This window comes from Mesorhizobium sp. M1163 (assembly GCF_040318415.1).
Classification (GTDB): Bacteria; Pseudomonadota; Alphaproteobacteria; order Rhizobiales; family Rhizobiaceae; genus Mesorhizobium.
The window spans coordinates 1-54,416 of record NZ_JAMYMF010000040.1; the positions used below are offsets into that span (position 1 = coordinate 1).

At 62.5% G+C, this 54,416-nt stretch carries 63 protein-coding genes and 1 other RNA gene (1 of these 64 running past the window's edge); 37 read left to right on the forward strand and 27 right to left on the reverse strand.

Translation table 11 applies throughout. The features are described from left to right. The first annotated feature begins 337 nt into the window (after positions 1-337). Positions 338-637, forward strand: coding sequence for a hypothetical protein (locus tag NKH43_RS29380; RefSeq protein WP_023719666.1), 300 nt, complete (start codon positions 338-340; stop codon positions 635-637). 305 nt (positions 638-942) lie between these two features. Then, entirely contained in the window at positions 943-1,257 is a 315-nt protein-coding gene (locus tag NKH43_RS29385) for a hypothetical protein (protein ID WP_352480947.1), read from the forward strand. Positions 1,258-1,271: 14 nt separating this feature from the next. On the opposite strand, the gene NKH43_RS29390 is transcribed toward NKH43_RS29385, so the two are convergent. Next, positions 1,272-1,925: a GntR family transcriptional regulator gene (locus NKH43_RS29390; protein ID WP_352861094.1), complete on the reverse strand. Its 654-nt coding sequence runs from the start codon at positions 1,923-1,925 to the stop codon at positions 1,272-1,274. 103 nt (positions 1,926-2,028) lie between these two features. On the opposite strand from NKH43_RS29390, the gene NKH43_RS29395 reads away from it, so the two are divergent. The 13 genes from NKH43_RS29395 to NKH43_RS29455 all read left to right on the forward strand — a co-directional run bounded on the left by NKH43_RS29395 (position 2,029) and on the right by NKH43_RS29455 (position 16,896). After that, positions 2,029-2,922, forward strand: a complete 894-nt coding sequence (locus tag NKH43_RS29395) for a dihydrodipicolinate synthase family protein (RefSeq protein WP_352861096.1) — start codon at positions 2,029-2,031, stop codon at positions 2,920-2,922. A gap of 48 nt (positions 2,923-2,970) precedes the next feature. Continuing rightward, positions 2,971-4,221 carry an NAD(P)/FAD-dependent oxidoreductase gene (locus tag NKH43_RS29400; RefSeq protein ID WP_352861098.1) on the forward strand — a complete coding sequence of 417 codons (1,251 nt, stop codon included), beginning with the start codon at positions 2,971-2,973 and terminating at the stop codon, positions 4,219-4,221. Between the two features lie 28 nt (positions 4,222-4,249). Continuing rightward, positions 4,250-5,251 carry a 4-hydroxyproline epimerase gene (locus NKH43_RS29405; protein WP_352861099.1) on the forward strand — a complete coding sequence of 334 codons (1,002 nt, stop codon included), beginning with the start codon at positions 4,250-4,252 and terminating at the stop codon, positions 5,249-5,251. A 334-nt stretch (positions 5,252-5,585) separates the two neighbouring features. Continuing rightward, positions 5,586-6,488, forward strand: coding sequence for a branched-chain amino acid ABC transporter permease (locus tag NKH43_RS29410; RefSeq protein WP_023719660.1), 903 nt, complete (start codon positions 5,586-5,588; stop codon positions 6,486-6,488). Positions 6,489-6,492: 4 nt separating this feature from the next. Next, positions 6,493-8,088 carry a high-affinity branched-chain amino acid ABC transporter permease LivM gene (livM, locus tag NKH43_RS29415; RefSeq protein ID WP_352861101.1) on the forward strand — a complete coding sequence of 532 codons (1,596 nt, stop codon included), beginning with the start codon at positions 6,493-6,495 and terminating at the stop codon, positions 8,086-8,088. 131 nt (positions 8,089-8,219) lie between these two features. Then, entirely contained in the window at positions 8,220-9,611 is a 1,392-nt protein-coding gene (locus NKH43_RS29420; protein WP_502906521.1) for a helix-hairpin-helix domain-containing protein, read from the forward strand. Then, a complete protein-coding gene (locus NKH43_RS29425; RefSeq protein ID WP_023719657.1) occupies positions 9,611-10,339 on the forward strand; it encodes an ABC transporter ATP-binding protein in 729 nt (242 codons plus the stop codon). Before NKH43_RS29420 ends, NKH43_RS29425 begins: the two co-directional genes overlap by 1 nt. A 17-nt stretch (positions 10,340-10,356) precedes the next feature. Further along, on the forward strand, positions 10,357-10,704 hold the full coding sequence (locus NKH43_RS29430; protein ID WP_352861104.1) for a DUF6867 family protein: 348 nt from the start codon (positions 10,357-10,359) through the stop codon (positions 10,702-10,704). Positions 10,705-10,844: 140 nt separating this feature from the next. Beyond that, the gene (locus tag NKH43_RS29435; protein WP_023719655.1) at positions 10,845-11,963 is read left to right on the forward strand and encodes a branched-chain amino acid ABC transporter substrate-binding protein; all 1,119 of its coding nucleotides are present in this window, start codon (positions 10,845-10,847) and stop codon (positions 11,961-11,963) included. Between the two features lie 174 nt (positions 11,964-12,137). Next, positions 12,138-15,596, forward strand: coding sequence for a pyruvate carboxylase (gene pyc, locus NKH43_RS29440; RefSeq protein WP_352861105.1), 3,459 nt, complete (start codon positions 12,138-12,140; stop codon positions 15,594-15,596). Between the two features lie 161 nt (positions 15,597-15,757). Beyond that, complete coding sequence (locus tag NKH43_RS29445) at positions 15,758-16,018, forward strand: DUF2312 domain-containing protein (RefSeq protein ID WP_023719653.1); 261 nt, start codon at positions 15,758-15,760, stop codon at positions 16,016-16,018. A 51-nt stretch (positions 16,019-16,069) separates the two neighbouring features. Next, the gene (locus NKH43_RS29450; protein WP_023719652.1) at positions 16,070-16,510 is read left to right on the forward strand and encodes a hypothetical protein; all 441 of its coding nucleotides are present in this window, start codon (positions 16,070-16,072) and stop codon (positions 16,508-16,510) included. A 71-nt stretch (positions 16,511-16,581) separates the two neighbouring features. Continuing rightward, a complete protein-coding gene (locus NKH43_RS29455; protein ID WP_352480941.1) occupies positions 16,582-16,896 on the forward strand; it encodes a hypothetical protein in 315 nt (104 codons plus the stop codon). Between the two features lie 3 nt (positions 16,897-16,899). Here the strand turns inward: NKH43_RS29455 and msrB are convergent, their stop codons facing one another. The 5 genes from msrB to NKH43_RS29480 form a co-directional block, all read right to left on the reverse strand. Further along, a complete protein-coding gene (msrB, locus tag NKH43_RS29460; RefSeq protein WP_023719650.1) occupies positions 16,900-17,304 on the reverse strand; it encodes a peptide-methionine (R)-S-oxide reductase MsrB in 405 nt (134 codons plus the stop codon). Between the two features lie 108 nt (positions 17,305-17,412). Beyond that, positions 17,413-18,234 (reverse strand): MBL fold metallo-hydrolase, encoded by an 822-nt coding sequence (locus NKH43_RS29465; protein WP_352480939.1) that lies wholly within the window; start codon positions 18,232-18,234, stop codon positions 17,413-17,415. After that, on the reverse strand, positions 18,235-19,425 hold the full coding sequence (locus tag NKH43_RS29470; protein WP_352861107.1) for a vWA domain-containing protein: 1,191 nt from the start codon (positions 19,423-19,425) through the stop codon (positions 18,235-18,237). A gap of 8 nt (positions 19,426-19,433) precedes the next feature. Then, a complete protein-coding gene (locus NKH43_RS29475; protein WP_352815018.1) occupies positions 19,434-19,880 on the reverse strand; it encodes a GNAT family N-acetyltransferase in 447 nt (148 codons plus the stop codon). A 118-nt stretch (positions 19,881-19,998) separates the two neighbouring features. Next, the gene (locus NKH43_RS29480) at positions 19,999-20,838 is read right to left on the reverse strand and encodes an AAA family ATPase (protein ID WP_352861110.1); all 840 of its coding nucleotides are present in this window, start codon (positions 20,836-20,838) and stop codon (positions 19,999-20,001) included. A 176-nt stretch (positions 20,839-21,014) separates the two neighbouring features. Between NKH43_RS29480 and ssrS the strand changes: the two genes are divergently transcribed. The 4 genes from ssrS to NKH43_RS29500 all read left to right on the forward strand — a co-directional run bounded on the left by ssrS (position 21,015) and on the right by NKH43_RS29500 (position 23,579). Beyond that, positions 21,015-21,170, forward strand: a non-coding RNA gene (gene ssrS / locus NKH43_RS29485) — 6S RNA. 80 nt (positions 21,171-21,250) lie between these two features. Continuing rightward, positions 21,251-21,838, forward strand: coding sequence for a 5-formyltetrahydrofolate cyclo-ligase (locus tag NKH43_RS29490; RefSeq protein ID WP_352861112.1), 588 nt, complete (start codon positions 21,251-21,253; stop codon positions 21,836-21,838). A gap of 81 nt (positions 21,839-21,919) precedes the next feature. Beyond that, positions 21,920-22,744 (forward strand): TIGR00282 family metallophosphoesterase, encoded by an 825-nt coding sequence (locus tag NKH43_RS29495; protein WP_352787920.1) that lies wholly within the window; start codon positions 21,920-21,922, stop codon positions 22,742-22,744. Between the two features lie 70 nt (positions 22,745-22,814). After that, positions 22,815-23,579: a TerC family protein gene (locus NKH43_RS29500; RefSeq protein ID WP_352494148.1), complete on the forward strand. Its 765-nt coding sequence runs from the start codon at positions 22,815-22,817 to the stop codon at positions 23,577-23,579. 128 nt (positions 23,580-23,707) lie between these two features. Here NKH43_RS29500 and NKH43_RS29505 read toward each other — a convergent pair whose 3' ends face one another. From NKH43_RS29505 to NKH43_RS29520, 4 genes are read right to left on the reverse strand one after another with little or no spacing between them, the layout of a single operon-like run. Then, on the reverse strand, positions 23,708-24,175 hold the full coding sequence (locus NKH43_RS29505; RefSeq protein WP_352861114.1) for an SRPBCC family protein: 468 nt from the start codon (positions 24,173-24,175) through the stop codon (positions 23,708-23,710). A gap of 31 nt (positions 24,176-24,206) precedes the next feature. Further along, complete coding sequence (locus tag NKH43_RS29510; RefSeq protein ID WP_352640128.1) at positions 24,207-24,569, reverse strand: hypothetical protein; 363 nt, start codon at positions 24,567-24,569, stop codon at positions 24,207-24,209. Positions 24,570-24,624: 55 nt separating this feature from the next. Next, positions 24,625-25,017: a VOC family protein gene (locus NKH43_RS29515; RefSeq protein ID WP_352861116.1), complete on the reverse strand. Its 393-nt coding sequence runs from the start codon at positions 25,015-25,017 to the stop codon at positions 24,625-24,627. Positions 25,018-25,045: 28 nt separating this feature from the next. Further along, complete coding sequence (locus NKH43_RS29520; protein WP_023719640.1) at positions 25,046-25,528, reverse strand: SRPBCC domain-containing protein; 483 nt, start codon at positions 25,526-25,528, stop codon at positions 25,046-25,048. Positions 25,529-25,579: 51 nt separating this feature from the next. Between NKH43_RS29520 and NKH43_RS29525 the strand changes: the two genes are divergently transcribed. The 3 genes from NKH43_RS29525 to NKH43_RS29535 all read left to right on the forward strand — a co-directional run bounded on the left by NKH43_RS29525 (position 25,580) and on the right by NKH43_RS29535 (position 27,193). Then, a complete protein-coding gene (locus tag NKH43_RS29525; RefSeq protein ID WP_352815026.1) occupies positions 25,580-25,903 on the forward strand; it encodes an ArsR/SmtB family transcription factor in 324 nt (107 codons plus the stop codon). A gap of 232 nt (positions 25,904-26,135) precedes the next feature. Further along, complete coding sequence (locus tag NKH43_RS29530) at positions 26,136-26,885, forward strand: YebC/PmpR family DNA-binding transcriptional regulator (protein ID WP_023678028.1); 750 nt, start codon at positions 26,136-26,138, stop codon at positions 26,883-26,885. Beyond that, positions 26,882-27,193 carry an Rdx family protein gene (locus NKH43_RS29535; protein WP_023719638.1) on the forward strand — a complete coding sequence of 104 codons (312 nt, stop codon included), beginning with the start codon at positions 26,882-26,884 and terminating at the stop codon, positions 27,191-27,193. The genes NKH43_RS29530 and NKH43_RS29535 overlap by 4 nt, the downstream gene beginning before the upstream one ends. Positions 27,194-27,213: 20 nt before the next feature. Here NKH43_RS29535 and NKH43_RS29540 read toward each other — a convergent pair whose 3' ends face one another. Both NKH43_RS29540 and NKH43_RS29545 read right to left on the reverse strand, forming a co-directional pair. Further along, positions 27,214-27,693: an anthrone oxygenase family protein gene (locus NKH43_RS29540; RefSeq protein ID WP_352480934.1), complete on the reverse strand. Its 480-nt coding sequence runs from the start codon at positions 27,691-27,693 to the stop codon at positions 27,214-27,216. Between the two features lies 1 nt (position 27,694). After that, positions 27,695-28,528, reverse strand: coding sequence for a Rossmann-fold NAD(P)-binding domain-containing protein (locus NKH43_RS29545; RefSeq protein ID WP_352640132.1), 834 nt, complete (start codon positions 28,526-28,528; stop codon positions 27,695-27,697). Positions 28,529-28,640: 112 nt separating this feature from the next. Between NKH43_RS29545 and NKH43_RS29550 the strand changes: the two genes are divergently transcribed. Continuing rightward, positions 28,641-29,282, forward strand: coding sequence for a TetR/AcrR family transcriptional regulator (locus NKH43_RS29550; protein WP_352861119.1), 642 nt, complete (start codon positions 28,641-28,643; stop codon positions 29,280-29,282). Here NKH43_RS29550 and NKH43_RS29555 read toward each other — a convergent pair. Both NKH43_RS29555 and rpmE read right to left on the reverse strand, forming a co-directional pair. Next, complete coding sequence (locus NKH43_RS29555; protein WP_352861121.1) at positions 29,243-29,791, reverse strand: hypothetical protein; 549 nt, start codon at positions 29,789-29,791, stop codon at positions 29,243-29,245. The two genes, NKH43_RS29550 and NKH43_RS29555, sit on opposite strands and share 40 nt — an antisense overlap. A 96-nt stretch (positions 29,792-29,887) precedes the next feature. Continuing rightward, positions 29,888-30,109 carry a 50S ribosomal protein L31 gene (rpmE, locus tag NKH43_RS29560; RefSeq protein WP_006327661.1) on the reverse strand — a complete coding sequence of 74 codons (222 nt, stop codon included), beginning with the start codon at positions 30,107-30,109 and terminating at the stop codon, positions 29,888-29,890. A 203-nt stretch (positions 30,110-30,312) separates the two neighbouring features. Here rpmE and NKH43_RS29565 point away from each other — a divergent pair, with 203 nt between their 5' ends. After that, positions 30,313-32,115 carry an ABC transporter transmembrane domain-containing protein gene (locus NKH43_RS29565; RefSeq protein WP_352480929.1) on the forward strand — a complete coding sequence of 601 codons (1,803 nt, stop codon included), beginning with the start codon at positions 30,313-30,315 and terminating at the stop codon, positions 32,113-32,115. A gap of 25 nt (positions 32,116-32,140) precedes the next feature. Here NKH43_RS29565 and NKH43_RS29570 read toward each other — a convergent pair whose 3' ends face one another. Continuing rightward, positions 32,141-34,168 carry a DUF3857 domain-containing protein gene (locus NKH43_RS29570; RefSeq protein WP_352861123.1) on the reverse strand — a complete coding sequence of 676 codons (2,028 nt, stop codon included), beginning with the start codon at positions 34,166-34,168 and terminating at the stop codon, positions 32,141-32,143. A gap of 206 nt (positions 34,169-34,374) precedes the next feature. After that, positions 34,375-35,859, reverse strand: coding sequence for a carboxypeptidase M32 (locus NKH43_RS29575; RefSeq protein ID WP_352480927.1), 1,485 nt, complete (start codon positions 35,857-35,859; stop codon positions 34,375-34,377). Between the two features lie 183 nt (positions 35,860-36,042). Here NKH43_RS29575 and NKH43_RS29580 point away from each other — a divergent pair, with 183 nt between their 5' ends. After that, complete coding sequence (locus tag NKH43_RS29580; RefSeq protein ID WP_352480926.1) at positions 36,043-36,393, forward strand: DUF1304 domain-containing protein; 351 nt, start codon at positions 36,043-36,045, stop codon at positions 36,391-36,393. Between the two features lie 79 nt (positions 36,394-36,472). Here the strand turns inward: NKH43_RS29580 and NKH43_RS29585 are convergent, their stop codons facing one another. The 7 genes from NKH43_RS29585 to NKH43_RS29615 all read right to left on the reverse strand — a co-directional run bounded on the left by NKH43_RS29585 (position 36,473) and on the right by NKH43_RS29615 (position 42,561). Next, positions 36,473-36,871, reverse strand: a complete 399-nt coding sequence (locus NKH43_RS29585) for a hypothetical protein (RefSeq protein ID WP_352480925.1) — start codon at positions 36,869-36,871, stop codon at positions 36,473-36,475. Between the two features lie 264 nt (positions 36,872-37,135). Continuing rightward, the gene (locus tag NKH43_RS29590; RefSeq protein WP_352480924.1) at positions 37,136-38,167 is read right to left on the reverse strand and encodes a peptidoglycan -binding protein; all 1,032 of its coding nucleotides are present in this window, start codon (positions 38,165-38,167) and stop codon (positions 37,136-37,138) included. A 1-nt stretch (position 38,168) separates the two neighbouring features. Further along, positions 38,169-39,194: a MotA/TolQ/ExbB proton channel family protein gene (locus NKH43_RS29595; RefSeq protein ID WP_023719628.1), complete on the reverse strand. Its 1,026-nt coding sequence runs from the start codon at positions 39,192-39,194 to the stop codon at positions 38,169-38,171. A gap of 115 nt (positions 39,195-39,309) precedes the next feature. After that, positions 39,310-40,017, reverse strand: a complete 708-nt coding sequence (gene trhA / locus NKH43_RS29600; protein WP_023719627.1) for a PAQR family membrane homeostasis protein TrhA — start codon at positions 40,015-40,017, stop codon at positions 39,310-39,312. 99 nt (positions 40,018-40,116) lie between these two features. Then, positions 40,117-40,917 (reverse strand): inositol monophosphatase family protein, encoded by an 801-nt coding sequence (locus tag NKH43_RS29605; RefSeq protein WP_023719626.1) that lies wholly within the window; start codon positions 40,915-40,917, stop codon positions 40,117-40,119. Between the two features lie 81 nt (positions 40,918-40,998). Beyond that, a complete protein-coding gene (efp, locus tag NKH43_RS29610; protein WP_023678016.1) occupies positions 40,999-41,565 on the reverse strand; it encodes an elongation factor P in 567 nt (188 codons plus the stop codon). 138 nt (positions 41,566-41,703) lie between these two features. After that, entirely contained in the window at positions 41,704-42,561 is an 858-nt protein-coding gene (locus NKH43_RS29615; protein WP_352609220.1) for a LysR family transcriptional regulator, read from the reverse strand. A gap of 110 nt (positions 42,562-42,671) precedes the next feature. Here NKH43_RS29615 and NKH43_RS29620 point away from each other — a divergent pair, with 110 nt between their 5' ends. Then, positions 42,672-43,688 carry a zinc-dependent alcohol dehydrogenase family protein gene (locus NKH43_RS29620; RefSeq protein WP_352494151.1) on the forward strand — a complete coding sequence of 339 codons (1,017 nt, stop codon included), beginning with the start codon at positions 42,672-42,674 and terminating at the stop codon, positions 43,686-43,688. Between the two features lie 45 nt (positions 43,689-43,733). Here the strand turns inward: NKH43_RS29620 and NKH43_RS29625 are convergent, their stop codons facing one another. From NKH43_RS29625 to NKH43_RS29635, 3 genes are all read right to left on the reverse strand, one after another. Continuing rightward, entirely contained in the window at positions 43,734-44,765 is a 1,032-nt protein-coding gene (locus tag NKH43_RS29625) for a tetratricopeptide repeat protein (protein ID WP_352861127.1), read from the reverse strand. Between the two features lies 1 nt (position 44,766). Next, the gene (locus NKH43_RS29630) at positions 44,767-45,414 is read right to left on the reverse strand and encodes a thiamine phosphate synthase (RefSeq protein ID WP_023719622.1); all 648 of its coding nucleotides are present in this window, start codon (positions 45,412-45,414) and stop codon (positions 44,767-44,769) included. A 176-nt stretch (positions 45,415-45,590) separates the two neighbouring features. Then, the gene (locus NKH43_RS29635) at positions 45,591-46,475 is read right to left on the reverse strand and encodes a DMT family transporter (RefSeq protein ID WP_023719621.1); all 885 of its coding nucleotides are present in this window, start codon (positions 46,473-46,475) and stop codon (positions 45,591-45,593) included. A gap of 133 nt (positions 46,476-46,608) precedes the next feature. Here NKH43_RS29635 and NKH43_RS29640 point away from each other — a divergent pair, with 133 nt between their 5' ends. Together NKH43_RS29640 and NKH43_RS29645 are read left to right on the forward strand one after the other, a co-directional pair. Further along, complete coding sequence (locus NKH43_RS29640) at positions 46,609-47,058, forward strand: Lrp/AsnC family transcriptional regulator (RefSeq protein WP_023719620.1); 450 nt, start codon at positions 46,609-46,611, stop codon at positions 47,056-47,058. 94 nt (positions 47,059-47,152) lie between these two features. Next, a complete protein-coding gene (locus NKH43_RS29645) occupies positions 47,153-47,923 on the forward strand; it encodes a sulfite exporter TauE/SafE family protein (RefSeq protein ID WP_352450835.1) in 771 nt (256 codons plus the stop codon). A gap of 33 nt (positions 47,924-47,956) precedes the next feature. Here NKH43_RS29645 and NKH43_RS29650 read toward each other — a convergent pair whose 3' ends face one another. After that, entirely contained in the window at positions 47,957-48,514 is a 558-nt protein-coding gene (locus tag NKH43_RS29650) for a DUF2269 family protein (RefSeq protein ID WP_352861129.1), read from the reverse strand. A gap of 578 nt (positions 48,515-49,092) precedes the next feature. Here NKH43_RS29650 and rcdA point away from each other — a divergent pair. The 9 genes from rcdA to tolQ all read left to right on the forward strand — a co-directional run. Next, positions 49,093-49,620, forward strand: a complete 528-nt coding sequence (gene rcdA, locus NKH43_RS29655; RefSeq protein WP_023719617.1) for a protease adaptor protein RcdA — start codon at positions 49,093-49,095, stop codon at positions 49,618-49,620. 306 nt (positions 49,621-49,926) lie between these two features. Beyond that, positions 49,927-50,439, forward strand: a complete 513-nt coding sequence (gene ruvC, locus NKH43_RS29660; RefSeq protein WP_352861131.1) for a crossover junction endodeoxyribonuclease RuvC — start codon at positions 49,927-49,929, stop codon at positions 50,437-50,439. Between the two features lie 56 nt (positions 50,440-50,495). After that, the gene (locus NKH43_RS29665) at positions 50,496-50,765 is read left to right on the forward strand and encodes an AbrB/MazE/SpoVT family DNA-binding domain-containing protein (protein ID WP_023719615.1); all 270 of its coding nucleotides are present in this window, start codon (positions 50,496-50,498) and stop codon (positions 50,763-50,765) included. Beyond that, positions 50,743-51,165: a type II toxin-antitoxin system VapC family toxin gene (locus NKH43_RS29670; RefSeq protein WP_023719614.1), complete on the forward strand. Its 423-nt coding sequence runs from the start codon at positions 50,743-50,745 to the stop codon at positions 51,163-51,165. The genes NKH43_RS29665 and NKH43_RS29670 overlap by 23 nt, the downstream gene beginning before the upstream one ends. Positions 51,166-51,178: 13 nt before the next feature. Then, positions 51,179-51,799, forward strand: coding sequence for a Holliday junction branch migration protein RuvA (gene ruvA, locus NKH43_RS29675; protein ID WP_352861133.1), 621 nt, complete (start codon positions 51,179-51,181; stop codon positions 51,797-51,799). A 40-nt stretch (positions 51,800-51,839) separates the two neighbouring features. Next, on the forward strand, positions 51,840-52,124 hold the full coding sequence (locus tag NKH43_RS29680) for an AbrB/MazE/SpoVT family DNA-binding domain-containing protein (RefSeq protein WP_023678000.1): 285 nt from the start codon (positions 51,840-51,842) through the stop codon (positions 52,122-52,124). 46 nt (positions 52,125-52,170) lie between these two features. Continuing rightward, the gene (ruvB, locus tag NKH43_RS29685) at positions 52,171-53,211 is read left to right on the forward strand and encodes a Holliday junction branch migration DNA helicase RuvB (protein ID WP_352861135.1); all 1,041 of its coding nucleotides are present in this window, start codon (positions 52,171-52,173) and stop codon (positions 53,209-53,211) included. Between the two features lie 125 nt (positions 53,212-53,336). Further along, a complete protein-coding gene (gene ybgC / locus NKH43_RS29690; protein WP_352861137.1) occupies positions 53,337-53,807 on the forward strand; it encodes a tol-pal system-associated acyl-CoA thioesterase in 471 nt (156 codons plus the stop codon). Between the two features lie 297 nt (positions 53,808-54,104). After that, a protein-coding gene (gene tolQ / locus NKH43_RS29695) for a protein TolQ (RefSeq protein WP_254816465.1) crosses the window boundary here: on the forward strand, positions 54,105-54,416 show its beginning. The gene runs 399 nt beyond the window's last position; the window shows 312 of its 711 coding nt (coding positions 1-312); it begins with the start codon at positions 54,105-54,107; its stop codon lies off the right edge, out of view.

Below are 54,416 nucleotides of genomic sequence, written 5' to 3' on the forward strand. Positions count from 1 at the left end.
CGCCGAGTTCGTCATCCCGACGATGAATTAGCCGGACGGTTTCCTGTCTGCGCGTCCTCGCTTCGGCTGCGGGCGCGCGGGCCGGTGTGAAGGACGGCGCCGAGTTCGTCATCCCGACGATGAACTGATCCAAATCGCAGAAAGCAAGAAAGGCCCGGGCTTGGAGCCCGGGCCTTTTTTGTCGCGGTCTTCATCGGCATGAACACGAATGTGATGGAACCAAGAAGGCAGCAATCCTCTTAGGTTGCAGTCCTGCCGCGAAGGAGGAGCTGGCAGATCAACCAACGGCGCTGGTGACGGCTCCGGGGGATATCGTCCGGCGCAAAGGAGATGTCAGATGACACGTCTCATGGCGATCATAGCTTGCGCGGCAACGGCGGCGCTTTCCGCCATCCCGGCAATGGCTGCCGAGCAATGCGCGGCACGCGCAGATATGGTCAAGGCGCTCGGCGAGAAGTTTCATGAAAACCCGAGCGCGGTTGGCGTCGTCAATCCGAATGTGGTGCTTGAAGTCTTCGTTTCCGACAAGGGCACCTGGACCATCCTCGCCAGCGATACAAAAGGTCAAAGCTGCGTGATTTCAGTCGGCGAAGGCTGGGAGAGCGCGATGACGATAGCGGCGCTGCCCGGTACCTGAAGTAGGCCTTTCCTATTCACCTGGCCGCAGCCTCGGCACGACAGCCGGGCTGCGGCCCTGTTCTCGGCGACCTTGAAACGGATCTCCCCGCGCCCACTTGAGGCGCGCACGGCTTGCTATTTTTCGTTAGCGATACCATATATGGAACATAGCGAGAACATCCAGAATCGTTCCCGCTGGCGGCAGACCGGAACACGGAAAGGAGCGACGCGATGATGACGTCGGAACCGGCCTGGATCGCTCCGGCAAAATGAGGCCGTCAATCACCTCCCTTTGCCGGATCGTGATGGCAAAGGAGGTGCCCTATGGCACGCAAATCGCTGTTAGGATGGGTGAAGACCGTAGCTTTTGCTGGCTTATTCGCGGTGGGTACGAATGCCGCAAGCGCCCAATATCAATACTGCGTTGAACATGGCGACCTCGTCGCCCACCTAGCCGAGAATTTCCAGGAAAGACAGTTTGCTCTCGGACTGATCGGTCAGGAGGCGGTCATGGAAGTTTTTGTCGCCGATAGCGGAAGCTGGACGGTCATCGTGACCGACGTCGCCGGCAGAAGCTGCATTGTCGCAGCCGGCGAAAATTGGGAAAGCGTGGAGGCCCTGCCCGGCCAAAACTCATGAGGGAGCGGGCGGCGTCAGCGCGTAGCAGCTGCCTCAGCGTGGCCGCGCAGCAACGCCATCAGCCGCTTGGCGTCCTTGGCCGCGGCCTCTTCGTCGCCGGCGAGGATCGAGCGGATCAATGCGACATGGTGCTCGGCGGATTCGGCCAAGCCGGTATCGGCCTTGTAGCGGAACCAGAAGCGGCGGCTGTGGGTTTGCAAGGGGGCCGCCAGGCGCGCCCCGAACGGGTTGTCTGCAGCCAGCGCCAGCGCCTCATCAAGCGCCTTGTCGGCTTGGATGAAGCAAAGAACATTTTCCGAAATCACGGCCTTTTGCATGGCCAGCGCTGCGTCATGAAACAGGTCGGCGGCCTCGCGGGTGACGAAGCGAGCGGCCGAGCGGGCAAGCACGACCTCGACGCCGCGGCGGGCGTCGAGGACGCGCAGCCAGTCGCCAGGGTGAAGCGGGGCAATGGCAATGCCGGCACGCGGCCGGACCTCGAGCAGCCCCTCCCAGGCCAGCCGCTGGATCGCTTCGCGCACCGGGGTGCGGCCAAGGCCGAGCCTGTCGATCAGCGCCCCCTCGGTGATGAAGCTCGCGGGCGCCAGTTCGAGCGTTACGATCATATGCTCGAGCCTGCGGTAGGCCTTCGCAGTCGCCGGCTCGGAGCCTGGGTTGTCATATACCAATGCGGCGTCTCCTGATATATTTTTGATATATCATATCAGATTCAACGTTGACAGCCGGCTTCTTAAGAAATATACGACTGATATATCAGATGGAGCAACCGACATGTGGGCCGGAGTTTTCCCCGCCGTTACGACCAAATTCACCGAGGATGATCGCCTCGACCATGCCGAGATGGAGCGCTGCTTTGCGCTGCAGATGGAGGCCGGCTGCGACGGCATCATCGTCTGTGGCTCGCTTGGCGAAGGACCGATGCTGTCGCATGACGAAAAGATCGAGGTGCTGAAGACCGCGCAGAAGATCGCCGGCAACAAACCGGTGCTGTTGACGGTCAACGAAGCCGGCACACGCGAGGCGGCGACGATCGCGCGCCGCGCCGCAAAAGAAGGCGCGAACGGTTTGATGGTGGTGCCGAGCCCGATCTACCATACCAATGCCGAGGAGACAGTCGCGGCACTCAGCGCCGTCGCCGCGGCCGGCGACCTGCCGGTGATGATCTACTCCAACCGGCTTGCCTACCGCGTCGACGTCACCGTCGACCAGATGGAGGAACTGGCGAAGGACCAGCGCTTCGTCGCCATCAAGGAGTCCTCCGACGATATCCGCCGCTCGACCGAGATCATCAACCGCCTCGGCGACCGCTACGATTTGTTCACCGGCGTCGACAATCTCGCCTTCGAGGCGCTGTCGGTCGGCGCTATCGGCTGGGTGGCGGGCCTGGTCACCGCGTTCCCGCGCGAGACGGTCGCTGTCTACCAGCTGATGAGACAGGGCCGCCGTGAGGAGGCGCTGAAGATCTACCGCTGGTTCCGGCCGCTGCTCGATCTCGACGTATCGACCTATCTGGTGCAGAACATCAAGCTCGCGGAAGTCTTCGCCATCGATACCAATGACCGGGTGCGCATGCCGCGCCAGCCATTGTCGGGCGAGCGCCGCAAGGCTGTCGAAAAGATCGTCAGGGATGCGCTGGCGGTGCGGCCAGAGCTGCCGACATTCTGATCCAGTCACTTTGAGGCTATTTGCAGATGTGCAGCGCGGCGCATGGCAATGAATGATGATGCTACGCTCGATGTTGCCATCATTGGTGGCGGCATCATCGGCATCTGCGCCGCCGCCTTTCTGGCCGAGGCGGGGCGAAACGTCACGATCTTCGATCGGACGGGGATCTGCGAGGAAACCAGCTCCGGCAATGCCGCTGCCTTGGCGTTCTCCGATGTGCTGCCGCTGGCTCACAAGGGCATGATCAGGCAGTTGCCGAAATGGCTCGCCGACCCGCTAGGCCCGCTCAGCATTCCGCCCGCCTATCTGCCGAAGCTGTTGCCCTGGCTGGTCCGCTTCTGGCGGGCCGGCCGAAGCGACCGCTATGAAGCCGGCCTTGCCGCGCAGGCCGGGATGATGAAGCTCGCCGAGGCGGAATGGATGGGCTTGCTCGACCGTTCCGGCACACGGCCGATGCTGCACGAGGACGGCTCGCTCGAACTCTACGAAAGCGAGGCTGAGTTCAAGGCGTCGCTGCCCGGCTGGGCGGCAAGGCAGCGCTTCGGCATCGGCTTCAACCATGTCGAAGGCAGCGCTCTCGCCGCCTTGCAGCCCGGCCTGTCGCCGCGCTTCGCCAGGGGCACGTTCGTGCCGGGGTGGAAGACCGTCGCCGACCCCAAGCTGCTTGGAAAGGCCTTATGGGCCTATGCCGAGAGGTTGGGCGCGGGGTTCGAAAAGGCCCGGATCGAGCGTATCGAGGCGGGACAGGGCGACGCGATCCTGACCATGGCCGACGGTACGACGCGTCGGGCAAAGCATGTCGTCATCGCTGCCGGGGCCTGGTCGCATCTGCTGGCGAGACATCTCGGCGACGGCATCCCGCTGGAGACCGAGCGTGGCTACAACACGACGCTGCCGAAGACTGCGTTCGACGTAAAGCGGCAATTGATCTTCTCCGGGCATGGCTTTGTCATCACGCCGCTCGAGACCGGCCTGCGCGTCGGTGGCGCGGTCGAGCTCGGCGGCCTCGAAAGGCCGCCCAATTATGCGCGCTCGAAAGCACTGCTCGAAAAGGCGCAAAAGTTCCTGCCAGGGCTGGATCCGGCCAATGGCCGCGAATGGATGGGGTTCCGGCCGTCGCTGCCGGATTCGTTGTCGGTGATCGGGCGGTCGCAAAAAACGCCGTCGGTGGTGTATGGCTTCGGCCATGGTCATCTCGGCCTGACCCAGGCCGCGGCGACCGGACGCTTGATCCGTGAGCTCGTTCTCGGGCAGAGTCCATCGCTCGATCTCGGTCCGTTCAGTCCGCAACGGTTTTGAGATCGAAGACATTCAGTTGGGAGCCGGCATGGCCAAGAATTCCTTCTTCTGCATAGACGGCCACACCTGCGGCAATCCGGTGCGGCTGGTCGCCGGCGGCGGACCGCTGCTCAACGGCTCGACGATGATGGAGCGGCGAGCGCATTTCCTGGCCGAATATGACTGGATCCGCACCGGGCTGATGTTCGAGCCGCGCGGCCATGACGTGATGTCCGGCTCGATCCTCTATCCGCCGACGCGCGAGGATTGCGACATCGCCATCCTGTTCATCGAAACCTCCGGCTGTCTGCCGATGTGCGGCCACGGCACAATCGGCACTGTGACCTTTGCCGTCGAACAGGGGCTGATCAAGCCGAAGACGCCGGGCGTGCTCGGGCTGGATACGCCGGCGGGCCTGGTCGTCGCCGAGTACAAGCAGGTCGGCGACTATGTCGAGGAGGTGCGCATCACCAATGTGCCGTCCTTCCTCTATGCCGAGGGACTGACGGTCGAATGCCCCGGGCTCGGCGAGATCAGCGTCGATGTCGCCTATGGCGGCAACTTCTACGCCATCGTCGAACCGCAAACGAACTATCGCGACATGGCCGACCATTCGGCGGGCGAGCTGATCGCCTGGAGCCCGGTGGTGCGGCAGCGGCTCAACGAGAAATATTCCTTCGTCCACCCGGAGAATCCCGGCATCGACAAGCTGTCGCACATATTGTGGACCGGTGCGCCGACCAACCCGCAAGCCGATGCCCGCAACGCCGTCTTCTACGGCGACAAGGCGATCGACCGCTCGCCCTGCGGCACCGGCACCTCGGCGCGGATGGCGCAGCTTCACGCCAAGGGCAAGCTTGGGGTTGGCGACGACTTCGTCCATGAATCGATCATCGGCTCGCTGTTCAAGGGCAGGGTGGAAAAAGAGGTCACCGTCGCCGGCAAGCCGGCGATCATTCCGTCGATCGGCGGCTGGGCACGGATGACCGGATTGAACACGATCTTCATCGACGACCGCGACCCGTTCGCGCACGGCTTCGTCGTCAAATAGAAAAAACGCTGACGCAGGGGAAGAAAGAGAGCGTAAACGGATTGCGATCAACGACGCAACGATCCCGCTCATCAACTTATTTTGACGGCGATTTCTTCGAAACGAGGCGCATGGTGCGGTTGAATCGTCAAAGACATTGCGTTAGGCCAATGGTAGGGTCCGCGATGGTCCAGGGGCCGGACGGGAATAAAACGGGCAATCGGACGGCGTGCGGCGAAAACACGCATAGCCATCGAAAAATCACGTTGCAATCCGGGCTCGAAACTTTACGACTAGGGGAAATACGAAAAGGAATGCGTCTGCATGGGCGACATTCCAGGGGAGCCACGACAGCATGCAGTATTTTGTCCAGCAGCTTATCAATGGGCTGACGCTGGGATCGATCTATGGGCTGATAGCGATCGGCTATACGATGGTCTACGGCATCATCGGCATGATCAATTTTGCCCATGGCGACATCTTCATGGTCGGGGCATTCACCGCCCTCATCGTTTTCCTCATTCTCGGCGCATTGTTCTATTCCTTGCCGGTGGTGATCGCGCTGCTGATCATGATGATCGTCGCGATGCTGCTGACCAGCCTGTATAATTGGACGATCGAGAAGGTGGCCTACCGGCCTTTGCGCGGTTCGTTCCGGCTGGCCCCGCTGATCACCGCGATCGGCATGTCGATCGCCCTGTCGAACTTCGTCCAGGTGACGCAAGGGCCGCGCAACAAGCCGATCCCGCCGATGGTGTCCACGGTCTACAACATCGAGGGCATCAGCGTATCGCTGAAGCAGATCATCATCGTCATCGTCACCGCGCTGCTGCTGGCGCTGTTCTGGTATTTGGTCAACAAGACCTCACTGGGCCGGGCGCAAAGGGCATGCGAGCAGGACCGCAAGATGGCGGCGTTGCTTGGCATCGACGTCGACCGCACCATCTCGATCACCTTCGTCATGGGTGCGGCCCTTGCTGCCGTCGCCGGCACGCTGTTCCTGATGTATTACGGCGTCATCGCCTTCTCCGACGGTTTCACGCCCGGCGTGAAGGCGTTCACCGCGGCGGTGCTCGGCGGCATCGGCTCGCTGCCCGGCGCCGTGCTCGGCGGGCTGATGATCGGCTTCATCGAAAGCATGTGGTCGGCTTATTTCTCGATCGACTACAAGGACGTCGCCGCCTTCTCCATCCTGGCGATCGTCCTGATCTTCCTGCCTTCCGGCATATTGGGCCGGCCAGAAGTCGAAAAGGTCTGAGGTCATGGCGGTCACTGTATCTCCGGAGCGCGGCGTCGTCGCCACCCCAGTGCAACGCGCCACGCGCGAGGCGCTTTATGCTGGTGCCGTCGCGCTCGGCCTGTTCGTGCTGTTCATCGGCCTGCGGACCGATCAGAACATCTCCAACGAGCTGATCCTCGTACAGCGCTGGGGCCTGCTCGCCGCCGTGGTGATCGCCACCATGCTCGGCCGCTTTCTCTACGTTGCCTACGGCCAGCCCTTCCTGGCCAACCAGAAGATTGCCGACATCGCCACCGGGCTGTTGCCGGAAAGCGTGGCGACGCGGTTCTTCCGGTTGCCGTATTTCATTGCTGCCGTCGTCGTAGTGGCTGTGCTGGCGCTGCTGGCCGGCTCGCTCGATGGTTTGCTGGGGCCGGGTCTCGCCGGTTATGCGCGCTTCGCGCGGGCGCTGGCGATCATCTATGCGCTGGCCTCGGTGCTGTTCTATTTCCGCACCTTCATCCTCGCCCATTTCTCGGCGTTGGGCATAACCGCACTGGCGCTCTACCCGATCATCGTCGTGGCGGTGCTTGCCGTGTACGCAGGTTCGATGGCCGGCGGGTTCCAGGGTTCACTGAAATGGGTCGACAATTTCGGCATCCAGATCCTGATCTATGTGATGCTCGCCTGGGGGCTGAACATCGTCGTCGGCCTCGCCGGCCTGCTCGATCTCGGCTACGTCGCCTTCTACGCGGTCGGCGCCTATGCCTATGCGCTGCTCGGCACGCATTTTGGCCTGTCGTTCTGGATCCTGCTGCCCGCCGCCGGCGCTATGGCCGCCTTCTGGGGGGTATTGCTCGGGTTTCCGGTGCTGCGCCTGCGCGGCGATTATCTGGCGATCGTGACGCTTGCCTTCGGCGAGATCATTCGTCTCGTGCTGATCAATTGGCGCGAGGTTACGAACGGCTCGGCCGGCATCTCCGGCATCCCCAAGGTCACCTTTTTCGGCCTGATGACGTTCAACGTTTCGGATCCGAATTACATCGCCAAGGTGTTGGATATCGCCACATCGAGCGCCTACTACAAGATATTCCTCTACTATCTGATCCTGGGGCTCTGCCTGCTCACCGCCTTCGTCACGATACGGCTAAGGCGCATGCCTGTCGGCCGCGCCTGGGAAGCGCTGCGCGAGGATGAGATCGCCTGCCGCTCGCTGGGCATCAACACCACCACCACCAAGCTCACCGCCTTTGCCACCGGCGCCATGTTCGGCGGCTTCGCCGGCTCGTTCTTCGCGGCGCGGCAAGGTTTCGTCAGCCCCGAATCCTTCATCTTCCTGGAATCGGCCATCATCCTGGCCATCGTCGTGCTTGGCGGCATGGGTTCGCTGGTTGGCATCGCCGTCGCCGCCATGGTGATGATCGGCGGCACGGAGGTGCTGCGCGAACTCGATTTCCTGAAGCAGGTCTTCGGCCCCGACTTCACCCCGGAACTCTACCGCATGCTTTTGTTCGGCATGGCCATGGTCATCGTCATGCTGTGGAAGCCGCGCGGCTTCGTCGGCAGCCGTGAACCGACGGCCTTCCTCAAGGAGAGCAAGGCCGTATCCGGCTCCTTCACCAAGGAAGGCCACGGCTGATGAGTGATGCGAGCCCATTTCCCATGAACGATGCCATCCTGCAGGTCGACCATTTGTCGATGAAATTCGGCGGCCTGGTCGCCATCGGCGATCTCTCGTTTCAGGCCAAGCGCGGCGAGATCACCGCGCTGATCGGGCCGAACGGCGCCGGCAAGACCACGGTGTTCAATTGCATCACCGGTTTCTACAAACCGTCGGAAGGCATGCTCACGCTCCACCGGCGCGACGGCTCGAGCTATCTGCTCGAACGCCTGCCGAACCACGAGATCCCGGCACGCGCCAAGGTGGCGCGCACCTTTCAGAACATCCGCCTGTTCTCGGGCATGACGCTGCTCGAGAACCTGCTGGTGGCCCAGCACAACAAGCTGATGAAGGCGTCCGGCTACACCGTGCTCGGCCTGTTCGGCTTCAGCGGCTACCGGAAGGCATCGGCCGAGTCGGTCGAACTGGCCAGGCACTGGCTGGAGAAGGCCGATCTCGTCGACCGTGCCGACGATCCCGCCGGCGACCTGCCCTATGGTGCGCAACGGCGTCTCGAGATCGCGCGGGCAATGTGCACGGGTCCGGAGCTGCTCTGCCTCGACGAGCCGGCTGCCGGCCTCAATCCGAAGGAATCAATGGCGCTCAACGCGCTGCTGATGGACATCAAAGACAACACCGGCACCTCGATCCTGCTGATCGAGCACGACATGGCGGTGGTCATGCAGATTTCCGACCACGTCGTGGTGCTCGAATACGGGCGCAAGATATCGGACGGCAGCCCGCATTCGGTACGCACCGATCCGCGCGTCATCGCTGCCTATCTCGGCGTCGAAGACGAGGAAGTCGAGACGGTACTGACCGAAGTCGGCGACGAGGACGTCATCGAGCAATTGGACACCGGTCCCGATTCCGCGCACGGCCCAGGCACATCGTCTTCGTATCTCGCCGGACCGGTGACCGATACGATCGGCCACAGCGAGGGCGAGCGCGTGACCGTGTCGAAAGGCGCCTCGAAAGCCGGGCAGTTCGATGCAAGGTCGAGTGCCGCGGCAAGCAAGGCGGCAGCGCAAGCCGCCGCTCCCCCGGCCAAGGCGGAACCCGCTGCAGCTAAGCCGACCGCGAAATCCTCCACGGCCAAGGCGCCGGCCAAGTCGAAGGTCGCGGGCGTTTCGAACCGGCTCACAGCGCCACGTGGCGGCAAGGCCGACAATCTGACCCGCATCAAGGGCATCGGCACGGTCAACGAGAAGAAGCTCAACCAGCACGGCATCTTCCATTTCGACCAGATCGCGGCATGGAAGAAAGCCGACATCGCGGCGGTCGAGGCCTATCTCGCCTTCGACGGACGCATCGCCCGTGAGGACTGGGTTGGTCAGGCCAAGCTTCTCGCCGCCGGCAAGGAGACGGAATTTTCGCGTCGCGTCGACGCCGGGAAAGTGGAAACGAGCCACGCCTCCGGTCGTGCTTCCGGGAAAACTGCGAAAACAGTTGCCGGCAAGACGGCTGCCGCACCTGCGGGCAAGCGCGGAGGGCGCAAGTGATGGCCGGCACAACGCTGCTCGATATCAAAGGCGTCCAGACCTACTACGGCAACATCAGGGCGCTGAACGGTGTCGACGTCACCGTCAGGCAGGGCGAGATCGTGGCGCTGATCGGCGCGAACGGCGCCGGCAAGTCGACGCTGATGATGACCATTTTTGGTGCTCCACGGGCGCGGGCGGGCACGATCACCTTCGCCGGCACCGATATTACCCAGATGCCAACGCATGAGATCGCGCGCATGCGGATCGCCCAGTCGCCGGAGGGCCGGCGCATCTTCCCGCGCATGACGGTGATGGAAAACCTGCAGATGGGCGCCAGCCTCGACGGCCTCAAGCATTACGACGAGGACGTCGAGAAGGTGTTCACGCTGTTTCCGCGCCTGAAGGAACGCATCGCCCAGCGCGGCGGCACCCTGTCGGGCGGCGAACAGCAGATGCTGTCGATCGGGCGTGCGCTGATGGCACGGCCGAAGCTGCTCCTGCTCGACGAGCCGTCGCTCGGCCTGGCGCCGCTGATCGTGAAGCAGATCTTCGACGCCATCCGCGAGTTGAACCGGACCCAAGGGCTGACCGTATTCCTGGTCGAGCAGAACGCCTTCGGCGCGCTGAAGCTCGCGACGCGCGGCTATGTCATGGTCAACGGCAATGTGACGATGAGCGGCACCGGCAAGGAGCTGCTCGCCAATCCGGAAGTGCGCGCCGCCTATCTCGAAGGCGGCCACCACTGAGTTCAGGAGACTTCATCATGCAGGGCATTCTCTACGAGGAACCCTCGATCTGGCAGTTCTTGTTCGTCACCTGCCTGCTCGGCGGCTGGGCGGCATGGATGACCGGCAAGGCCAGCGCCCAGACATGGCGCAGCTTCCTCCAATTGTTCGCCTACATGCTCGGCCTTGGCATTGGCGTAAGGTTCATTCATCACGCGCTGTTCGGCGGCACGATGTTCTCGCTGCATTACTATATCGTGGATACGATCGTACTGATGATATTGGGCTTCATCGGCTATCAATACACGCGCACAAACCAGATGGTGACACAGTATAATTGGCTCTATGAAAGAGCATCGGTTTTGAGCTGGAAGCCGAAAGGTTGACGTTCATGATTAACGCCGTTTCGGGGATGAATCGGCGTGACAAGTGCCTGAAAATCGGCAAAGTACGTTTTCTGCGAGTAAAAGTGGGCATCGCATGAAAGCATCATCCAACGCCCACTCCGTAAATGGGAGCGTTTTACATGAAAAAATCACTTTTGTCCGCCGTCGCCCTGACCGCGCTGATCGCGTTCAGCGGCAGCGCGTGGGCTGACGTCCTGGTTGGCGTCGCCGGTCCGATCACCGGTCCGAATGCCGCCTTCGGCGCGCAGCTGCAGAAGGGTGCCGAACAGGCCGTCGCCGACATCAATGCGGCCGGTGGCATCAATGGCGAGCAGATCAAGCTCTCGGTCGGCGACGACGTCTCCGATCCGAAGCAGGGCATCTCGGTCGCCAACAAGTTCGTCGGCGACGGCGTCAAGTTCGTGGTTGGCCACTTCAACTCGGGCGTCTCGATCCCGGCGTCGGAAGTCTACGCGGAAAACGGCATCCTCGAGATCACGCCGGCCGCGACCAATCCGAAGTTCACCGAACGCGGCATGTGGAACACGTTCCGCACCTGCGGACGTGACGACCAGCAGGGCAGCATCGCCGGCGCCTATCTCGCGGCGAACTTCAAGGATGCCAAGATCGCGGTCATCCACGACAAGACGACCTACGGCCAGGGCCTTGCCGATGAGACCAAGAAGGCGATGAACGCAGCCGGCCTGACGGAAGTCATGTACGAAGGCGTCAATGTCGGCGACAAGGACTTCTCGGCGCTGATCGCCAAGATGAAGGAAGCCGGCGTTTCCATCATCTATTGGGGTGGCCTGCACACCGAAGCCGGCCTGATCATCCGCCAGGCGGCTGACCAGGGCCTCAAGGCGACGCTGGTTTCCGGCGACGGCATCGTGTCGAACGAGCTGGCCTCGATCGCTGGCGACGCAGTTGCGGGCACGCTGAACACGTTCGGCCCGGATCCGCGTCTGATCCCGACGAACAAGGAACTCGTCGAGAAGTTCCGCGCGCAGGGCTTCGAACCGGAGGCCTACACGCTTTACTCCTACGCCGCCATGCAGGCGATCGCCGAAGCAGCCACCGTTGCCAAGTCGAACGACCCGCAGGAAGTTGCCAAGGCGCTGCATGAGAAGGGTCCGTTCAAGACCGTTCTGGGCGACCTCTCCTATGACGCGAAGGGCGATCCGACGTTGCCCGGCTACGTCATGTACGAGTGGAAGAAGGGCGACGACGGCAAGTACACCTACATCCAGAAGATGTAAGCCTGTCGACGACGATAATTTTGGAGATGCCCGGCGCTTGCGCCGGGCATTTCCGTTTTGACGACATCGGGTTGATTTAAATCGGTTTAGCCGCTGCCCGATTTTGTTTGCACTGCAGCATTTTCGCGCTAATCATGTCCGGCAGTTCCCTTCCCCGTGTCCGGAGCCCTGTCCTTGGCAATCTCGAAGATCCTTGTCGCCAACCGCTCCGAAATTGCCATCCGCGTCTTCCGCGCGGCTAATGAACTCGGCCTCAAAACCGTGGCGATCTGGGCGGAGGAAGACAAATACTCCCTGCATCGCTTCAAGGCCGACGAAAGCTACCAGGTCGGGCGCGGGCCGCACCTGACCAGGGATATGGGGCCGATCGAAAGCTATCTGTCGATCGAGGAGGTTATCCGCGTCGCCAGGCTTTCGGGCGCCGATGCGATCCATCCAGGCTACGGCCTGCTGTCGGAGAGCCCGGAATTCGCCGAGGCCTGCGCCACGGCCGGCATCATCTTCATCGGGCCAAAGCCGGATACGATGCGCAGGCTGGGCAACAAGGTCGCCGCCCGCAATCTCGCAATCGAAGTCGGTGTGCCGGTAATTCCCGCCACCGATCCCTTGCCGGACGACATGGCGGCGGTGAAGGAACTCGCCAGGACGATCGGCTACCCGGTGATGCTCAAGGCATCCTGGGGCGGCGGCGGCCGCGGCATGCGCGCCATCCGCTCCGAGGCCGATCTCGCCCGCGAGGTGATGGAAGGCAAGCGTGAGGCGAAGGCGGCTTTCGGCAAGGACGAGGTCTATCTCGAAAAGCTGATCGAGCGCGCCCGCCATGTCGAGGTGCAGGTGCTGGGCGACAGACATGGCAACGCCGTGCACCTATTCGAGCGCGATTGTTCGATCCAGCGCCGCAACCAGAAAGTGGTCGAGCGGGCGCCGGCGCCCTATCTCGAAATGTCGCAGCGCGAGGAGCTTTGCGGCTACGCGCTGAGGATCGCGCGCGAAACCAGCTATATCGGCGCCGGCACGGTCGAGTTCCTGCAGGATGCCGATACCGGAAAATTCTATTTCATCGAGGTCAATCCGCGCATCCAGGTCGAGCACACCGTCACCGAACAAGTGACCGGCATCGACATCGTCAAAGCACAGATCCACATACTCGACGGCTTTGCCATCGGCACGGCGGAATCGGGCGTGCCGACGCAGAAGGACATCAGGCTCAACGGGCACGCGCTGCAGTGCCGCATCACCACTGAAGACCCCGAGCATAATTTCATCCCCGACTATGGCCGCATCACCGCCTATCGCGGCGCCACCGGCTTCGGCATCCGCCTTGATGGGGGCACCGCCTATTCGGGCGCGGTCATCACCCGCTTCTACGATCCATTGCTGGAAAAGGTGACGGCGTGGGCGCCGACGCCGGCCGAGACCATCGCCCGCATGAACCGGGCGTTGCGCGAATTCCGAATCCGGGGCGTGGCGACCAATCTCACCTTTCTCGAGGCGATCATCAATCACCGGAGCTTCGCCGACAATTCCTACACCACCAAGTTCATCGACACGACGCCGGAACTGTTCGCCAGCGTGAAGCGGCAGGACCGCGCGACCAAGCTGCTCAACTATCTTGCCGACGTTTCGGTCAATGGCCATCCCGAGACGCGCGGCCGGCCGCAGCCAAAAGCAGATGCGGCGCCACCGGTGGTGCCATATCTCAACGGCAATGTGCCTGACGGCAGCAAGCAGAAGCTCGACGTGCTCGGGCCGGAGAAATTCGCGGCGTGGATGCGCGAGCAAAAAGAGGTGCTGGTCACCGACACGACAATGCGCGACGGGCATCAATCCTTGCTCGCGACGCGTGTGCGCACCTATGACATCGCCGGCATCGCCGGCACCTATGCGCGCGCTCTGCCGCAGCTTTTGTCACTCGAATGCTGGGGCGGCGCAACATTCGACGTCGCCATGCGCTTCCTCACCGAAGATCCATGGGAGCGGCTGTCGCTGGTGCGCGAGGCAGCACCCAATCTTCTGCTGCAGATGCTTCTGCGTGGCGCCAACGGCGTTGGCTATACCAACTATCCCGACAACGTCGTCCAGCATTTCGTCCACCAGGCCGCTGCTGGCGGCATCGACCTGTTCCGCGTCTTCGACTGCCTGAACTGGGTCGAGAACATGCGTGTGGCCATGGATGCGGTCGGCGCCGAGGGCAAGCTGATCGAAGCGGCGATCTGCTATACCGGCGACATACTCGATCCGGCGCGGGCGAAATACGATCTGAAATACTATGTCGGCCTGGCCAGCGAATTGCAGGCGGCGGGCGCCCATATCATTGCCGTCAAGGATATGGCGGGGCTTCTAAAGCCGAGTGCTGCCCGCGTGCTGTTCAAGGCACTGCGCGAGGCGACAGACCTGCCGATCCACTTCCACACGCACGACACATCCGGCCTGTCGGCGGCCACCGTGCTGGCAGCGGTGGAGAGCGGTGTCGACGGCATCGACGCGGCGATGGATTCGCTATCTGGCAACACCTCGCAGCCATGCCTGGGTTCGATCGTCGAGGCGCTGAAGGGCACCGAGCGCGATCCGGGCCTCGACCCGCAATGGATCAGGAATATCTCGTTCTACTGGGAGGCGGTGCGCAACCAGTACGCCGCCTTCGAAAGCGACCTGAAGGGGCCAGCATCGGAGGTCTATCTGCACGAAATGCCTGGCGGGCAGTTCACCAACCTCAAGGAACAGGCGCGCTCGCTTGGGCTGGAGACGCGCTGGCACGAAGTGGCGCAGACCTATCACGACGTCAATCTGATGTTCGGCGATATCGTCAAGGTGACGCCGTCGTCCAAGGTCGTCGGCGACATGGCGCTGATGATGGTCAGCCAGGACCTGACCGTCGCCGACGTCGAGAATCCGGCGCGGGACATCGCCTTCCCGGATTCTGTGGTGTCGATGTTGCGCGGCGACCTCGGCCAGTCGCCGGGCGGCTGGCCAAAGCCATTGCAGAAGAAGGTGCTGAAGGGCGAAAAGCCGATCACGGTGCGGCCGGGTTCGCTGCTCAAGGCGGCGGACCTCACGGCCAGCCGCAGGGAGGTCGAGGAAAAGCTCGAGCGCAAGCTCAGTGAGTTCGAGTTCGCGTCGTGGCTGATGTATCCGAAGGTGTTTTCGGATTTCGCCGCCGCGCAGGAGACCTACGGGCCGGTCAGCGTGCTGCCGACGCCGACCTATTTCTACGGCATGAAGCCGGAAGACGAGATTTTCGTCGACATCGAAAAAGGCAAGACGCTGGTGGTGCGCTGCCTTGCCATGGGCGATGTCGACGAAAAGGGCATGGTCACCGTGTTCTTCGAGCTCAACGGCCAGCCGCGCCGGGTGAAGGTGCCGGACCGGGCGCATGGCGCCTCCGCTGCCAAGGCACGGCGCAAGGCGGAGCCGGGCAATGAGGCGCATGTCGGCGCGCCGATGCCTGGCGTCGTCTCGGCGCTTGTGGTCGCTGCCGGCCAGGCGGTGAAGGCCGGCGACGTGCTGCTGTCGATCGAAGCGATGAAGATGGAAACGGCGTTGCATGCCGAACGCGACGGCACCATCGTCGAGGTGCTGGTCAAGGCCGGCGACCAGATCGATGCCAAGGATCTGCTGATCGCGTTCGGGTGAAATAGGCCGGCATCAGAGAGCCTTGTCGGCGCCTGGCAGCAGCCCCTTCATGCCGCATCGATAGCACCTTGACCCGCCGCGCCCGGTCGGGCATCGAACCGCTGCAATTCGCCGCTCGGGTCCCCGTGAGTCGCGGCGAGAAACGACGCGGAGTGAAGAATATGGCCGACGACATCACCGAAACCAGCCAGACTGTTGCCGCCGGCCAGCTGCGCGCCTTCATCGAACGCATCGAGCGGCTCGAGGAAGAGAAGAAGACGATTGCCGACGACATCAAGGAAGTGTTCGCCGAGGCCAAGGGCACCGGATTTGACACCAAGGCGATGCGGTCGATCATCCGGCTGCGCAAGAAGGACCAGGCCGAGCGGCAGGAAGAGGAGTCCATCCTCGATCTGTACAAGGCCGCGCTTGGAATGGTGTAGGCCGATAACAGCCTTGGGCGCCGGTTGCGGCGCCCCTCGACGGTTCGAACCATGAGCGAATTCGATTTTGGCGCCCGCCGCGCCTCTGAATTCCGCCAACGCAGCTTCTGGACGCTGTTCGCGGAACGGCATCCGGATGAAAGGGCTCTGCTGGCGAGGCGTGGACCGTGGTTCTGGCAGCGTGGGCTGCCCGACTTCGCATTGGTCCTTTCCATGTACGTCGCGCCTGCGCAGAATCATGTCGGCGTCTTCTTCGGCCGCAACGAGAAGTTCGGTGCCACGCAAGCCTGGTCGCGGCTGAAGCCGTTCCAGCCGGCCATCGAAGACAGGCTGAAGCTCAGGCCAGAACAAAGTTGCGACGGCCTCGGCATCAATTCGATGTGGCGGGTGAATTGTTTTGCCGAAGACAATTGGCCGGCGATGACCGACTGGCTGGTGACGGAAGCCTCGCGTTTCGAGCGCGCGATTGCCGAAGTTCTGGGTCAGGAATAAAGCAGGGTTTCCAGACGCAATCCTTGTGGAAGGGTTGCGCTGGTGAGCAGAGCGAGGGAGCCGGTGGATCGATGACGATCATGTCGCGCGTTGCCGCCTTCTTCCGCTCACGCTGGCTCGGCGGCGTGCCGCTCGATCGGCTGTTCTGGCGCGACCTGGTTGTTGTCGGCACAGCGATCAACGTCGCGTCATCGGTGGCGGCGCTCATTCTGCTCGGGCTGAAGTTGCCGCTTGCGCTGGTTCTGGCGGTGCATTTCGCGCCGGTGCCCTACAACATCTTCCTGACTTTTGCCGTTTGGCGAACTGCCGGAAAATCAAGTGGCGCCAAGGCCTCGCTGATGACGCTTGGCGCCACGTTGTGGCTGATCCTGGTGGTCGTGGCCTGACGATCAGGCGGCCGGCTCGAATTTGAGCGCCACGCCGTTGATGCAATAGCGCAGGCCGGTCGGCGGCGGGCCGTCCTCGAAGACGTGGCCGAGATGGCTGCCGCAGCGGGCGCAATGGCATTCGGTGCGGACCATGCCGTAGCTGCGGTCGACAGTAGTCTCGAGCGAACCCGGCACCGGGTCGTTGAAGCTCGGCCAGCCGGTGCCGCTCTCGAATTTCAGCTTGGATTCAAACAAGGGTTGGTCGCAGCCGACGCAGGAGAAGGTGCCGGCGCGCTTCTCGTGCAGCAGGGCGCAGCTTCCCGGCCGCTCGGTGCCGTGGTTGCGCATCACCGCATATTGCTCAGGCGTCAGCCGGGCGCGCCATTCGGCGTCGGTGCGGGTAACGGGGTAGGTGTGGCTGTCCATTTTTTCCTCTTAGCTTAGGTCGCTATTTGGGTTGCCTTCCCAACTTCGCCTGAAATAGGGATTTGTTACCGCGTTTGCCCGTATTTCTATCCTGTCGCGAAGAATTCCTCAGGCGATGGCGGCGAGATAGCGCGCAACCGATGCTGAAAATGCCGCCTTTGCATCTCCGATGACGTTCTGGTTCCACCACGCGCCATAGATATGGTCGAACGCGAAAGGCTCCAGCGCGGCCTTGATGCCGAGCACTTTCGAAGCGTTGAGCGGGATGTAGTTCGGGTAGCTGTACATGAAGCTGAGATGGCGGCGAGTCGGCGTCACCTGCACGATGTCGCCGGCCAGGATGGCATTGCCGCCGTCGCGCTTCCAGTGCAGCACCTGGCCACCGGCAAAGTGGCCGCCGCAGCGGATGAGCGTCAGCGACGGGTTTATGGCGCGCGTCTCGCCTTGCCAGCTGATGATCGCCGGATGCGGCCGCATGATCCACTGACAATCATCGGCGTGCAGATAAATCGGCACGCCGCCAAACGCCTCGCTCCACTCGACCATTGCCGAATAATAATGGCAGTGGGAAATGGCGATCGCGGCGAGGCCGCCCCGGCGGTTGATCTCGGCCACCGCCTCGTCGCTGACCATCGAAATGCAGTCCCACAGCACATTGCCGTGCGGCGTTTGCGCCAGCAATGCCCGCTGGCCGATGGCGAAGCGCGGCTCGATGCCGAAGGCGAGCACGCCGGCGTCGTCTCTCATCGCGAGCCGATGGCCGGCGGCGAGCTCTTCCGGCGTGGTCCAGGCCTGGCCCTCCCAACGCACATATTGCCGCTCGTCCTCGCAGATCGGGCAATGTCGCGGCGGCGTCGCTGTCGCCGCGAACTGGACACCGCATTGCAGGCAAAGGAAACAGGTCGACCTTCCTGTTTTGCGTGGATCCATTCAGTGCTTCCTTGAAAGTTGCTTCGTCGCGGCTTCGAGGCCGGCGAGCGTCAGTGGAAACATGCGGCCGTCAAAAATATCGCGGATCATGGCAATCGAATGGGTAAAACCCCAGTTCTTCTCGGCTTCCGGGTTGAGCCATATGGCATTTGGCCATTGCTGCAGCAACCGCCCAAGCCAGACGGCGCCGGCCTCCTTGTTCCAGTGCTCGACCGAGCCGCCGGGATGGGCGATCTCGTAGGGGCTCATCGAGGCGTCGCCGACGACGATCACCTTGTAGTCGGGGCCATATTTACGCAGGAGATCGAAGGTCGGAATCACCTCGGCATGGCGGCGGCGATTGTCCTTCCACACGCCCTCGTAGAGGCAGTTGTGGAAATAGAAATATTCGAGCTGGCGGAATTCGGCGCGGGCAGCCGAAAATAGCTCCTCGACGCTCCTGATGTGGTCGTCCATCGAGCCGCCGACATCGAAGAACATCAGCAGCTTGACCGCATTGCGACGTTCGGGTTGTGTCTTAACGTCGAGATATCCGTGCTCGGCGGTGGCGTGGATGGTCCCTGGCAGGTCGAATTCCTCTTCGGCACCTTCGCGCACCCAGCGGCGCAGGCGTTTCAGCGCGACCTTGATATTGCGGGTGCCGAGCTCGACGGCATCATCGAAATTCCTGAACTCGCGTTTGTCCCAGACTTTTACCGCGCGGCGGTTGCGGCTTTCGTGCTGGCCGATGCGCACGCCTTCGGGATTGTAGCCATAGGCGCCGAAGGGCGAGGTGCCGCCGGTGCCGATCCATTTCGAACCGCCCTGATGCCGGCCCTTTTGCTCCTCCAGCCGCTTCTTCAGCGTCGCCATCAGATTTTCGAAGCCGCCCAGCGCCTCGACCAGCTTCTTCTCCTCGTCGGTCAGGTGCTTTTCGGCGAGCCTCCGCAGCCATTCCTCCGGGATGTTTGCGACATCGACCGGGTTTTCGCCAGCCCGCGCCTCGACACCTTTGAAGATGTGCGAAAAGACCTGGTCGAAGCGGTCGATGTGGCGCTCGTCCTTCACCAGAGCGGCGCGGGCGAGATAGTAAAAGCCCTCAACATCATAGTCGACCAGCCCGGCCTCCAGCCCCTCCAGCAGCGACAGATATTCGCGGAGCGAGACCGGAACCCGCGCTGCCTTCAGTTCGAGGAAGAAGGGGATGAACATCTCACGGTCTACAGCAGATCATACTCGATGAAGCCGGTCCTGCGCGCCACATGGTCGTAGAGCTTGCGTGCGGTGGTGTTGGTCTCGTGCGTCATCCAGTAGACGTTCTTGACGCCGATCTTGCCGGCTTCCTGCCTGACCGCTTCGATCAGGGCGGCGCCGACGCCCTTGCCGCGCACATCGGGGTCGGCAAACAGGTCCTGCAGATAGCAGTTGTTTATCTCCGACCAGCAGGAGCGATGGTAGAGATAGTGCGTCAGGCCGACGGCCTTGCCGTCGAGGGTGGCGATAAAGCCTTTCGGCTCGAACTCGCCCGCCGTGAACAGCCGCTTCCAGGTGACGGCGTAAACCGCTTCCGGCAACGTGGTTTCGTAGAAGGTGAGGTAGGCGGTCCACAGACGCCGCCAATCGGCATGGTCGGATTGCGCCAATGGGCGGACGGTGATCTCGGTCATTTCATCTCCCTCTGAAGTCGGCAACCCGAAGCTGCCTCCGTGCCTGGCCAAGGGCAACGGTCCAGCGACGGGAAACCGCTGTCCGAGGGCTTTCGTCGGCTTCCGACTGACCGGCTCCTCACCCCTGCCGTCTCGCCATGAAGGCCAGGCGCTTGAACAGATGCACGTCCTGTTCGTTCTTCAGCAACGCGCCATGCAGTTTCGGCAAAGCATTCTTCGGGTCGGCGCGCAGGTCCTCGGGCGCGATGTCGTCGGCGACCAGCAGGCGGATCCAGTCGAGTGCCTCGGAGGTCGACGGCTTCTTCTTCAGGCCCGGCACGTCGCGGATCTCGTAGAACTGGGTCAGTGCTGCTCGCACGAGGTTCTGCTTGATGCCGGGATAATGCACGTCGACGATTTTGTGCAAAGTGTCGACGTCGGGGAAGCGGATGTAGTGGAAGAAGCAGCGGCGCAGGAAGGCGTCCGGCAATTCCTTCTCGTTGTTGGAGGTGATGATGACGATCGGCCGGACGGTGGCGCGGATGGTCTCGCCGGTCTCGTAGACGAAGAACTCCATTCTATCCAATTCCTGCAACAGATCGTTGGGGAACTCGATATCGGCCTTGTCGATCTCGTCGATCAGAAGCACGACTTTCTTGCCGGCGGCAAAGGCATTCCATAATTTGCCGCGCTTGATGTAATTGCGAATGTCGTTGAAGCGCTCGTCGCCGAGTTGGCTGTCGCGCAGCCGCGAGACGGCATCGTATTCATAGAGACCCTGCTGCGCCCGCGTGGTCGATTTGACGTGCCATTCGATCAGATCCAGACCGAGCGCTGCCGCCACCTGGCGGGCAAGTTCGGTCTTGCCGGTGCCGGGCTCGCCCTTGACCAGCAACGGCCGCTCCAGCGCGATCGCCGCGTTGACCGCCACCATCAGATCCTTGTCGGCAACATAGGCTGCCGTGCCTTCGAAACGCATTTTTGCTCCCGGGTTCATCGCGCGACCCTAAGGACGCGGCCTTCGCTGTGCAAGGCGCTGCTGGCGAAGCGGGGATCTTGCCGGCGCTGACCTCGTTGAGGGGTTCTGCGTCGATTTAAGACTCGAAGCGTGTCGTCTCTCTGGCGCTGGGCCTGCCGTCTGCCTATATTGGCGGGGACGGTCTGCGCTTCCCGGCAGGAGAACATTTTCCCCGGGGCCTTAATGATCCCTAGGGAGCTGTCCCTGGGAAGACCCGTGGGTTTTCTCATACGGCGCCCACCTACTTTGTAGGTTCCCGGGATCGCTCTCTCCACCGGTTGTGTGGATCGTCACTCACATTTCAGTGGGCCATGCGGTAGGAAACGTCGCTCCCAAAACCCCGTCCAGATCCGACTTTTTCTATCCTGGCTCCATGACCTCCTCAAAAGACCTGAAAAAAAATCTTCGCAACCAAGCCCTCGGGCGCCGCGATGCGCTCGATCCGTTCTGGCGTGTGGAGGCAGCACTCGAAATGGCCGAGACGGCGCGCGACCAGATCACCGTCGAGCCGGGCCAGATCGTCTCAGGCTTCTGGCCGATGCGCTCGGAAGTCGACGTCCGGCCGCTGATGTTTGCCTTGCGCGAGAAGGGCGCGAGGCTCTGCCTGCCGGCCATTCTCGACAAGACCACCATCGTTTTTCGCGAACTGGTGCGCGGCGCGCCAATGATCGACATGGGCTTCGGCACCGTCGGGCCGCATGAGGAAGCCGAGGTACTCGATCCGCAGGTGATGCTGGTGCCGCTTGCCGCCTTCGATGCGCGCGGCCACCGCATCGGTTACGGCGCCGGCTATTACGACCGGGCGATCGCGCGGCTGGCCGACAACGGGCAGCAGCTGCGGCTGATCGGCATTGCCTTCGACTGCCAGGAGGTGGCCCAGGTGCCGGACGAGCCGCATGACGTGATCATTCCGGAAATACTCACCGAGAGCGGGTTGCGCCTGTTCGCGCCGAAATTGTAGATAAGTTCCTGGACGCATGGTCTTTTTCGAAAGTCATGCAGCTTTTTGCTTCGCTGACCTTCGGTTCGGGATCACGCTTATATGAGACTTCTCTTCCTCGGCGACATGGTCGGCAAGACAGGACGTACGGCGGTGTGGGAACAACTGCCCGGCCTGATCTCGGATTTCAAACTCGACTTCGTCATCGTCAATGGCGAGAACGCCGCCGGCGGCTTCGGCATCACCGAGGAGATTTTTCGCGAGACGATCTCGGCCGGCGCCGATGTCGTCACCACCGGCAACCATGTCTGGGACCAACGCGATGCGCTGATTTTCGCGCCGCGCGAGGAACGCTTCCTGCGTCCGTCCAATTTCCCGAAAGGCACGCCGGGGCGCGGCTCGGGCGTCTACATCGCCAGGAACGGCGCGCGCGTGCTGGTCGCCAACATCATGGGCCGGGTGTTCATGCATCCCGAGCTCGACGATCCATTCCAGGCCGGCGAGCGCGAACTTGCCGCTTGTCCGCTTGGCGAGCAGGCCGATGCGACCGTCATCGATTTCCATGCCGAGGCGACCTCGGAAAAAATGTGCTTCGCCCATTTCGTCGACGGCCGTGCCAGCCTTGTTGTCGGCACCCACACGCATCAGCCGACCGGCGATCACCAGATCCTCAATGGCGGCACCGGTTATATTTCCGATGCCGGCATGTGCGGCGATTACGATTCCTCGCTCGGCATGGACAAGGAGGAGCCGCTCAACCGGTTTTTGTCCAAGGTGCCGAAAGGCCGTTTCGAGGCGTCGACCGGACCGGCGACATTGTGCGGCGTCGGCGTCGACATTTCCGACCGTAGCGGCCTGACTGAACGGATCGCGCCGTTTCGCCGCGGCCCGCGGCTGGAGGAAACGGCTCCATCCTTCTGGTCGTGACATTGATATGGACGCTTGCAATACCCAATTGCCGGCGAAACTGCTCTAGATCGTAGAGGGGACGACCTCCATGCAGCTAGTCGAATTCCTGGCGCCGCATTTCGCCTTTGTCTCCGACCCGACGGCATGGGTCGCGCTGCTGACGCTGATCGTGCTGGAGGTCGTGCTCGGCATCGACAATCTGATCTTCATCTCGATTTTGACCAACAAATTGCCGGTAGCGCAGCGAGCCCGCGCCCGGCGGCTCGGCATCTCCGCCGCGCTGGTGATGCGGCTGATCCTGCTGGCCACCATCTCGATCATCGTCCAGTTGACGATGCCGATATTCACCGCCTTCGGCCACGGCTTTTCATGGCGCGACCTGATCCTGATTGCCGGCGGCCTGTTCCTCGTCTGGAAGGCGACCAAGGAGATCCACCACACGGTCGATCTCGATGATCACCAGGACACGATGATGGGCGAAACACTGCAGCTGTCGCTGGCCGGCGCCATTTTCCAGATATTGCTGCTCGACCTCGTCTTCTCGATCGACTCGATCATCACCGCCGTCGGCATGACCGACGAAATCGCGATCATGTACATCGCGGTGATCGTGGCGGTGAGCGTGATGATGCTGGCGGCCGGGCCGCTGGCCGATTTCATCGCCAGGAACCCCAGCATCGTCATGCTGGCGCTAGGGTTCCTGCTGATGATCGGCATGACGCTGATCGCCGACGGCATGGGTTACCACGTGCCGAAAGGCTATATCTACGCCGCCATGGGCTTTTCGGCACTGGTCGAAGGACTCAACATGCTGGCGCGACGGCGGAAGAAGGCCAAGGGCGGCGGGCACTGAGTCCAGCGGAGCGAACCGGCAGCGCAGAGAACTAGGGCTCGGTCTCGATCGTCGCGGCCATGCAGAACCTTTGAGAGGTTGGCGGGACGGAGGGATCGCTGCGGAATGGCTTTTGGCACCCGAAGACCTTACTGCGCCGGCAAACCCTTCGGATGGCGGTCGCCGGTCAGGCCAAGCGTCAAGCCTTGCTCGAGCCACGCCTTGGCGCCGGCGAGCACCAGCGCAAAGCCGCCCGTCGAGTCGATCGCCTGCTTGATCTGCTCGTCGCCGCTACCGGCAAAGCCAAAATTGCGGACCTCGACAAAGGTCGTGCCGCCGGGCATCTCGGTAAAAGTCCACACCACCGTGGTCGGTGGATCGCTCCATTGCATGACGATCTTCTCGTTCGGCACGATCTCGCTGACCGTTACCGTCGTCGAGGCGCCATACATGCGCCATTCCCAGCGAACTTTGTTGCCGCTGTCCAGCCTGTCGCTGCCATGGGTGAACCAGAATTTTGTCGTGATCGCCGGATCGATGAAGGCTTGGAATACGTCGGCGACCGGCCGCCTTATCAGCATGCCGGCTTCGGCGGTCGGTGTTTCACGGATTTCCATAGCGTCCTCCTTTCCACGGCGCCGCCCCGGTTCACCAAGCATCGGGTTCGCGCACGAGGTGAATGATGTTGGCCGGGTTGGTGATCCAGCCGCCGCGAAAGCCTTCACCCAGTGCCTCGATGGCGTCGCAGCGCACGACGCCGGCCTTGGCGAGATGGTCCGCCGCGCCTGGAAAATCATCGGTGAACAGTTCCAGCCAGACCTCGGCCTGACTAAGCATCGGCGCCTCGTCGATCCACAGGCGATTGGGACCGAGTTCAAAGCCGATAGCGGGCGCCTTGGCCGTGAATGGCTTCAGGCCGATGACGTCGCGATAGAAGGCGATCGTTGCCTGGTATTGATGTGGCGGCACTTTCATGGCGATGTTGATGCCGCCGCTGATCTTCGCGGTCATTTGCTGGCTCCATTCCCGTGTTCAGGTTCGATTGGCCGGTTCGGTCCAGAACCCGCTATGCCAAATTGATTTGCCAGGAGACTCCGAACCTGTCGTTGAGCCATGCAAACCGGCGGCTGAAACCATAATTGTCCAGCGGTATCAGAAATTTGCCGTCCTTGGCCAGGGCCTCGACAATGCCGTTCAGCTCTGCCTCCGTGGAGCAATCCACATACAGCGAGACCGACGGCGTGAATGTGAAGGCATGGTGCACGGGGCTGTTGTAGACCATCACTTCCAGACCGCTTATGGACACGCGCGCCAGCTTGACCGTCCCTTCCGGGCCGTCTTCGCCGGAGCCGTAACGTGTGACGTCAAGGACGCTGCTGTCGGGGATCGTCTCGCAATAGAAGGTCATTGCCTCTTCGGCCTTGCCCTCGAACATCAGAAATGGCGTCACTTGCTTCATCGCAGGCCTCCGTCATCTTGGTGGTTTTTCAGATGTTGTTCTCGTTGGCCGGCTCGCCCTTCATCTCGCTGCGGTAATAGCCGTCGCGCAGATTGATGCCGTATTCGACATAGGCCTTCATGCAGGCCAGCATCTGCGACCAGCCCTCGCAATTGAGATAGGACTTCTTCAGGCCGACCGCGTCCTCGCGCCAGCCGGTCTCGGCGATGGTGACAAAGGTGCCGCCATCATCGAGCGGTTCGAAATTCATCTCGATGCGGGTCTTGTAGGCCGGCTTGCCGTCGGCATCGGAGGCGTCCCAGTGCAGCACGATGCGGCTGTCCTTGATCACTTCGTCGACCTCGACGGGGACCTTGCCCCACCAGACAACACCGGCACCAGCCACCAGCGGCGCGCTGGCGCCGCCGATCGTAGTGAAATAGCCGCTAAGCTTCTTCGGATTGACGACCGCGTCGAAGACTTCGGCGACAGGTTTGCCGATGCGGCCCGAAACCCTGAATCCAAGAGACATATCCACAGCTCCTTCCTTGAATGGCTCAACGATATGTTATAGAAACATAACATGTCAAGCCATTCGCAGGACGACAATGTTTTCAAGGCGCTGGCGCATCCGCGCCGGCGTGAGTTGCTGGACCGGCTGAAGGATGCGCCGCAGACCACCGGCATGTTGTGCGATGCCTTCCCCGACATGGACCGCTGCACGATCATGCTGCATCTGAAAGTGCTGGAGGAGGCCGACATGGTCGTGGCGCGGCGCGAGGGCCGCGAGCGTTGGAACCATCTCAACGCGCTGCCGATCAAGCACATCCACGACCGCTGGATCAGCCAATATGCCACGCACGCGATCAGCATTCTCGACCGGCTGAAGTCCGATCTGGAGGGGTGAACGGCCGCCGAAGCCTGCCTTTTCGGGTCTCAAGCCCTTGCGTGTAGTCTGCCACGGCGCGGCTGGACGAATTGAGCCGATTTATCTATAAGCCGGCCATTCCGACATAGAGCGCCGTACGTCCGTCCGGACGCAGCAGGACGTTCTGAGATTTTGAATTCGAGCACTTTGCAAGGCGCCGGGTGGTTCACCAGGCCGCGGATGCTCTAGCCGAGAAGACGACAGGGGTGCCATGGCTGGCCATTCACAGTTCAAGAACATCATGCACCGCAAGGGCCGTCAGGATGCGGTGCGATCGAAAATGTTTTCCAAGCTGGCGCGCGAAATCACCGTCGCCGCCAAGAGCGGCACGCCCGATCCATCGATGAACCCTCGCCTGCGCCTTGCGGTGCAGAACGCCAAGGCGGTGTCGATGCCGAAGGACAACATTCAGCGCGCCATCAACAAGGCGTCGATGGGCGATGCCGAGACCTACGAGGCCGTGCGCTACGAGGGTTATGGGCCGGGCGGCGTCGCGCTGATCGTCGAGGCGCTGACCGATAACCGCAACCGCTCGGCGTCGAATGTGCGCGCTGCCTTCACCAAGGCCGGCGGGGCGATGGGCGAGACCGGCTCGGTGTCGTTCATGTGGGACCGCGTCGGCGAGATCTACTATCCGGCATCGGCCGGCAGCGCCGAAAAGGTGATGGACGCGGCGATCGAGGCCGGCGCCGACGACGTCCAGTCGGACGAGGAAGGCCACACGATCTACTGCGCCTTCGAGAATCTCGGCGAGGTGTCGAAGGCGCTGGAAGGCGCGCTCGGCGAGGCTGAATCGGTGAAGCCGATCTGGAAGCCGCAGACCAATATCGCGGTCGACGAGGAGCGGGCACAATCGCTGATGAAGCTGGTCGCGACGCTTGAAGATGACGACGACGTGCAGAGCGTCTACGCCAATTTCGAGGTCGACGAGGAGACCTTGGCGAAGCTCAGCGCGGCGTGACCCAACACGCGCTGCCTACAGTCCGCATCACCTATTGCACGCAGTGCCTGTGGCTGCTCAGGGCCGGCTGGATGGCGCAGGAGCTGCTGTCCACCTTCGGCACCGATCTCGGCGAAGTGACGCTGGTGCCCGGTACCGGCGGCATCTTCACCATTTCCTGCAATGACACGCTGGTCTGGGACCGCAAACGTGACGGCGGTTTTCCCGACGCCGCAAAGCTCAAGCAACTGGTTCGCGACGTCATCGATCCGGATCGCGATCTCGGCCATGCCGATCGCAAGGGTCATAAGTCGAAGGACCCTGCCTGAAGGTCTTCTTGCCCCGGCATTCACCGCCACGCGAAGATAAAACAGCCCAGCGCCACGATGGCGGTGATGGTGCGGACATGGTTCCACATCACCCAGTCCTTGAGATAAGTGGCCCATACCGCGGCGCCGTTGGCGCTTGCCGGATCGACGGCGGCCAGGGCGTTGTTGAGCGGCACGTTGAACATCATCGTCACGATCGGGTTGCCGACGAGATAGATCAGGGCGCCGGCGAGAAGCCAGAACGCGCCCGGCTGGCTCCAGCCGATAAGAGCGCCGGCGGCAAGCACAAGACAGACCAGCCCGGTGCCGAATAGCGCGGTCATGAATGCCGGCGTAATCACGGTGATGTTGATCGAATTCATGGCGGCGATGCCGCCTCCGGCAGGCAAGCGGGCGAGCGCCGGCATGATAAAGTTGGAGAAGGCGAAGAAAACGCCGCCGACAACGCCTGAGCCAATGGCAGCGACGAAGGTGAGGGTGGGAAGCAGTTTCATGATCATGTCAGTTCCTCCAGATGCCCGTGGCGGCGGTTTCGGTTGCGTAGGTGGAAAAGTCTTTTGGGGCGCGGCCAAGCACGCGCTGGACGCCGTCGGTCAGCGTTTCGTTGCGGCCGTCGAGCACTTCGGTGAACAGCTCGTTGAGCAGCCAGGCGAACTCGGCCGGCAACTCGTGCTCGGCTATGGCGGCGGTGAACTCGGCATGGGAAACCCGCTTGAAACGGATGTCGCGGCCTGCGGCCCTGCCGATCTCGGCGACCGCGTCGGCAAAGCTCAGCAGCCGCGGCCCGGTCAGCTCATAGAGCTCTCCGACATGTCCTTGCCGGGTTAGTACGGTAAAGGCGGCCTCCGCGATATCGTCGGCATCCACAAATGGTTCGCCCACACTGCCGACCGGCAACGCCACCTCGCCCTCCTGCAAAGATTCGACGAGGAAGCCTTCGCTGAAGTTCTGGGAAAACCAGGCGCAGCGCAGGATCGTCCAATCGGCGCCTGAAGCTTTGAGCATCTCTTCGGCGCGCTGTGCTTCCGTTTCGCCGCGCCCCGACAGCAGTACCAGCCGGCGCACACCACACTCCACGGCAAGACGAGAGAAGGCGCCGACGGTGTCGGCCGCGCCGGGCACCGCAAGATCAGGATAGTAGCTGATGTAGACGGCGCCGACACCATCAAGCGCGGGTTCCCAGGTCGTGCTATTTTCCCAGTCGAAGGGCGGCGTACCCGAGCGCGAGCCGATCTGCACCGGCAGGCCCCGCGCCGTCAGCCGCTCGGCGAGACGGCGGCCGGTCTTGCCGGTGCCGCCGAGGATCAAAGTTGGTTTCGTTACAGTAGGGTTCATGTCGATTTTCCTCAGTTTGCAAATGTGAGCAATCCTCACATTTGCCAAACGTGATAAACCCTCGTATTTTGCGAGTCAAGCCAATTTGTTGATTGTTCGCCTGGAGACAGTGATGGAAGGCTCTGCCGTATCGGATTCACAGGATGGCCAGATCGCATCGCCGCGCCGAACGCCGAGCCAGCAGCGTAGCCGCGAGCGGGTCGAGCGCATGCTGGCCGCAGCGTCGGCGCTGATCGCCGAGCAAGGCAGCGATGCGATGCGCATGGGCGAGGTGGCCGAGAGGGCTGGCGTGTCGATCGGCTCGCTCTACCAGTTCTTCCCGGACAAGCGGGCAATCATTTGGGCGCTGGCCGAACGCTACACCGCCGAAAGCCAGGCCTGCATCGCGGCGGCACTTGCCGACGTCAGTGACGCCGACGGCTTGCGCCAGGCGTTTTCGGAGCTGGTGGATATCTACTACCGGTTATTCCTGGCCGAGCCGGTGATGCGCGACATCTGGTCGGGGACACAGGCCGACAAAGCATTGCGCGAGCTTGAGCTTGCCGACAGCCGGGCCAACGCCGAATTCCTCACGGCGGTGCTGAAGCGGTTGCGGCCGTCCGCCGATCCGGAAGCGCTGGAAACGACGGCATTTCTCGTCTGGCAGATGGGCGAGGCCGCAATGCGGCTGGCGATCTCGGTCGGGCGGCAGGAAGGCGACAGGCTGGTTGCGGCCTACAAGCGGATGGCTCTGCGAGAGTTGCTCGGCGAGTAAAGCTGTACGCTAGCGGCCGAAGTAATCCCGCAGCATTTCCGCGCGTTCATCCTCCGTGCACATCGCCATTCGGCCGAGGTTGAACCGGCCTCGATGAAGGGCGACAACAGCCAATGCGCAGTTAATGGTCTCGTCATCCGCCGAAACTGCCAGATCCCGCAAAGCCAACTGGAAAAGAGTCTGCCAGGCAATTTTGTATGCGGTTCGATCCAATCCGGGATTGGCGGGTTTCGACCGTCGACCAATCGAGCCTCTTCGATGGTGGCAGCCAGACCGTAGGCTCCCCAATAGGCGGGGGCGTGGCCTTCGGAGATGTGAGCGATTTCAACAACTGCTGCGTAAGATGCGTCTCCGACATCTCCCTGGTGATGCAATTCATTCCAGAGTTCATCCCAGATAGACTTGTTGCCGTACTGAAGGGCGAGCGCTCGCAAGGCCGGTCGCGGATCATAAATGGTCTTGTATCCGCCTATGAGGTTAGAACATCGCTTATCTTCGAGAATAGACATGTCGTCCTCCCTAGCGGATGCGTTCCGCAACGCATTTAAGGTCAAGAAAAAACCCGCCTCAAGGGCGGGTTTTTTCTGATGCGAAAGGCCTGGGGCTTACAGGCCGAAACCTTCGAAGCGCTTCTTGAACTTCGACAGGCGGCCACCGCGGTCGAGCAGGGTCTGCTGGCCGCCAGTCCAGGCCGGATGGGTGGTCGGGTCGATATCGAGGTTCATCGTATCGCCTTCCTTGCCCCAGGTCGAACGGGTCATGTATTCGGTGCCGTCGGTCATGACGACCTTGATGGTGTGGTAGTCGGGATGGATGTCGGTCTTCATGGTTCTGTTCCTGGCTGCCGGGTGCTGCCGACGGGCTGAAGCCTGCGTCGATGCGCCCCTTTTTAAAACTCGAAGCCGCAGCTATTGAGGAGCCACGGCTTCTAAAACGGTCGGCGAGCCTATACATCAGCCGGAATTGAATCACAAGGCCGCGGCAAGCGCATATTGATAGCGCAAACCTCAAAAGGCCAAAGGACACGGTCATGGCGAACATCAGCGGCGATGCAGACGAGCGCAGGCGCTCGCTGAGGCCGCTGCAGCGCCTGTTTCCCTACATCACCCATTACCGCAAAATGGTCATCGGCGCGATCATCTCGCTGGCCGTCGCGGCGGCGACGACGCTGGCGCTGCCACTGGCCGTGCGGCGGATGATCGATCACGGCTTTTCCGCTTCCGATTCCAGCTTCATTGCCGAATATTTCGCCATGCTGGTGGTGATGGCCGCCGTGCTGGCGGCGGCGTCTGCCAGCCGCTACTATTTCGTCATCACGCTGGGCGAGCGCGTCGTTGCCGATATCCGCCGCGATGTCTTTGCCCACGTCACGACGCTGTCGCCCTCCTTCTTCGACACGGCCCAGTCGGGCGAGATCGTCTCGCGGCTCGCCGCCGACACGACACAGGTCAAATCGGCCGTGGGTGCTACCGCCTCGGTGGCTTTGCGCAACGTCATCCTCGGCCTTGGCGCCGTGGCGATGATGGTCTTCACCAGCCCAAAACTGTCCGGCCTGGTCATCGCGGCCATTCCGTTAATCGTGCTGCCGCTGGTCGCCTTCGGCCGCTCGGTGCGGCGCAAGTCACGGCTGGCGCAGGATACTCTGGCCAATGCCACCGCCTATGCCAGCGAGCAGATCGGCGCGGTCCGCACCCTGCAGGCCTTCACCAACGAGAAGCTTGTCACCGGGTATTTTTCATCCGCCGTGGAAGCAGCGTTCGAAGCGGCGCGGGCCTCGATCTTTGCCCGCTCCTTTCTCACCTTCTTCGCCATCTTCATGATCTTTTCCTCGGTGGTGGCGGTGCTGTGGTTCGGTTCGCGCGACGTGCTCGACGGCACGCTGTCGCCAGGTACGCTTGGCCAATTCCTGCTCTATTCGGTGTTCGCTGCTGGCGCGCTCGGCGCCTTGTCGGAGGTCTGGGGCGAACTGTCCCAGGCAGCAGGCGCTGCCGAACGGCTGACCGAGATCCTGGCCGAGAAACCCGCGATCCAGGCGCCCGCCGATCCGAAGCCGCTGCCGGCAAAGGCGAGAGGCGCGATCAGCTTCGACGATGTCTCCTTCTCCTATCCGGCCCGGCCCGACCGCGCCGCCGTCCATGGCCTCAGCTTTCAGGTCAAACCCGGCGAGACGGTGGCGATCGTCGGACCATCCGGCGCCGGCAAGAGCACCGTGTTTTCGCTGCTTCTGCGCTTCTACGATCCGGAAGCCGGCAGGATCGTCATCGACGGAGTCGATCTGCGCGAGGCCGATCCGGCCGCGATCCGCGCGCGCATAGCCATCGTGCCGCAGGATGTCACCATCTTTGCCGCAAGCGCGCGCGACAATATCGGCTTTGGCCGGCCTGGCGCCAGCCAGGCCGAGATCGAGGCGGCGGCGAAAGACGCGCTTGCCGACGAGTTCATCCTGAAACTCGAAAAGGGCTATGACAGCCAGGTCGGCGAGCGCGGGGTGACGCTGTCGGGCGGCCAGCGCCAGCGCGTGGCGATCGCCCGCGCCATTTTGCGCGATGCGCCGATCCTTCTGCTCGACGAGGCGACCTCGGCACTCGATGCCGAAAGCGAGACGCTGGTGCAGACGGCGCTCGACCGGCTGATGCAGGGGCGTACCACGATCGTCATCGCCCATCGGCTGGCAACCGTGCTGAAGGCCGATCGCATCCTGGTCATGGATGGCGGCCGCATCGTCGAGGAAGGCACGCATCAGAGCCTGGTCGCCAAGGGCGGCATCTATGCGCGGCTGGCCAAGCTGCAGTTCGAAACCGGGGCGAATGCCTTCAGGGGCGCGGCCGAGTAGGTCCCCCAGCGACCGCTGGGATTCTTCAGCTACCGAAAGCTCGGCGTTTGCCGCGTCGATAGGCGATGAACAGGGGAACGCCGACAAGCAACGACAACAAAAGCATGCTGGCGACGGTCTGTCGCTGCTCCTTTGCCGGATCGCTGAGCTGCACATCGGCAGGCGGCTCTTCATAGGTAAAATCGTACTGCCACCGGATTTCGTCCGCGACGTCATCGACGGTTTTCAGATAGTCGGCAATCGCCTTGGCCGGCACTTCAGTTGCCAGGCTCTGAAAGTTCCATTCGACTTGAAATTCGGTGGGCGTGTTGGACCAGGACGCCTTGAGAGACAGATAGGGCGTCACGACGTTTTTCATCGACTCGCCGGAAAACCTCGCCTTGAGGTTGCGCACCGTTATCTTGTGACGCCGGTAGAACTGGGGGCCGATGGAGACTGGCCCGGTTCGGTCGACGATTGTCGGGGTTGGAAGAGAGTTGTTGCCGAGATCGGCCGCGCGGATCGGGAAATTCTTTGCCAGATCGTTGGCCGCCAGCGCCTCTGCCGGCAAGCGATAACTTTCCTTCACGCTCACTATGTTGTCGTCGCGGCGATCCACGATTTCCGGCTTGGCGACGGTTTGGATGCCCGGATATTGCTTGTTGTAGTATTTCAGGTAGGCGTCCGACACCTCGCTCAGCGACCGGCTGGCCAAATTGCCGCGCATCCAATCGGCATCGGCGTCCTGATATGTCGAGAAGACCGTCAGCACGAGGGGATCGCCCGGTTTCCGCGGAAAATCGAAGTCCTCGGCGATCTGGATCGATGGGCTGGTAAGCACAGGACTCGGCATCTTCTCCAATCCGCCGGTGCTGGAAAGCGGCAGCGCGAAGCCGTAGTCCGACTGTGCGAGATTGGGCGCCTTGCCGCCCTGAAGATAGTCGGTAGCATCCAGCCAATATGTCTTTGTTCCGATCCTCGCCTTGACGATGGCATGGTCGAAATCGCGAAGCGCCGGCAGATGCTGGTCCAGGGCCCGCCCTTCGTCGAGATCGGCCAGGGCAACCTCGGCAGCAATGCCAAGCCGCACAAGCGAAGAAACCAGCAGCAGTGCCTTGTCCTTGCAGTCACCAAACCCGCTCAGGATGACGGTCGCGGGATCACGCGGAATGTAGGAACCGGCACCCATCGACAGGCTTACATAGCGGATCTGGTCCTGCACCAACCGCATTGCCTCGACCATCCGGTCTTCGGGCACTGGATGCCGCAGTGCGATGTCGTCGAGCTTTGCGGCAAAAGCCGAGGGAAAAACGGTCGCTGGCTTGTAATAGGGCGCAACAGCATCGACCACACTTTGCCAATTCGCGGTCGATGCGACATCGATAGAGCCCCAGCCTGGATATGTCACGGGCAGGTTGTCCTCGACATTGACCGGTTTCGGGTTTGGAATTTCCCACAGATAGGTCGTGTCCGGCCCTGTCGACGAGATCGAAGGCTTGAGTTGGGTCCCCCTTGTCTTGGTCTCGAGCGGCTGGCCCGAAGGCCAAATGATGCTCGTGCGGATAAGCGCTACCGGCTCTTCCCATTCGGTGGAGAAATTCTTGAAGAAGAGATCCTTGCCGACGAGCGGCGTTATCTCATAGGTCGATCCGTAATCAACGATGTCGCCGGCGCGCACGTCATCGATGTTGACATGTGCTGTCAGCCAGCCGTCGAAGACGCCTTTCTCGGCATCTCTTTCCCTGCGGAAGATGTCGAATTCGACGTCTTCCAGCCGGTCCAAAACGGCGCCGTCGCGGATGATGTGAAGATGGTTGAGCGTGACCTTGTGCCGGGACGGATCGAATTGCAGATCGATACTCGCGCCCCGATCCAGCCCGGGACGGTCAACGATTTTATAGACTGTGCGCGAGTACTCGACATAGCCGCCGGCGCGATGCTTGATCTGGTCGTCCGAGAGCAGCCATGAAACGCCATTCTTGATTTGATCCGATCGGGTGGGATCGGCAGCCGGAATATCAACCTGCGTTACCCAGCTTTCCGCGGGGCCCTTGAGAACCATGTCGTCGGACATGGCCGGAGAACTCAGGCCGATCAACAAGATGAAAAATACCAAGCGGGGCCAGAAAGACTTCATCCTACGAAAACTGTAACAGGCAGACATCTACGCTCGCCCAACTTGGAAGAACTCCTTTTTCAGAGGCTTTCCTGCCAAAGTAAAGGCCAGTTTCGCGGATTTCTGCAGTCACCGCAGCAAGAACCAGGAACAGACGAAGCGACTCAGTTACCGTACCGCTTCTTCAGATGATCGGTGAAATGCACGGCATTGAGCTTTTCGCCCGTGGCGCGTTCGAGCAGTTCCGGCGTCGACCAGCGCGAGCCTTGCGACCAGATCCTTTTGCGGCGCCAGTCGTTGATCGCGGCGAAATCTCCCTTGGCGAGGTCTTCGTCGGCTGAAGGATGATCTCTGGTCAGTGCCGCCCATTGCTGCGCCGCCATCATGGCGCCCAGCGTATAGGAAGGGAAATAGCCGAAGGCGGCGCCCGGCCAGTGGACGTCCTGCATCGGACCATCAGCCGGATTGTCTGATGTCGACAGGCCGAGATAATCGCGCATCTTGGCATCCCAGGCCTCGGGCAGGTCGGCTGCCTCAAGCCGCCCCGAGACAAGCTCCTGCTCCAGCTCGTAGCGCAGGATGATGTGCAGCGGATAGGTGACCTCGTCGGCATCGACGCGGATCAGGCCGCGCTCGACCCGGTGCACATGCGGCAGGATGTCGTCGATCGTCCAGCTCTCGCCGAGGTGCCTTTCGACCACCGGCAGCGCCCAGCGCCAGAATTCTGGATTGCGGCCGATCTGCTTTTCGACGAACAGGCTCTGGCTTTCATGCACCGCCATGCCGCGCGCTCTGCCGAGCGGCCAGTGTGCCCACGCCTTCGGCAGGTTCTGCTCGTACAGCGCATGGCCGGTCTCGTGCAGCACGCCCATCAACGCCGACAGGAAATCCGAGGTCTTGTAGCGGGTGGTGATGCGCACGTCGCTCGGCACGCCGCCGCAGAAGGGATGGTGCGAAACCGACAGCGAGCCGTGGGTGAGGTCGAAGCCGACTGCCGCCATCATGGCGAGGCCAAGCTCGCGCTGCTTGTCCAAGGGGTAGCTGCCGGAAAGCGGCTTTAGCGGATGTTTCGCCAGCCGCTCTTCCTGCACGGCCAGTGCCTCCGGTACGAAGCCTTTCAGGAAGGCCTTCAACTCGGCAAACACCGGCGTGATGTCGGCGGTGCGATTGCCCGGGTCATATTGCTCCATCAGCGCGTCGTAAGGCTCGAGCCCGAGCACCTCGGCGCGAAGTGTCGCCTCCTCGCGGACCAGCGCCACGACGCCTTCGAGTGCCGGCAGGAAGCCGGCCCAGTCGTTCTTGGCGCGCAGGTCGCGCCAGAGCTGCTCGGAGCGCATGCGTACAGTCGTCTGGCGCTCGACGAACTCGACCGGCAGGCAGGTCAGGTTGGTGTACTGCCGGCGGAATTCCCTGACCGCGGCCTGCTGCTCTTCGTTCAACGCCTCCTGCTCGGCCGCCGCGATCCAGTCGGCAATCTCCGGCGCAGTCGCCTGGGTGTGGTGCATGCCGGCAAGCGCCGACATCGCCTCGGCGCGCTTCTCGCCGCCGCCGACCGCCATATGGGTCGCCTCGTCGGCGCCGAGAATGGCGAGGGCATGTTCCAGCGCTTCGAGCTTGTGGCCGAGGTCGTCGAGTTTTTGAAAGGACATGGTGGGTTCCGCTGATTTGACGGCGGGAAAAGATACCAACGCAAAAGTGTTGGCAACCCCTGAAGACCGTCTGCGACCGATGCATTGACTGCCGGCCGCAACGGCCGAACGGCATCTTGCGGAAGCGTGGCGTGCGTGATCAATGTCGTCGGCGGCGGCAGACCGCAATGGGGGAGACGAGATATGATCGCCAATGTGCTGGTCGGGCTGGTGGCCGTGATCCACCTCTGCATCGTCTATCTGGAGACGGTGCTGTGGGACACGCCGCGCGGCCACATGGTATTCAAGCTGACGCCGGAATTCGCCAGTGCCTCGAAAGTGCTTGCGGCCAATCAGGGACTTTACAACGGTTTTCTCGCAGCCGGGCTGATCTGGGGGCTTTACCTCGGCGAAGCCGGTTTCCAGTTCAAAGTCTTCTTCCTGCTCTGCGTCGCCGTCGCCGGTCTCTACGGCGCGGCGACGGTGGGCCGTAAAATCCTGTTCATCCAGACAGTGCCGGCAATGCTGGCGCTGATTGCGCTGGCGTTGGGCTAGCGCATGATCCCTGAACCGAAAACTGGAAAAGGATCATACGCAAAATCAATTGCCACAGCGCCGGGCGCTGCGGCCGATCTCAGCCGCCTGGATAGTTTGGGCCGTAGCCGTTAGGATAGTATCCGCCATCGCCGCCGTTGCCGATGAGGAAGGCACTGCCGGTATCAGCGCGTAGCTTTTGGCTGACATCGTCGAGCTGCGCCAGCAACTGCTGATATTGCGTGCTCGGCATCGTTCCATCGCGCGCGGCCCTCTGGGCGGCCCGATCGAGTTGAGCGACCTGCGTGCGCAAGTCACGCGCCTCGCCCGGCTCGAGCTTGTTCGCCCGGATGGCGCCCTGGATACCCGTCTCCACGCTCTGGATCTGATTGATCAAGGCCGTCACACGCGGGCCGGCGTAAGCGCCAGCAAACGGAACGGCGAGGAGAAGTGTGGCGAGCGTAGCAGTCCTGAGGTTCCTGGGAGCGAAGAAGCGCATGGTTGCGTCTCCTTTACTGGGGAAGGCGGTGGTTGGGAGGGGCCCGCCTTCCGGCCGCGGGCCGTCAGGTTCCGTCGCGTCGCGATGAGCGGTTCCACCGCCGGCGGTTCTCGGCCCATGACCAAGGCTAAAAGGTGGTGGTGGCAAAGTGTAATTAAAAAAAGGTAATTTTTTCAGCTCTTGCCGCTGCCGCACCAGTGCCCTAGATGCCGCCGACTTGAGCCGGCTCGATCCGGTGCATGTAACGAGCCAAAGGCTTGCAGATCACCGCTCGGTCAGCTTCAGCTCGATGCGGCGGTTCTTGTTGCGCGCCTCTTCGGTATCGGCGGGGTCGAGCGGCTGGAATTCGCCGAAGCCGGCGGCGACCAGCCGGTTGGCCGGGACGCCGTTCTCGATCAGGAACTTGACCACCGACGTCGAGCGCGCCGTCGACAATTCCCAATTGTCGCGGTAGCGGCCGGTGCCGGAGAGCGGCTTGTTGTCGGTGTGGCCGTCGACGCGCAGCACCCAGTTGATCTCCGGCGGGATCTCCTTCTGCAATTCGATGATGGCATCGGCGAGCTTCTTCATTTCGACCTTGCCGGCATCGTTGATCACTTCGGAGCCGGTCGGGAAAAGCACTTCCGACTGGAAGACGAAGCGGTCGCCGACGATGCGGATGTTCTCGCGGTCGGCGAGAATTTCACGTAAGCGGCCGAAGAAATCGGAGCGGTAGCGGTTCAGTTCCTGCACGCGTTGCGCCAGCGCGACGTTGAGGCGGCGGCCGAGATCGGCAATCTTGGTGTTGGACTCGCGATCGCGCGTTTCGGACACGTTGAGCGCTTCTTCGAGCGCTCCGATTTGCCTGCGTAGCGCCGCGATCTGCTGGTTGAGGATTTCAACCTGGCTCAGTGCCTGTTGACTGATCTGGCGCTGGCTGTCGAGCTCGCCGGAAAGTGCCGTTGCGCGCTGGTTGGCGGCGTCGCCGGCGCCAGCGCCTTGCGCCAGCAATTGTTCGAGCCGGCTCTTTTCCGCCTCCGATGCAGACAGCGAGGCCTGCAAATTGGCAAGGGTGTCCTCCTTGTCCTGCGTCGTCGAGCGCTCCAGCGCCAGAAGCTGGGTCAACTCATTGATCTGGGAGTTGAGGCGGTTGAGCACCGTGTCCTTGCCGGAGATCTCGCGGCCGAGCAGGAACTGCGCCAGCACGAAAACCGTGAGCAGGAACATGATCGCCAACAGCAGCGTCGACAGCGCATCGACGAAGCCAGGCCAGTAATCGATGCGGCGGTCGGAGCGCCGGCCTCGTGCCAACGCCACGTCAATGCACTCCAGGTTTCTTCAAGGCGTCGGCGATCTTCTCCAGGGTGTTGCGCATCGCCTTCTGCTCGTCGGACTGGGCCTCGACCCAGTCGCGCATGATCTGCTGTTCCGAGCGCATGTTCTTGACCAGGCCAGAAATGCCGTCGGCGAGATTGGCCATGGCGGTGGCGACGCGCGGATTGGAGCCGCCGCCATTCTCCTGCAGGGTGCGCAGCTTTTCCGACAACAGACGGATTTCATCGGAGGGTTCGCTCTTGGCCGCGTCGGCAACGACGATGTCGGAGGACAGGTCGGTGACCGAGGACAGCCAGTTCTCGAGCTCGGTATAGAAGCGCGTCTGGGCGCGGCCGGCCTGCAGGTCGAGGAAGCCGAGCACCAGCGAGCCGGACAGGCCGAACAGAGACGACGAGAAAGCGGTGCCCATGCCGGCCAAAGGGGCGGAAAGCCCCTGCTTCAGGGATTCGAGCACGGCCGCTGCGTCGCCGGTGCCGGGATCGAGCGACTCGATGGTTTCGCGGATCGAGCCGATCGTGTTGAGCAGGCCCCAGAAGGTGCCGAGCAGGCCGAGGAACACCAGCAGCCCGACAAGGTAGCGCGAGGTGTCGCGGCTTTCGTCGAGGCGGGTGGCGATCGAATCCAGCATGGTGCGCATCGAACTGGTCGAGAAGGCAATCGTCGAGGAGCGGCCGATCATCGCCTTCATCGGCGCCAGCAGCACGGGTTCGGTGGTTTCGGAACCGGCGCGGAACGAATTGACCCAGCGCACCTCGCGGAACAACCGGCCGACCTGGACGAAGGCCAGCAGGATGCCGACCGCCAGCACGCCGATGATCAGGCCGTTGAGGCCGGGATTGGTGACGAAGGCGGTCGAGATCTGGCGGGTCAGGATGGCGGCGATAAAGGCCACGATGAACAGAAAGATCACCATGGTCAGCAGAAAGACCTGCGGGCTCGACAATTTGTGCGGGTCGTAGATCAGAACGTCGGAGCGCCTGCCCATGCCGAAGGATCTGAGTAAAGTCATCCGTGCCCCGTTTCCGATGCCATCGCCGCCGATCACATTGTGTTTGCGACTCTAAACGGAATTGTGACGAAATTGAATGGCGCTTGGCAATATTGCCACTGTCCGCGACCGGAGGTCAAAGCCGGTTGATGACCAGGCAGTCGACCATGGCGGCCAGATGCAGGCCGGCGCCGGTGACGACAAAGCCGTGCCACAGCGCATTGTGGAAGCGCAGGCCTTTCCAGGCGAAGAAGATCACGCCACAGGAATAGACGATGCCGCCGGCAACGATGAGGGCGATCGATGTCGCCGGCAGCGTCCGTAGGAGCGGCTCCACCAGAACGATGCCGCTCCAGCCGATGGCGAGATAGAACACGATTGCCAGCCGGTCGAAACGGCCGGGGAGAAAGACCTTGATGGCGATGCCGACCGTCGCGGCGATCCAGACCAGGACGATCATCGAAACAGCCAGCGGCGAGCCGCCGAGCTGGGCAAGGAACGGCGTGTAGGTCGCAGCGATCAGCAGGTAGATCGCCGCATGGTCGAAGCGCCGCAATATCCATTTCGCCGGCGACGATACCGGCCACAGATTATAGGCCAGCGAAACCGACAGCACGGTGAGCAGCGAGACCACATAGAAGGCGGCGGCGACATATTCGCCGGGGCCGGTTCGATAGGCGGCCAGTGCCAGCAACGTCGAGCCGGCAGCGATCGCCAGCACGATGCCCACGGCGTGGACGATACCGTCGGCGATGATCTCGGCGCGCGAGTAATGCCAGCGCCCCATGAAGGGGATGTCGAGCTGGGATAATTCGCTCTGGGATGTGGGCCGGCTGTTCGTCATCGATGATCCTGCGTCGCCTTATCTGGGCGACCGCGGGACAGTATTTCAAGCTTTGGTTGCGGTTTTGCGACTGCGGCGCTTCAGCGCGGCGCGACTACATCAGCGCGCTGGGAGCGGCTTCTTCACCGTCTTCAACAGCGCGCGTTGCATGAGTTCGTTGCCGGCAACGACCGAACCGGCGGTCAGCATGTCCTGGCCGCCGGCAAAATCGGAGACGAAGCCGCCCGCCTCGCGGATCAGCAACATGCCGGCGGCAATATCCCAGGCCGACAGGCCGATTTCCCAAAAACCGTCCATGCGGCCGGCGGCGACGTAGGCGAGATCGAGCGAGGCGGAGCCGAGGCTGCGCACGCCCGAGACCTCGGCCATGACATTGCGCAACTCGACAAGGAAATTGCCGTGCTGGCCACGCCCGAGATGCGGCACGCCGCAGCCGATCACCGCATCGACCAGCTTGGTGCGGCCGGCGACGCGCAACCGGCGATCGTTCATGAAGGCGCCGCCGCCACGCTCGGCGGTATAGAGCTCGTCCATCGCCGGATTGTAGATGACACCGGCGACGATCTGGCCCTGGCGCTCCAGCGCGATCGAGATAGCGAAGAGCGGAATGCCGTGCAGGAAATTGGTGGTGCCGTCGAGCGGATCGACGATCCAGCGGTGCTGGCCGTCGTCGCCCTCGATCACGCCGCGTTCCTCCATCAGGAAGGCGTAGCCGGGCCGCGCCTTGGACAGTTCGGCAAAGACGATGTCTTCGGCCTTGCGGTCGGCCTGGCTGACATAGTCGCCCGGCCCCTTCATCGAGACCTGCAGGTTCTGCACTTCGCCGAAGTCGCGCGACAGCGAGCGGCCGGCCTTCATTGCGGCCTGGACCATGACATTGAGGATCGCGGAACGCGCCATTGCTCTTCTTCCTGTCGCTGCGCCTATCTGCTTTGACGCGTGATCCTATCCAAAAAGTCTGCCACTTTTCGGGATCACGCCTCAATCGGCGCGGCGCACGTAAGTGATTTCATTGGTGTCGACGATGATGCGCTCGCCCGAGCCGATGAACGGCGGCACCAGCACACGGATGCCGTTTTCGAGTATCGCCGGCTTGTAGGACGAGGCTGCCGTCTGGCCCCTCACCACCGGGTCGGCCTCGGTGATGGTCAGCGTCACCTGGTCGGGCAGCGAAATGCCGATCGGCCTTTCGTCATAGAGCTGGACCGTCACCATCATGCCGTCCTGCAGGAAGGCGGCGCGATCGCCGACGAACTCCTTCTGCAATTCGAGCTGCTCGTAGCTTTCGGTGTCCATGAACACCAGCGCGTCGCCCTGCTCGTAGAGGAAGGAAAAATCCTTCAGATCGAGCCGGATCTGCTCGACCGTCTCGGCCGAACGGAAGCGCTCGTTGAGCTTGGTGCCGTTGATCAGGTTCTTGAGCTCGACCTGGTTGTAGGCGCCGCCCTTGCCGGGCTTGACGGTGTTGGTCCTGACCGCCACCCAAAGGCCGCCATCATGCTCGATGACGTTGCCGGGACGGATTTCGTTGCCATTGATCTTGGCCATGGTGAGGTGATCCGGAAATGAGATGATCGCCGCAAAGGGCAATTTGGCGCCTCCAAGACCACAAATCGCTAGCAGAGGCAAGGAGCGCCTTCCGATGAAGCGGGAACGAAGCTCGCCCGGCAGCGCGGCGCGGCAGCCTCAGTCCGTCCTGACGATGGCGGTTACGGCCGCGCTCATGGCGTCGGCTACCTCTGTTAAAAGATGCAGGTGCGGCGAACGCAAGACGACAATTCGCAGCGACAGCTCGAGGCCGGGAGCGTCGACCAGGGCAATGCCCTCCGGCAGCTTTTCCTGCAGCAGCCGCTTGGGCAGCAGGCCAAGGCCTTGGCCTCGACGAACCCAGTCGATCTGCAGCGCGCTGTCCTGAATCTCGGCGCCGACCATCAACCTGTGGCCGCCCTCGGCAAGGGCAGCCGCCAGCCGCCGGCGCGCGTCGCAAGGTTCAGGACTGAGAACCCAGGGCATGGTCTTGACGTCGGCTTGCCGGCCGGTGTTTTCGGCGGCGATGATGGCGAGGGGCTCGGTTCCGACAACGCCGTCGCCAGTTTTGGAATTGCCGCCGTCCAGGATGAAGGCGAGGTCGAGCTGTCCGCGCTTGTGCTGGTCGGCCAGCTCAAGGCTCCAACCGCTCTTCAGACGCAGCGAAACCTTCGGAAACCGCGCCACGGCATCAGCAATGGCGGCGGCCACGGCTTTGTCGCAAAGTCCATGGGCGAGGCCGAGCCGCAGCAGACCCTCCGGCTCGTTGCCCCTGGCGAATGATCGCAGCGCGTCGACGGCGGCGAGAATGTCCTTGCCGCGTGCCAGCACCTCTACGCCGGCCGGGGTCAGTCGCGACGGCTTTAGCCGGCGGTCGAGCAATTCCGTGCCGAGCATCTCCTCCAGCCGCTGGATCTGGCGGGTGACGGCCGGCTGCGTCAACGGCAGGCGTCGAGCCACCTTCTGAATCGAACCCTCCTCGGCAAAGAGGGCCAGTGTTTTCAGTTCTTCGAGCACGAGACACCTGAACATGTCAGAGAGGCATAATTATGCTGAACATTATGAATTTGAAATCCGATGGATGGCAAGCGATTTTCCTCCGGCAGGACCAGCAGAGAAGGAACACGATGAAAGCGATCGAATTGCAGAGCCCGGGCGGCCTCGAGAATCTCAGAATGGTCGAGCGGCCGATGCCTGAACCAGGGCGCCAAGAGATGATTGTGAAGGTGAAGGCGACGGCGCTGAACTACCGCGATGCCGAGATCGTCCGCGGCAGCTATCACACGAAGTTTGCATTGCCGCTGGTGCCGCTGTCGGACGGCGTCGGCGAAGTCGTAGCCGTCGGCGCCGAGGTCAGCAGGTTCCAGATCGGCGACCGGGTCTGCGGCACGTTCTGGCAGCGCTGGGTCGGCGGCAGTTTCGCGATGGCCGAGCCCTCCTATCAACGTGGCGGCCCGATCGACGGGCTGCTCAGCGAATTTGCTCGGCTCGATGAACAGGCGGCGGTGCTGGCGCCGGCCAATCTGAGCGACTTCGAGGCGGCGACGCTGCCCTGCGCCGGCGTGACGGCATGGCACGCGCTGTTTACAGAGGGCAGCGTCAAGCCCGGCGATACCGTACTTTGTCTCGGCACCGGCGGCGTTTCCTTGTTTGCGATGCAATTCGCCGCCGCTGCCGGGGCGCGCGTCATCGTGACGTCGAGCAGCGACGAGAAACTTGCACGGGCAAAGCAACTGGGCGCGCATGATGGCGTGAACTATCGCAGCGTCCCCGACTGGGCATCGGCCGTGTTGGGATTGACGGATGGGCGCGGCGCCGACCATATCATCGAGGTTGGCGGACCGCAGAGTTTTACACAATCGCTGAGGGCAGCGGCGCGCGGCGCCCAGATCAACGTCATCGGCTATCTCGGCGGCAGTGACGGCGCCATCAACCCGCTCGACATCTTCCGCCGGCAGGTCAGGGCGCGAGGCATACCGGTGGGCTCACGCGAATCCTTCGAGGCGATGAACCGCGCCATTGTCGTCAACCGATTGAGACCGGTGATCGACCGGGTCGTACCGTGGACCCAGGCCGCCGAAGCCTTTCGGTACCTTGAACACGGCTCGCCCTTCGGCAAGGTCGTGCTCGATCATACGCAATGAGCCTCGCGCTTGCGAGTCCGGGTGCAATGAGTCGCGAGATCACAGTCAGGGCAGGCGATTGGCCCGTTGCAGCGCCTGCTGCGTCTGCTCGTCGGTCAGGCCCTGCAGGAAATCGTCCATCTCTTGGTCGATGAGCCCAGCGCGGCGGGCGACAACATACCAGGCGCCGGCGAGGATCAGATCCGGATCGGTGCCGATGCCGTTCATGTAGAGCTTGGCGAGACGGTTCTGGGCGGCGACGTTGCCGCCTTCTGCGGCCTGCTTCATCCAGTTAAAGCCCGATTTCAGGTCGCGGGCGCCGCCGCGCCCCTCGATCATCCAGGTGGCGAGATCGATCTGCGCCGTGTCGTAGTTCTGCCGCGCAGCCTGTGCCAGCAGGCCGCGGGCGCGGACATCGTCGCGCGCCTTGCCGCCGGCGCCATTGGCGTAGACCTGTGCCATCGCATATTGTGCGTCGGCAAGCCCGGTCGCGGCGGCGCGCTCGTAATAGGATACGGCTTTGGCAATACCGGCATCGCCGGGCTCCTGTTCGACCATCAGCTGGGCAAAATTAAACTGCGCCAGGCGGTTGCCGGCTTCGGCGGCGGCCTGCATCAGCGCATAGGCCTCCTTCTCGTCCTTTTTGACGTAGCGGCCATCGAGCAGCATCAGCGCATACTGGAATTGCGATTCCGGGATGCCCTGCTCGGCGGCAAGCGCATACCACTTCGCCGCCCCTGCCGCGTCGACCGGCACGCCGAGGCCGCGCGACAATATCTCGGCCACCAGCGTCTGTGCCGCCGGATCGCCGTTTTGAGCACGGGAAATCGCAAGGTTGTAGGCCGTCTTGTAGAGGCCGCGCTGAAAGGCGCCGTAGGCGGCGTCGGACGGTTTTGCGCCGAAGCGGTCGGGGTTGATGGTATCGGCCGACGGCAAAGGGGCCGTGGTGGCGGGCTGCGGCAATGGTGGGAGAAACGGCTTGTCGGCAGGCTCGCTGGAATCCGGCCTCGGCTGCGGCAGCGGAACGGGTTCCGCCGCTATCGCCTGGGTTACGGCCGTTGCGAGAAAAGCGCTGAAAAGGATCGTCCGAGAGAGCACGTCAGTCCTCGAAGCGCGGTGCGGTTTCGTCGAGCAGCGCGTTGGCGGTGGCAACCGCCGTCTTCGGATCGACGTCGCCGGCGAAAACCGCGCTGGAAAGCGCCACGAATTCGGCACCGGTGGCGGCGACAGCTTCCACCGAGGCAAGATCGGATCCGGCCATGACGATGCAAGGGATCTGGATCACGTCCGCCCACCATTGCCCGAGCGACAGGTTGCGGGGATGCGGCTCCGGCTTGTTGTCGTAGCCGAAGCGACCGAAGAAAATATAATCGGGCCTGACCTCGCCAAGTTCCAGCGCGTCGTCGCGGGTCTTGGCGCCGCCGGTGCCGACCATCATCCTGGCCTGGAAGTGTTCGATCGTTTCGGCGAGCTCGTCCTTGCCGACCTCGACATGGATGCCGTCGGCCTGGACGCGGCCGGCGATGCGGGTGTCGCCAGCAATGATGACGGCAATGCCGGCCGCTTGCGCCACCGGCACGATCTGCTCGGCAAAGGCCTGGAAGGCGGCCTCGTCCATGCCGTTTTCCGGCAGGATCAGCGAGGCGACGTCACCGCCGTCGAAGGCTGCGGCGATGCGCTCGGCCGGCACGTTCGGCGGCGCGATCAACACGATACGGCAGCGGTTGGGGGGCGTTGCGTCATTCATTGGTGTTCGGTCCCGGTTATCGCCTATGCCGGGCGAAGATGGTTGCATTGCGGCATAGAGCAAAGTGCGGGGATTGAACAGGCGGCAGGGGGATCACGATTGCCGGCTAGATCTATCGGGGCTCGGCGCATGACTACCGTTGGCCGAAATTCTCCTCGCCTGGTCGCTTGCGGGCTCTACGCAGGCACTTTCGATTTCCAAAGCGACCAGCCGAGGTTCATGCCGGCGGCGGCGACCAGGATGGCGGCGGCGCCGGCGATCTGCGCCGGATGCAGCCGGTGGCCGAAGGCGACGACGTCGACGAGGATGGCGACGACTGGATAGATGAAGGACAGCGACCCCTGCAGATGCGTCGGCAGTTTCTGGATGGCGCCGTACATGAGGATGTACATCAGGCCGGTATGGACGATGCCGAGCGTCGCCAGCATGACCCAGCTCCGCGCATCGGCGGGAAGGTGGGTGAGATTGGCGAAAGGTGCCAGCATGAGAACGCCGACGCAGACCTGGATCAGGGCGATCAGGTGCGGCGGCGTGCCTTTGAGCTTCTTGGTGACGATAGCCGCAACGGCCCAGAAGAAAGCCGCGGCCAGCGCCATCGCAATGCCGGTAAAGTAATCCGTACCATGATCGCCTGCATCGGGCGCGGCCTGCACGATCAGCAGCATGCCGGCGAAGGCGATGCCGAGCCAGGTCAGCTTGGTCACCGTCAGCCGTTCGGAGAAGAAGAGCGCGCCAAAACCGACCAGCATGAAGGGTTGCGTATTGTAGACAGCCGTGGCGATCGAGATCGACGCGCGGGAAAACGCGCTGAACAGCAGCAGCCAGTTGATAACGATGGCAGCACCGCCGAGAGCCGCGATCGCGACAATGCGAAGCGACAGCCTGCCGCGCAGCAGTCCCAGCGCCGTGCAGATAACCAGCAGCGTTACCGCACCGAAGGCGCAGCGCCAGAACACCACGTCCATGATGGGTTGGCCGGACAGGACGACGAACCAGCCGATCGTGCCGAGGATCGCCATCGCCGCAGTCATTTCGATCGTGCCGCGTACCGTGTTGTCCATGGATGCTCCCGAAACCCGTTGAGATTCTATAATCCCACGGCAGATATGGGCCTTTCCATGACTTGTAGCTGGTGATATGCAGAACGAACCTAATTTAATTAGGTAAACATCGGCTTTTTCTTGGAATTGTAAAATGCTGGACGAGCTCGATAGAAAGCTCCTCGATATCCTGGTCAGGGATTCACGGACCTCGCTGAAGGAACTGGCGCTGCAGGTCGGGTTGTCGTCGCCAAGCGTTTCGGAGCGGCTTCGGCGGCTTGAGGATCGCGGCGTCATTCGCGCATTCACCATCGACATCGATCCGCAGGCGCTCGGCTACGCCTTGCAGGCGATCGTTCGCATCCGGCCGTTGCCCGGTAAGCTGCACATCGTCCAGAAGCTGATCGAGGAAATCCCGGAATTCGGCGAATGCGACAAGGTGACGGGCGATGACTGCTTCGTCGCCCGGCTGTTCGTCCGCTCGATCGGCGAGCTCGACGGGATTCTCGACCGCATCGCCGACAAGGCCGAAACCAGCACCGCCATCATCAAGGCGCAGCCGATCCGGAGACGCCCGCCGCCGCTCGACATGCCAAACATGTGACGGGCTCCGGTGGCGTGGCCCACGTATTTGCGGTCGCGGTCTGGCCATTTCTGGTCTATTCCAGAGATCACTTTCCCTCCAGCTTCCTTTACCCATGTCAGGCCTGCTCGTCGATCCCTGGTTCTATGCCGCGGCCATTCCGGCCGTCATCCTCGTCGGCCTGTCGAAAGGCGGCTTCGGTGGCGCCGTCGGCTTTGTCGGCGTGCCATTGATGGCGCTGACCATGCCGCCGGTTCAGGCTGCCGCAATTCTTCTGCCAATTCTGTGCCTGATGGACATTGTCTCGGTGTGGACATGGTGGGGTATCTTCGACCGCAAGATGCTGGCCGACATGATGCCGGGTGCCGTGATCGGCATTGCCCTTGGCTGGCTGACGGCGGCACTTGTAACCGAAGAGATGGTCCGGCTGATCGTCGGCGCGGTCGCCCTGATCTTCGTGCTGCGCTGGCTCTATTTGCAACTCCGCCACGGTGCCGGCCACGCGGCGGAGCCCAACCGCGTTGCCGCCGGCTTCTGGGGTACCGTTGCCGGGTTCACCAGCTTCGTCGCCCATGTCGGCGGCCCGCCTTTTCAGGTCTATGCGTTGCCGATCAGGCTGGATCCGAAGGTGCTGTCCGGCACCGCGGCGATCTTCTTCGCCGTCACCAATGCACTGAAGCTCATCCCCTATTTCGCGCTCGGCCAGTTCGACACCACCAATTTGACCGCGTCGGCGGTGCTGATGCCGCTGGCGCCGCTGTCGACAATCGCCGGCGCCTGGCTGGTGCGGCGGATGCGGCCGGAGCTGTTCTATCCCTTCACCTATGCGACCGTGGCGGTCGTCGCGGTCAAGCTTCTGTGGGACGGCATCGCCGGCCTTCTGTAAGACGGCGGCCCCAGGCGGCCGCCGCCGGATTCCTTAAACCTCGGCGGCACTCGGCAGCAGCGGCCGCGTCCTGCCAAGCGCGAGAGCAGCGCCGGTTGCCAGCACGAACGCCATGCAGCCAAGAATGGTGATGTCGTGCAGTGTCGGCTTCAGCACCATGTCCGCGATGATCATCAGCATCACCGAATAGTCGAAGCGCGCGGCATTGAGGACGCGCTGGCCCTGGGCAAGCACCGCCGGCGTCACGCCATCCTTGGCGATCATGCCTGCCATGCGGTCGGCAGTCGGCTTGAAGACGAACATGCCGATGCAGAAGGTCGTCGCATAACCGGCAAGGCCGATCAGCACCCACAAATCGGAAAAGCCGACCCAGAAGCCGCACATGATGAGGCCGAAGAGCAATGTCAGCATCGACATCGGCGCGAAGAACCGGTTACCGAGCTCGCCAGTGGCGCGCATCGCCTGCAACATGCCTTCGACGTTTCCAGCGCGGTCGGCGCGTACCGCAAGCAGCATCAGGGTGAAGCCGCCGCCGACCCAGAGGATCGCCGAGACGATGTGCAGAAATTTAACGGCCGAGTACCAGTCCATTGTTCGCTCCTTGAGAAATTTTCATGATTGCCGGAGCGCAATTTTGCTCCGCCTCGTTGCGAGGAGCGGGCGTTTAGCGCGGCGCCTGTTTCGGAACGATGTCGCGCGGCGAGCGGATCTGTTTCGGTATGTCGGTCACGATCTGGAGGAACCGTGGCGCAAGCGCGTCGCCCCCACTTTCCAGCCGGTGGTGAGAGCGGCGGCTTAGCCGGCCATCTGTGCTGTTACGGCACAGATGCTGGGCGCTTGATCGAAAAATATGCCCTGCGTTAAGGCTTTGTTAAGCTTTACAGGCGTTTACTATGTCCATCCAGTGATCTGGATTCTTACCGAGTGGTTGGAGCCACTTTGTTTGACGCCTCCCTGTTAAACTCCTGAGAGCCGCCTTATCCGCGGCTCTTTTTTTGTTCGCCGGCATGGAGCCCCTTGGGCCAAATGCGGCCGTTAACCGTTTGTTAAACATGTGCTTGCCTTCGCCGGCAGCGAAGCGCATTTTCAAGCTTCAGTCGTTTAGGCTGCCGGATATGGCGGCCAAGAGCCGAATCGGCCGGCTGTCAGGCAAGTGCAGGGGCGCAGCGATGAACGAGCCTTCGAAGGCGAGCGCGAACACCATCAAGCTGGCGGAGCGCCGGGTTTTCTCCCAATCCTTCAAGCCGCTCTATCAGGAAGGCATGGGCTTGGTCGAGCAGGCGGCCGAATATCTCGACGGCAAGGGCCGCGCCGAGGCCAAGAAGCTGTCGAGGCTGGCGGCGACGCTTTATGCGGCCGAGTCGATGCGGCTGACCACCAGGCTGATGCAGGTCGCCTCGTGGCTGCTTTTGCAGCGGGCGGCGAATTCCGGCGAGATGACCCGCGATCAGGTGGCTTCCGAAAAATCCAAGGTGCGTCTCGACACCGCCTCCGCGCATGACGAGGCGCCCGGCTGGGCCGAGCTGCCGACGGATTTCGTCGACCTCGTCAACCGCTCGCTGCGCCTGCAGGCGCTGGTGCGCCGCATGGACGAGGAGATCTATGGCGGCCTCGCCGAGGTGCCTCAGTCGAGCCGTCGCCTCAATCCGGTCTCCGACCAGATCACGTTGCTCAACACGGCTTTCGCCCGCGGCTGAGAGACCGTTTGGAAACTCTACTCCAGCGGCCATCTGGCGGCGTTTTCTCCGCTTACCTGCAGCGCCGCGTCCTTTTGGACGCGCAAAGGACGCTGCAGCACTTTGATTGCGCATGATCCCCTCGGGATCACGCGTGGGCTCACGGACCAAATGTCCGCTGCGCTCCGGTTCTCGAAACCACCACCATATGACTCGCCGGAGCGACCTTTCGAAACGGTCTCAGAGGCTTTGTGGACATCACGAGCCCCGTTTCTGGTTTGTTCACATTTCGCTGGCATCGCTGCCCGCCGAAGGTAGACTTGGCGGATGGGGGAAGCGATTCGCATCATCGGCATCGATCCGGGGCTTAGGCGCACCGGCTGGGGCATCGTCGAAAGCCTTGGCAATTCGCTGCGCTTCGTCGCTTCCGGCACAGTACGGTCCGACGACAAGGCGGCGCTGGCGGTGCGTCTTTGCCAATTGCATGACGGGCTTGCCGAGATCCTGCATGCCACGATGCCGCACGAGGCGGCGGTGGAGCAGACCTTCGTCAACAAGGATGCCGCGGCGACGCTGAAACTCGGCCAGGCACGCGGCATCGCCATGCTGGTGCCGGCGCGCGCCGGCCTTGCCGTTGCCGAATATGCGCCCAACGCCGTCAAGAAGGCGGTGATCGGTGTCGGCCATGGCGACAAGAAGCAGATCCATATGATGGTCAAGGTGCTGATGCCGAAGGCGACTTTCGACACCGACGACGCCGCCGATGCGCTGGCCATCGCCATCTGTCACGCGCATCACAGGCAGAGCATCGCCTACAGGAGGGCGATGCCGGCCGAATAAGTTTGTTTTTGACTTGTTCTCCAGTGAACAATAAGTAATACCAACGAGGTATTACCATGCGCGTTACCACCAAGGGCCAAGTGACCATCCCGAAGGAAATACGGGATCATCTGGGTATCGGCCCGGGCTCGGAGGTGGAGTTCGTCCCCACCGAGGACGGTGCTCGTGTCATTGCGGTCGACGAAAACATGTCGAAGGAGGAAGCCTCGCGCAGATTCAGCCAGATGCTCGGCCGTATGGCTGGTACGCTGGATCTGGGGGGCATGACGGCGGACGAATATGTGGAATGGCTGAGGGGCCCGCGTGAAGACCTCGACATTGATTGACACAAACGTCCTGATCGACGTTTGGGGTCCTGCCGGACGGGAGACGAAATGGTCGGCATCAGCAATTACCGCATGCCGGCGCGACGGCGCACTCGTAATCAATGCAATCGTCTGGTCCGAACTCGCGCCGTTGATCGCGACCGAACAGGCCCTTCGCCAAGCAGTCGACATGCTCAAGATGGATCGCGAATTCCTGCCGTGGGAAGCGGCCTTCCTTGCTGGTGTCACGCACTCCCGCTATCGCCGCGCCGGCGGCCTCCGCGAACGAACGCTGCCGGATTTCTTTATTGGAGCCCATGCGGTTGTCGCTGGGCATCGCCTGCTGACGCGCGATGCCGCGCGCTATCGCAGCTATTTCCCGGACCTCGATATCATCTCTCCGGAAACCCACCCGGCATGATCGGCAAGCTCAAATGATCGGCAAGCTAAAAGGCACGCTGGACGAGATCGACGAGGATTTCTGCATCGTCGATGTGCATGGCGTCGGCTATGTCGCCTATTGCTCGGCGCGCACGCTTGCCGCATTGCCGCCGCCCGGCGAGGCGGTGATATTGTTCATCGAGACCTATGTGCGCGAGGATATGCTGCGGCTCTATGGGTTCCAGTCGGTGCTGGAGCGCGAATGGTTCCGGTTGTTGATGAACAATGTGCAGGGCGTCGGCGCCAAGGTGGCGCTGGCAATCCTGTCGACGCTGGCGCCGGCCGATCTCGCCAATGCGATTGCGTTGCGCGATATCGCCATGGTCAGCCGCGCGCCGGGCGTCGGCAAGAAGGTGGCGGAGCGCATCGTCACCGAATTGAAGAACAAGGCGCCTGCCTATGCGGGCACTGCCTCCGGCACCATCGGCCTGAAGCAGGAGCTCGGCGAGGGCGTCGCCTCGGCGCCGATCACCGACGCCGTCTCGGCGCTGGTCAATCTCGGCTATTCGCGCGACACCGCCGCCAATGCGGTGGCGGCGGCGCTGAAGACGGCAGGCGAGGAGGCGGACGCCTCGAAGCTGATCCGCTTCGGCCTGAAGGAGCTGGCACGGTGAGACGTTGCCCGACAAATAAATTCCGACTAGGAACAAGAGCATGGTCGGATATGCAAGCTTGACCTCCAGGGGGCAGCTTACGATTCCAAAGAAAGTCCGGAACGAGTTGTCGCTCAAGTCAGGCGATACTGTTGCGTGGACGGTCGTGGATGGTCTCCTGATAGGAACGCCGCGCAATCTCGAATTTGCTGACCTCGCTGGATTTCTAGGCGATCCACCTGACGGGCCTGCTGCGCTGGAACAGATCGACGCGGTGGTAAGAGATGCAGTGGGCCGCCATGTTGTTGGCGAGGAGCACGGCGACGAACGAGAGGGTGCCGGGTGACGTTAATCCGTATCGATACAAACTTTTTCTTTCGGGCGGTATGCGCATGAGCCTTTCGCCACGCCTCATTGCTCCCGACAGACGCGGCGAGGACGCCGAGCAGACCTTGCGGCCGCAGACGCTTGGCGACTTCGTCGGCCAGGCGGCGGTGCGGGCCAATCTCAAAGTGTTCATCGAGGCCGCCAAGGGGCGCAGCGAAGCGCTCGACCATGTGCTGTTCGTCGGCCCGCCCGGCCTCGGCAAGACGACGCTGGCGCAAATCATGGCGCGCGAGCTCGGCGTGAATTTCCGCTCGACCTCGGGTCCGGTCATCGCCAAGGCCGGCGATCTCGCGGCGCTGCTCACCAACCTCGAAGACCGCGACGTGCTATTCATCGACGAGATCCACCGGCTCAACCCGGCGGTCGAGGAAATCCTCTATCCGGCGATGGAGGATTTCCAGCTCGACCTGATCATCGGCGAGGGGCCGGCGGCGCGCTCGGTCAAGATCGACCTGGCCCGCTTCACCCTCGTCGCCGCCACCACCCGGCTCGGCCTGTTGACCAACCCGCTGCGCGACCGCTTCGGCATCCCGGTCAGGCTCAATTTCTATTCCGTCGAGGAACTCGAGCAGATCGTGCGGCGCGGCGCCCGCATCCTTGCCATGCCGCTCGGTGACGACGGTGCTTTGGAGATCGCCCGGCGGGCGCGCGGCACGCCGCGCATCGCGGGCCGGCTGTTGCGCCGGGTGCGCGACTTCGCCAGCGTTGCCGGCGACGGCCATGTCGACCGCAGGATCGCCGACGAGGCGCTGACGCGGCTGGAGGTCGACGGGCTCGGCCTCGACGCGCTCGACCGCCGCTATTTGTCGATGATCGCCCGGAATTTCGGCGGCGGGCCAGTCGGCATTGAAACCATCGCCGCTGGGCTTTCCGAGCCGCGCGATGCCATCGAGGACATCATCGAACCCTTTCTGATCCAGCAAGGCTTTATCATGCGCACGCCGCGCGGCCGCGTGCTGGCGGCCAATGCCTGGCGGCATCTCGGCCTCGACGCGCCGAAGGACCTGGCGCAGCAGCAGATCAGCCTGTTCCAAGAAGAGCCGTAAGTTCCGCTGCTTATGGCTTCGGTGCTGGCAGTTCCCGGCCCCGCCCTCCAGGTCTTGATCATCGCCGGTCTATGCGCAAAACAGGTGTTGCTTAAAACAGGGCCCGTCGGGCCAAAAGGACAGCAATGGACGATCACCGTGAATCGGCATTGTCCGCCGGGCTTTCCGGCGCGCTGACGGAATTCGGCCATCGATTGATGGCGCGGGTCTATTATGCAGACACCGATTTTTCCGGCGTCGTCTACCACGCGCGCTATCTCGAATTCTTCGAGCGCGGCCGTTCCGACTATCTGCGGCTGGCGGGCGTCCACCACACCGAGCTTGCCGATGGCAAGCATGGCGAGAAAATAGTCTGGGTAGTGCGGCGCATGGAGATCGACTTCCGCGGCTCGGCCCGTATGGACGACATCCTGACCATCGATACGCGCACCGAAGACATTTCCGGCGCCCGCATCGTCATGGCGCAGCAGTTGAAGCGCGGCAGCGAAGTGCTGGTCGAGGCGCGGGTCGAAGCGGCGATCGTCGGCGACAACGGACGGCCGCGGCGCTTTCCCAAGGACTGGATCGCAGCCTTCATGCCCAGAACGCGCAAATAAGGGTTCAGAGGCGGACGATCCCGGAGCTCTCGGTTAGGGGGCCAGGACCGCCGGCGGCTCGTCGGGGCGCGGCAATGCGCCGCGCTGTACGTCCTAACCCATCCTTAACCATAACGGTCCATGAAGGGATTGGTTAAGATTGGGAGAATCCAAGCGCCTTCCTTTCACCAATATTTGCCCCGAAAAGGCCGCCAATGGTGCATTTGGGGTTATTCCGCAAGCTTCACGCGAACGGACCACAAGGGATGCCCATGGGCCAGCCGCCAGCCACGCCCGGAAAATCTTTAAGGACGTAACATGGAAAACATCGCTCTCGCCGAACCGGGCGCGCATTTATCGATTTGGGCCTTGTTCATGCAGGCCGGTTGGGTGGTCAAGCTGGTCATGATCGGGCTGCTCTGCGCCTCGATCTGGACCTGGGCGATCATCGTCGACAAGCTCGTCGCCTATGCACGCATGCGGCTGGCGCTCAATCGCTTCGAACAGGTGTTCTGGTCGGGACAGTCGCTGGAAGAGCTTTACCGCACGCTCGCCGACCGCAAGACGACCGGAATGAGCGCGATCTTCGTCGCCGCCATGCGCGAATGGAAGAAGAGCTTCGAGAAGGGC

Bases quoted from the DNA above. Each gene is read 5' to 3' on its own strand.
- NKH43_RS29645 (WP_352450835.1), top strand. From the start codon at position 47,153: ATGTCAGGCCTGCTCGTCGATCCCTGGTTCTATGCCGCGGCCATTCCG.
- NKH43_RS29405 (WP_352861099.1), top strand. From the start codon at position 4,250: ATGGCCAAGAATTCCTTCTTCTGCATAGACGGCCACACCTGCGGCAAT.
- rpmE (WP_006327661.1), bottom strand. From the start codon at position 30,109: ATGAAGACCGACATCCATCCCGACTACCACACCATCAAGGTCGTCATG.
- NKH43_RS29480 (WP_352861110.1), bottom strand. From the start codon at position 20,838: ATGCGTTTCGAAGGCACGGCAGCCTATGTTGCCGACAAGGATCTGATG.
- NKH43_RS29595 (WP_023719628.1), bottom strand. From the start codon at position 39,194: ATGACTTTACTCAGATCCTTCGGCATGGGCAGGCGCTCCGACGTTCTG.
- NKH43_RS29505 (WP_352861114.1), bottom strand. From the start codon at position 24,175: ATGGAAATCCGTGAAACACCGACCGCCGAAGCCGGCATGCTGATAAGG.
- NKH43_RS29475 (WP_352815018.1), bottom strand. From the start codon at position 19,880: ATGACCGAGATCACCGTCCGCCCATTGGCGCAATCCGACCATGCCGAT.
- NKH43_RS29400 (WP_352861098.1), top strand. From the start codon at position 2,971: ATGAATGATGATGCTACGCTCGATGTTGCCATCATTGGTGGCGGCATC.
- NKH43_RS29575 (WP_352480927.1), bottom strand. From the start codon at position 35,859: ATGTCCTTTCAAAAACTCGACGACCTCGGCCACAAGCTCGAAGCGCTG.
- NKH43_RS29510 (WP_352640128.1), bottom strand. From the start codon at position 24,569: ATGACCGCGAAGATCAGCGGCGGCATCAACATCGCCATGAAAGTGCCG.
- NKH43_RS29540 (WP_352480934.1), bottom strand. From the start codon at position 27,693: ATGATCATGAAACTGCTTCCCACCCTCACCTTCGTCGCTGCCATTGGC.
- NKH43_RS29550 (WP_352861119.1), top strand. From the start codon at position 28,641: ATGGAAGGCTCTGCCGTATCGGATTCACAGGATGGCCAGATCGCATCG.
- NKH43_RS29380 (WP_023719666.1), top strand. From the start codon at position 338: ATGACACGTCTCATGGCGATCATAGCTTGCGCGGCAACGGCGGCGCTT.
- NKH43_RS29445 (WP_023719653.1), top strand. From the start codon at position 15,758: ATGGCCGACGACATCACCGAAACCAGCCAGACTGTTGCCGCCGGCCAG.
- NKH43_RS29630 (WP_023719622.1), bottom strand. From the start codon at position 45,414: ATGAATGACGCAACGCCCCCCAACCGCTGCCGTATCGTGTTGATCGCG.
- efp (WP_023678016.1), bottom strand. From the start codon at position 41,565: ATGGCCAAGATCAATGGCAACGAAATCCGTCCCGGCAACGTCATCGAG.
- ruvC (WP_352861131.1), top strand. From the start codon at position 49,927: ATGGGGGAAGCGATTCGCATCATCGGCATCGATCCGGGGCTTAGGCGC.
- NKH43_RS29455 (WP_352480941.1), top strand. From the start codon at position 16,582: ATGACGATCATGTCGCGCGTTGCCGCCTTCTTCCGCTCACGCTGGCTC.
- NKH43_RS29385 (WP_352480947.1), top strand. From the start codon at position 943: ATGGCACGCAAATCGCTGTTAGGATGGGTGAAGACCGTAGCTTTTGCT.
- NKH43_RS29605 (WP_023719626.1), bottom strand. From the start codon at position 40,917: ATGGCGCGTTCCGCGATCCTCAATGTCATGGTCCAGGCCGCAATGAAG.
- ybgC (WP_352861137.1), top strand. From the start codon at position 53,337: ATGGACGATCACCGTGAATCGGCATTGTCCGCCGGGCTTTCCGGCGCG.
- rcdA (WP_023719617.1), top strand. From the start codon at position 49,093: ATGAACGAGCCTTCGAAGGCGAGCGCGAACACCATCAAGCTGGCGGAG.
- NKH43_RS29665 (WP_023719615.1), top strand. From the start codon at position 50,496: ATGCGCGTTACCACCAAGGGCCAAGTGACCATCCCGAAGGAAATACGG.
- trhA (WP_023719627.1), bottom strand. From the start codon at position 40,017: ATGACGAACAGCCGGCCCACATCCCAGAGCGAATTATCCCAGCTCGAC.
- NKH43_RS29620 (WP_352494151.1), top strand. From the start codon at position 42,672: ATGAAAGCGATCGAATTGCAGAGCCCGGGCGGCCTCGAGAATCTCAGA.
- NKH43_RS29465 (WP_352480939.1), bottom strand. From the start codon at position 18,234: ATGGATCCACGCAAAACAGGAAGGTCGACCTGTTTCCTTTGCCTGCAA.
- NKH43_RS29525 (WP_352815026.1), top strand. From the start codon at position 25,580: ATGTCAAGCCATTCGCAGGACGACAATGTTTTCAAGGCGCTGGCGCAT.
- NKH43_RS29580 (WP_352480926.1), top strand. From the start codon at position 36,043: ATGATCGCCAATGTGCTGGTCGGGCTGGTGGCCGTGATCCACCTCTGC.
- NKH43_RS29490 (WP_352861112.1), top strand. From the start codon at position 21,251: ATGACCTCCTCAAAAGACCTGAAAAAAAATCTTCGCAACCAAGCCCTC.
- NKH43_RS29435 (WP_023719655.1), top strand. From the start codon at position 10,845: ATGAAAAAATCACTTTTGTCCGCCGTCGCCCTGACCGCGCTGATCGCG.
- NKH43_RS29640 (WP_023719620.1), top strand. From the start codon at position 46,609: ATGCTGGACGAGCTCGATAGAAAGCTCCTCGATATCCTGGTCAGGGAT.
- NKH43_RS29650 (WP_352861129.1), bottom strand. From the start codon at position 48,514: ATGGACTGGTACTCGGCCGTTAAATTTCTGCACATCGTCTCGGCGATC.
- NKH43_RS29565 (WP_352480929.1), top strand. From the start codon at position 30,313: ATGGCGAACATCAGCGGCGATGCAGACGAGCGCAGGCGCTCGCTGAGG.
- NKH43_RS29585 (WP_352480925.1), bottom strand. From the start codon at position 36,871: ATGCGCTTCTTCGCTCCCAGGAACCTCAGGACTGCTACGCTCGCCACA.
- ruvA (WP_352861133.1), top strand. From the start codon at position 51,179: ATGATCGGCAAGCTAAAAGGCACGCTGGACGAGATCGACGAGGATTTC.
- NKH43_RS29430 (WP_352861104.1), top strand. From the start codon at position 10,357: ATGCAGGGCATTCTCTACGAGGAACCCTCGATCTGGCAGTTCTTGTTC.
- NKH43_RS29520 (WP_023719640.1), bottom strand. From the start codon at position 25,528: ATGTCTCTTGGATTCAGGGTTTCGGGCCGCATCGGCAAACCTGTCGCC.
- livM (WP_352861101.1), top strand. From the start codon at position 6,493: ATGGCGGTCACTGTATCTCCGGAGCGCGGCGTCGTCGCCACCCCAGTG.
- msrB (WP_023719650.1), bottom strand. From the start codon at position 17,304: ATGGACAGCCACACCTACCCCGTTACCCGCACCGACGCCGAATGGCGC.
- NKH43_RS29515 (WP_352861116.1), bottom strand. From the start codon at position 25,017: ATGAAGCAAGTGACGCCATTTCTGATGTTCGAGGGCAAGGCCGAAGAG.
- NKH43_RS29570 (WP_352861123.1), bottom strand. From the start codon at position 34,168: ATGTCCGACGACATGGTTCTCAAGGGCCCCGCGGAAAGCTGGGTAACG.
- NKH43_RS29530 (WP_023678028.1), top strand. From the start codon at position 26,136: ATGGCTGGCCATTCACAGTTCAAGAACATCATGCACCGCAAGGGCCGT.
- ruvB (WP_352861135.1), top strand. From the start codon at position 52,171: ATGAGCCTTTCGCCACGCCTCATTGCTCCCGACAGACGCGGCGAGGAC.
- NKH43_RS29680 (WP_023678000.1), top strand. From the start codon at position 51,840: ATGGTCGGATATGCAAGCTTGACCTCCAGGGGGCAGCTTACGATTCCA.
- NKH43_RS29410 (WP_023719660.1), top strand. From the start codon at position 5,586: ATGCAGTATTTTGTCCAGCAGCTTATCAATGGGCTGACGCTGGGATCG.
- NKH43_RS29635 (WP_023719621.1), bottom strand. From the start codon at position 46,475: ATGGACAACACGGTACGCGGCACGATCGAAATGACTGCGGCGATGGCG.
- NKH43_RS29545 (WP_352640132.1), bottom strand. From the start codon at position 28,528: ATGAACCCTACTGTAACGAAACCAACTTTGATCCTCGGCGGCACCGGC.
- NKH43_RS29495 (WP_352787920.1), top strand. From the start codon at position 21,920: ATGAGACTTCTCTTCCTCGGCGACATGGTCGGCAAGACAGGACGTACG.
- NKH43_RS29450 (WP_023719652.1), top strand. From the start codon at position 16,070: ATGAGCGAATTCGATTTTGGCGCCCGCCGCGCCTCTGAATTCCGCCAA.
- NKH43_RS29555 (WP_352861121.1), bottom strand. From the start codon at position 29,791: ATGTCTATTCTCGAAGATAAGCGATGTTCTAACCTCATAGGCGGATAC.
- NKH43_RS29395 (WP_352861096.1), top strand. From the start codon at position 2,029: ATGTGGGCCGGAGTTTTCCCCGCCGTTACGACCAAATTCACCGAGGAT.
- NKH43_RS29425 (WP_023719657.1), top strand. From the start codon at position 9,611: ATGGCCGGCACAACGCTGCTCGATATCAAAGGCGTCCAGACCTACTAC.
- NKH43_RS29470 (WP_352861107.1), bottom strand. From the start codon at position 19,425: ATGTTCATCCCCTTCTTCCTCGAACTGAAGGCAGCGCGGGTTCCGGTC.
- NKH43_RS29500 (WP_352494148.1), top strand. From the start codon at position 22,815: ATGCAGCTAGTCGAATTCCTGGCGCCGCATTTCGCCTTTGTCTCCGAC.